Source organism: Chloroflexus aurantiacus J-10-fl (assembly GCF_000018865.1).
GTDB lineage: Bacteria > Chloroflexota > Chloroflexia > Chloroflexales > Chloroflexaceae > Chloroflexus > Chloroflexus aurantiacus.
Genome location: NC_010175.1, coordinates 576,716 through 634,386, shown reverse-complemented (window position 1 = coordinate 634,386; position 57,671 = coordinate 576,716). Strand labels below are relative to the sequence as shown.

Below are 57,671 nucleotides of genomic sequence, written 5' to 3'. Positions count from 1 at the left end.
CACTGCGAACGGGAAGTAAGTCTGCTTCTTACCAACCGTTCGCCAGACGGCAACCACGATTGTTGACCGTTTTCGACAATCGGTTGATGATGGTGTAGTGTAGTCTACAGGACTGGCGGGAGCATAACAGCCTATAATATGCTCCCGCCAGTTGCAACCGGTACAGTCTGATCAAAAGATGGCTGGTATACTGGGCAAAAGCAGTGATATGATAATCCAAGTTGCCACCTTACGTCACCACAGCGGTGCGGAGCATTGAGCGCGACGGGGAGAGGGGGGGAACACGGATGGACGCGGGTTTGGCGGATGCACGCGGATAGATTGTCACCCACAGTGCTCCCTTCTATCACCACAGCGACACGGCGGGTGGGCATACCAGATGGCTGTGACGTCGTGCATCTACGAAACTGGCTGCGACCCACCTGATGCATACCGGTCAGGTACGCTGCACGATGTGGTGCGCAGGGTCGTGCTGGTCATCATCGCCAGTAGCCTTTCGTGGCCTGCTCACAGTGTATGTGGCAACTTGGGTTATGATACAGTTGCGCAATGGGGCACCATCTCAGGCAATCAGTCCAATCAAAGGGGAGGAAGCCGCATGGCAACCACAAATCCAGAGCTGACCTCGCAATCGGTGCGTGTACCGCGTTCAGCTCTGCGCGAGGGGTGGAAACAACTGCGCACCCCAATTGTCTACTTGTTGCCGGCGTTGATCATCATGATGGTGGTTACCTTTTATCCGCTGGCATTTCAGGTCTGGATGTCATTTACCGACTACGGTGTCATCAAAGAAGAGGGCAAACAAACGCTCAACCCCTTTGGCCCAAACGGCACGACACCACCCAATTATCGACCGGCTCAATATGTCGGTTTGAAAAATTACCTCGACATCATTACCAATAACCCCCAGTTTGTCGCCCGTCTTGGTGGTAATTTTGATTTTTGGCGTTTACTGGCGTTCAACCTGTGGTGGACGTTCTCGAATGTCGGGTTTCATGTCGTCTTGGGGGTGATCATTGCAGTATTGTTGAATGTAGAAGGGCTTTGGGGGCGAAAAATCTACCGTGCCATTTATATTTTGCCCATGGTGCTACCCAATATTGTCGTTGCTACCGTCTGGCGCAATATGTTTGACGATCAGTACGGTTCAATTAATCAGTTAATAAATCTCTTTATCACGCCATTCGGTCTTGATCCGGTACAAATTCGCTGGTTTAACCAGATTCAAGACCCCATTCCAGGGATTGGTTTACCGCTCAGCTATTATGCAATGTTGATTGCCAATATCTGGTTGGGATGGCCGTTTATGACTATCGTTGCTACCGGTGCACTCCAATCGATCCCGAAAGAGATGTACGAGGCGGCCAGTATCGATGGAGCAACCGGTTTACAGCAATTCTGGCGGATTACGCTCCCATTGTTGCGTCCGGCAATGGTTCCGGCTGCAATGGTTGGTATCGTAACGACATTTAACCTGTTCCACGTCATCTACTTCATGAGTGGTGGCGGTCCACTCGGTCGTACCGAGATTATGGTTACGCAGGCGTTTAAGCTGATTAATGTTAACCAGCTCTACGGTGTTGCCGCTGCCTTCTCGGTCATTATTGCCCTGGTGCTGATCCCGATTTTCTTGATTACCAACAAGATTTCTCGCGCCACGGAGAGCTACGATGTCTAGTGTCACCATTCGTTCGCGTCGTTCGGGCAGTACATCCGCCGGTCGCCGGTTGAAGTGGTGGCAACAATTAGTGTTGCAGGCGATCTGTCTGTTCATCGCCGCCACCGTCTTATTCCCGGTTCTCTGGATCGTGAGTATGTCACTCGATCCACGCAATATCTCGCGTCCGACCGAGCTGAATCTGATCCCGCCCGGTGCATCGTTGCAGGCTTATTTGCAGGTGCTCGACCGGCCAACAGCCAATCCGGTTACGTTTACCGAACTGGCCTTCAACAGTCTGCGCCTCGCTGGTGGCGTCTCTGCCTTTGCTTTGTTGATCGGTGTCAGTGCTGCCTACGCTTTTTCCCGCTTCAAGTTCCCCGGTCGCCAGTTTATGATGATTGCAGTGCTGGCGATTACGGTGTTGCCGAGTGTAGCGACCATTGCACCGCTGTTTGCCCTGTTGAACAGCATTCGTATCAGCAGCGCAATTATGAGCATTGTGCTGATTCTGGCCGGGTTGATGCTGCTCGGTTTGACTGTTTTTGCCGTAGCACCGGCCATCCGCCTGGGATCGGCGGGTCCAGGTAACTATTTATTTGGCGCAATTGGTCTGGCGATCAGCCTCGGTTTGATCTATGGCGGTATCACACCGGCACGCAGTGAAGTCTTCATCTTACGCAACTCTCTGCTGGGGGTTGGGATTGCCATGGTTTCGGGTGCTTTACCGTTCGCGATCTGGAATCTGAAAGGGTATCTCGACACTATCCCGAAAGAGCTGGAAGAAGCAGCGATTATCGACGGCGCTTCCCCGAGTCAGGTCTTTTTCCAGATCGTGTTACCCCTCGCCACGCCAGCCCTGGCAGTGACCGGTTTTCTCGGTTTTACCGGTGGTTGGACCGAGTTCTTTTTGTCGTGGCAATTCCTGACCGACCCAAAAGATTTTACGCTCGCCATGTCACTCTACAACATGACCGGTCAGTATGCCGGTCAGATCCCCTGGTCGCGCTTTGCTGCCTTCTCGATCTTGCTGTCACTACCGGTCGCAATTGTCTACCTGCTGTTACAGCGCTATATCATCGGTGGTTTGACGCTGGGTGGTGTGAAAGGCTAGGCGCTGCTGCAACATGGGATGGTATGAAAGATAGCGCATCCCATCCCATGTTGCTCCCCTCTGGTTCTGCATAATGTCAATCGTTTTGTCCTGATATACGTCAACTCAAAGGATGGTTCATCGTGGAACAGTATCACGTCTCTGCCGATTTTATCTTCGGGACTATGGCGACCGATAGTCGGCGATTGGGGTACGTGCGGGCCGAGTTAGCCGGTATGTCGCACCGCTACCGGATGGAGCCGCTCGCTCCACAGCCGGGCGAACCGGTGCGGCTCTTCGTCACCCTTGGCCCGTCAATTGTCGCCGATCAGGTGTGTGTCTACTACACAACAGATGGTAGTGAGCCTCACGGTGAACGAGGTCAGCCGGCGCCGGGAAGTCACGTAGCGCACGGACAACGTCTCTCCAGTCATTGGGATACCCTGCTCTGGGGATACGCCGAGGAGTGGGCAATTGATCTCCCACCACAACCAGCCGACACGGTGGTTCGTTACCGGATTGAAGCCTGGCTTCGTGAGGGGAACGGCTCACTCTGGTACAGCGAAGTGATCGGCGCAACTGCGGGTGACGGTAGTGTTGTTGGGCAACCAGGGCCGGGCGATCACTATCTGCACGAGATGGGGTATGAATTCAACCTGACGTTCTTCCGCCGTCCACGTACCTGTGCGTATCGGGTTGGCGATGAGGGAGTACCGGGATGGCTTGATGATGCGCTCATTTATCACGTCTTCATTGATCGTTTTCATCCTGGTCCTGGCCGACAGTTTGCCAATCCGCCAACTCCGATGGGGATTTACGGTGGCACTCTCGCCGGTGTAACCAGCAATCTGGATTACATTGCCAGCCTGGGCACGACGACGATCTGGCTCTCGCCACTCTTCCCTTCACCCTCTCACCACGGCTATGATGCGACCGACTATTACAGTGTCGAGCCACGCCTGGGTACCATGGCCGACCTGCAAACGCTCATTGCTGCGGCCCATGACCGGGGAATGCGGGTGATCTTTGATTACACCGCCAATCATTTCTCGAACAGACATCCTATCTTTCAGCGAGCGATTAGCGATCCTCACAGCCCAGAACGAGACTGGTTTATCTTTACCCGTTATCCTGATCTGTATGTGTCGTTCTTTGGGGTTGCCGAATTACCGCAACTCGATCTGGACTACCCACCAGCCCGCCAGTTTATGATTGATGCCGCCCGTTACTGGCTGGAACAGGGGGTTGATGGGTATCGCCTCGACTATACCATTGGCCCCTCACACGATTTCTGGACATTATTCCGGGCGGCAATGCGCGCCGTCAGGCCCGATTGTGTGCTCATCGGTGAAGCTGTGGATACGGCAGAGGTGCTACGCTCGTATGTTGGCCGTCTCGATGGCTGTCTGGATTTTCTGCTGCTGCAAGCCATCCGCCGCTTTTTCGCCTTCGATGAAATACGTGCCAGCCAGTTTGCTGTCTTTCTCAACCGCCATCTGAACTACTTTCCACCCGGCTTCAGTTTGCCGACATTTCTCGACAATCACGACATGAATCGGTTTTTGTGGGTGGTACGCGGTGACACACGTCGTCTGCGGCTCGCGGCACTTTGTCAGTATACCCTGCCCCATCCACCGGTACTCTACTACGGCACTGAAGTTGGCCTTAGCCAACGGCTCGATGTGCGTCACGCCGACGGAAGTGGTCACCCGGAAGAATCGCGGTTACCGATGCGCTGGGGAGATGAACAGGATCAGGAGTTGCTCGATTTCTACCGGCAACTGGGCGCGCTGCGACGGGCAACGACCGCGGTCTGGCGAGGTAAGCGGACTATCACCCATATTGATGATCAGCGTGGACACCTGGCGTATACCTGCACGGCTCAAGACCAGACCTGGCTCGTTGTGCTGAATAATGCCTCACAGGCTGGCGTCATTCCCGTACCTCCAGGTCGCTGGACGGTTGTCCTGCCGAGCCAGACTGCCGAACTTGTGGCCGGAAAGGTCGCGCTGCCACCGTATGGTGGGGCGATCTTACGTCGCGAAGCGTAGCCAGTTGCACATTCATCGGCGATCCGGTATACTATCGTTTCGGTGTAAGAATAACGGCGCATAATCGCTGCTACGGGGCGCACCAAATCTACAGCGAAGGAGGTGATGAGGAGGGATCACGGTTACGACCATAGAACAGGTATTGCCCCGTACCGACAGATGTTCTATGTCGCCTGACGTACCGTTGATCCAGCAGCGCTATGCGAGTTGAACGTCGTGAAGGCGAAACTGTCGAACAGCTCATTCGCCGCTTCAATAAAGGTGTCGTTGCCGAGCGCATCACCAAAACGTATCGCGAGAAGATGCACTTCATCTCGAAGAGCGAGCAGCGCAAAGAGAAGCGCCGCCGTGCCGAACGAAATCGTCGCAAGAAACTGGCTAAAGCTGCCGCGCTTGGCCTGTAATTGAAAAAACTTCTCGATGGCACATACGCTGCACTGGCAGTGCGTATTGTGCCATCGGCCATCTTAACGTAATGGAATTATTGTATGTTTGATAAACTGGCTGCTGTTGCTGCACGTTATGATGAACTAACCGAGTTGATGGCTCAGCCAGAGGTAGCGACCAACGTTACTCTCTTGCAGCAGTATGCTCGCGAACAGCGTGAAATTGAGGATATTGTTAACGCTTATCGCGAATATCAGGCTACCCAACGCGCAATTGAGGAGGCTGAAGCCATGCTCGAAGATAGCGATCCTGAATTGCGTGCACTGGCTCAGGAAGAGCTTGAGACGCAACGGAAGCGCCTGGCGAGTCTGGAAGAGCAGTTGAAGCTGTTGTTATTGCCACGTGATCCGAACGACTCAAAAGATGTCATTATGGAGATTCGGCAGGGTGAAGGTGGCGATGAAGCAGCGCTGTTTGCTGCCGATCTCTTCCGCATGTACACCCGCTTTGCCGAGTCGCGCGGCTGGAAGGTTGAAGTTGATAGTCTGACCGAAAACGGTATCGGTGGTATCAAAGAGGTTATCTTCCAGATTCATGGTGAAGGTGCGTACAGCCAATTGAAATATGAGGGCGGAGTTCATCGTGTGCAGCGTGTACCGGCCACCGAAGCCCGTGGCCGCATCCATACATCGACTGCAACGGTTGCCGTGCTGCCCGAAGTCGAAGAAACAGAGATCGAGATTAAACCTGAAGATTTACGAATTGATGTGTTTCGGAGTGCCGGTCACGGTGGACAGGGGGTCAACACCACCGACTCGGCGGTGCGGATCGTCTACAAGCCCGGTACCCCCGAAGAGATTGTGGTTACCTGTCAGGATGGCCGATCACAGATTCAGAACCGTGAGCGGGCGATGACGGTGCTGCGTGCCCGGTTGTACGCGCGCGAGCAAGAGAAACGACAGCGCGAAATCGGCGCTTCACGACTGGCGCAGGTCGGTAGTGGTGAGCGGGCAGAGAAGATTCGGACGTACAATTTCCCGCAAGATCGGATAACCGATCACCGGATCGGGCAAAACTTCTCAAACTTGCCGGCTGTGCTCGATGGTGAACTCGATAAGATTATTGAAGCGCTGATTATTTACGATAATGCCGAACGGTTGCGGGCGAGTGGGGTTAGCACCTGAAGCGCCCTTTGCATTCCCACTGTTGGCTTCTGCACATTGGCCGCTTACGCCGTTCTCACCACCCTACTGAAGCAGGGTGGTGTCTTTTTTTGCGTGACTCCTTCTCGCTCCTCGCACCTCACGCAACCAGCAGGGGTATCACTGGAATAGCCAGTCGTTCTCCATCTGCTCTGCATCTCGGCGAATTCCGGTGTGAATATTGATACCACGATGTTGCGTGCATCCATCGTGGTCGTGCATATAGTTGCTCGTGTCACTACATTCGTGTACAATGGCGCTCAGTCTTGTTGCCGATCAATTGGCTGCTACAGCAAACGTGTTGTTATCACAGTACGCGATACCTCCAGGTGTCACGTAACACGCGCAAACATCGGCTTATCGCAAAGTGACTCGTATGCGTGAATTACTGATTGCGACCCACAATCCCGGCAAATTACGTGAGTTTGCCGCTATCTTTGCCGATCTCAATCTGCGCCTCTATTCATTAGCCGATGTGGGCATTCAGGAGACTATCGAAGAGACCGGCCAGACATTTGCGGAAAACGCACGCCTCAAGGCCGAAGGTTATCTGGCGTTGAGTGGTTTGCCGACACTGGCCGATGATAGTGGTCTGGAAGTAGCCGCTCTCGGCGGTGCTCCCGGTGTCTATTCGGCGCGTTATGGTGGCCTGTCAGGGCCGGCTCAGTTGCAGTACCTGCTCGACCAGATGCGTGATATTCCCTGGCATCAACGGTTGGCCCGTTTCGTTTGTGTGATTGCCCTGGCCCATCCCGACCATCCAACCGAGCTGGTGGAAGGTACGCTTCCCGGTGTGATTGAATTTGCGCCGCGTGGGAGTGGTGGCTTCGGCTATGACCCACTCTTTTACGTGCTCGACGAGGACGCAACTCTGGCCGAGTTGAGTGCTGAACGGAAGAATCAGATCAGTCATCGGGCGCAGGCGGCACGCGCAGCGCGTGAGGTATTGGCGCGCTGGCAGCGTTCGTCTGGTAGTTAGTGATGGCCCAGATCGGTGCACGGAGACTATTGTGCTGGTGGCGTCATTCGCTTCGGGAAGTACAGGTAATGCGTTACTGGTGCGAGCAGGTGATCAGGCCCTGCTCATCGATGCCGGTGTCCCGATTCGTACCCTCACGAATCTGTTACACGCCTGTGATACGACGCCGCAGCAGGTACAGGCTGTCTTGCTGACCCACGAACATGCTGATCACGCACAGTACGCACTGGCATTTGCCCGTCGCTACAACGTGCCCCTGGTCGCGCCCGCGGCTACACTGACTGCCCTGGGTGAGTCGCCCGATCCTGTCGCGCTCGATCCGCTCCCGGTAGGCGAATACGGTGCAATCGGCGTGTTCAACGTGCAGAGTTTTCGCGTCGCGCACGATGCTGCCGATCCGGTTGGGTATCGCATACAGATGGCCGGTGTGTCTGTAGCGATAGCTGTTGATTTAGGGAGCTGGAATGCCGAGACGGTAACGGCGCTGGCAAAGGCTGATCTGATTGTCGTTGAAGCGAATCACGCTCGTGAATTACTGCCACTTTCGCCCTATCCTGTGGTGGTACGGCAACGAATCAGTAGTCCGCTCGGTCATCTCGACAATACCCAGTGCGGCCAACTGCTGGCTCAGGTTGCCACACATGGCGGGATCGGTGATGTCTGGTTGGCGCACATCTCACGGCGGGCCAATACGCCCCAGACTGCGCTAAATGATGTCAGTCAGACGCTACGACAGGCCGGTATCCAGCGTTTACCACGCATGCAGGTACTGCCGCCTCGTGCACGACCGGTTCCTGGTGGTATCATCTGCTGGCAGCCCCAAGAACGCTGGCAGCAACCAGGTTTGTTTACAGGTGATTGGTGATACGCAAGAAGGAGGCGATCAATGCCGATCCAGAAAATGGATTACATCTGGTTCAATGGCGAGCTGGTGGAGTGGGATAAGGCGACGGTGCATGTGCTGTCGCACGCCATTCATTACGGCACCAGCTTTTTCGAGGGCATTCGCTGTTACGAGACGCCACAGGGGCCGGCGATTTTTCGGCTCACGCCGCATATGCAGCGCCTCATCGACTCGGCGAAGATTTATCGCACCACAATTCCCTACACCCTCGATCAGTTGGTGGCAGCGGTCAAAGAAACCGTGCGCGCGAACCGCTTGCGCTCTGGCTACATTCGACCGGTGGTATTCCGTGGTTATGGCGAGATCGGGGTCAATCCGCTCAACAATCCGGTTGAAGTAGCCATTGCAACCATCGAATGGGGCAAGTATCTCGGTGCTGAGGCAATGGAACAGGGTGTCGATGTCTGTATCTCGTCGTGGAATCGGTTTGCCCCCAACACCATGCCGGCCCTCGCCAAAGCGGGCGGCAACTACATGAATTCCCAGTTGATCAAGATGGAAGCAATAGCCAATGGCTACGCCGAGGGGATTGCCCTCGATGCCGATGGTCATATCAGCGAGGGCAGTGGCGAAAACCTGTTCCTGGTGCGTAATGGCGTTGTCTACACGCCACCGTTGACCTCATCGATCCTGAGCGGGATCACCCGTGATACGGTGATGACGTTGCTGCGTGAGATGGGGGTTGAAGTGCGTGAACAGGTGCTCCCGCGGGAGATGCTCTACCTGGCCGATGAGCTGTTCTTTACCGGGACTGCTGCTGAGATAACGCCAATCCGATCAGTGGATCGGATTCCTGTCGGTACAGGCCGGCGTGGCCCAATTACGGCTGCGGTGCAAGAGGTATTCTTCGGGATCGTGCAGGGTGAGCGTCCTGATCGTTACGGGTGGCTCGAGTACGCATAAAGCGTCAGGAATAAGCCTGTCGCCAAGGTAAATAGTGTCGCGAAGCGGGGCGTAGCGCCACTACGCCCCTTTGTTTCGCAACCGCGATGTGTGATCTACTCGCTCTGCTCGCATGCCCTGTTCAACGACCTCCGGCGAGCCGCGGTTTGGGCATCGCAGTGTGTGAGCATTGGTGCAGTGTATCAGCGCTCAGGTGCAGCACCAGGGTGAAGTGTTGATAGTATGTCCTGCGTTCTGTTCTACCAGATTTGCCAGTAACCGGTACGATACGCACCCGGCATTGAGCACGGTGGATGCGGTATCCAATTCGGCGCGTAATACTACCGCTTGCTTAATGATGGGCAAATATCCCCCATTGCATGTCCTGGACAACATGCCGTATAATGTCAGTATAGTTGTGCAAAATGTTTCAACAACCAATGCAAATGATTGACAAAACTGTTATCTGTTGTGAGCATGTTACAAAGTCATATCTCGAAGGCGAGCGTCAGCGGATCGTCTTGCGTGACATTACGTTCCAGGTTCAGGCTGGCGAGCTGATTGTTTTGCTGGGCAAGAGTGGGAGTGGCAAGAGCACCCTGCTCAATCTCGTGAGTGGCATTGATACACCGGATACCGGCGCAATCTGGGTGGCCGGGCAGCGCCTTGATCAGTTGCGTGAGCGGGAGCGCACCCTCTTTCGTCGTCGCTCAATTGGCTTCGTATTCCAGTTTTATAATCTTGCGCCTACGCTCACCGCGCTGGAGAATGTACTGCTGCCCCTCGAATTGAATGGTCAGCGCGGAGCAACGGCACGCGCAGCAGCACTGGCAATGCTCGAAGCGGTTGGATTGGCCGACCGCGCTAATACCTATCCTGATCGCCTCAGTGGTGGCGAGCAGCAGCGGGTGGCAATTGCTCGCGCACTGGTTCATAACCCTGAACTCGTGCTGGCCGACGAGCCAACCGGCAATCTTGATAGTGATACCGGTGCTCAGGTGCTCGATCTCCTCGACCAGCTTACCCGCCAACAGGGTAAGACCCTGATCATGGTGACGCATAGCCGCGAGATGGTTGGTGTAGCTGACCGCGTCTTTCAGTTACGCAATGGTCAGATTCAGGAAGTGGCGTTGTCGGCAGTTTGATGAGCAGTCTGTCACCACAATTAGATGTGTATTCAGCCGGTCGCAATCTTATAGCTTTATGATATGCTCTGTGACCGGTGATGATATGATAGTAGAGTCATGTACTTGATGAAGAGGAGGTGTATTCAATATGATGCAAACTAATCACCATACAACCCCAAAGGCACCGCGCTGGATCACGACTGAAGCCGGTCAGTGGGCCTGGGCTACCAATGAAGAGTGGCGTCGCTTTGCTGATCGCGCCCTGAGTGTCAGTGAACGCCAGCGCCTGCTGGCTGAAGCCGAACTCCTACGTACTCAGAGTGCCTCCGCTGACCGCACCTGATAGTGTATGCCAGCGTAAAATGATTGTAGGAGGCAGCGCTGCCTCCTACCAGACCAAAGACGACTGACCGATAGACGCGCTATTCCTCCGCACGCACTCCCAGCACAACCCGACTTCCCCTCGGAATATAATCGCCGTTATTTAGCCCAACATACCCACCACTTGTTTCCCGCGCTGCACTCACCACTTGATTGGGGGCATAACTGTCAAAGTTGGGGAGTCGGTCGCGCCCCTGCACATCGACGTAAACCAGAATGATACCCGGCGTATTGTTCAGAATGGCTTCAGCTTCCGCTCTACTCCGTCCGATAACGTCGGGGAAGCGCACCACATCACCCAGACTCACGTAAATTGTTACCTCGTCTCCCTGGGGAATGCGCAGATTTGCACTCGGCGATTGTCTGATCACAAATCCGACATCAACGGTTTGACTGGGTTCTTCTACCACAGTCACCGTCAGACCGGCGGCTATTAATTGATCGCGAGCGATAGTACTGCGTGTGCCTGTGACATCGGGAACTGATACCAGCAACGGTCCCAGGCTCACCGTATACGACAGCGGACTATTCGCCTCGACAATCGTACCGGGAGAAATGGTTTGGGTAATCACTATCCCCTGGGGAACATCGCGATTATACTCACCGGTTGGTGCCGGAATGAGCTGATTTTGCTCTAATAACGTGCGGGCTTCACCATCGCTGCGTCCCACAATATCGGGAACAATGGCAGTGGCGACGATGGTTGGTGACGGAGTTTCTGAAGGATTGGTACCGGTTGCTGGTGTGACCGGGCGATTGGTATTACCGCTGAAAAGGTTATTCAACATCCCACTACTGACCACAAAGACAATCGCCAGTACGCCAACCAGGGTTAGCATACCTACCAGGAAGACACCGCATCCGACGTTTTCCTGGCGCGGGGCGCGGGTGGCTGCCGGGCGCGGGCTGGGAATTGGTGCCGGGCGCGCTGCTGTGACCTGTGCCGGGCGTTGTGGGCCGGGAGAGCGCGTCTGCACCTGAGCAGGCGGCGGTGCAATGCCTGGATTGACCACTGTCGCCTGTGATACCAACCGGTCATACGCCTGTAGTTCTTCGGCCAGTTCAAGCGCACTCTGCTGCCGTTGTGCCGGGTCTTTGGCTAATGCCCGCAGAATAATTGCTTCCAGGGCAGCCGGAATCTGCGGGTTGTAGCGACGTGGTGGTGGCGGCGGCTCACTGATATGCTTCATTGCCACTGCTACCGCGTTATCACCGGTGAACGGGAGGCGTCCGGTAAGCATCTCGTACAGCACCACCCCCAAAGCGTAAATGTCCGATTGTGGAGTTGCTGCCCGACCCTGGGCTTGCTCTGGCGCGATATAATCAACCGTCCCCAGCGTCACTCCGGTTTCGGTCATGGCGGTCGAGAGCCGACTCTTGGCGACCCCAAAATCGGTGATGCGCACTTGTCCGTCGTCGGTGACGATAATATTTTGCGGTTTAATGTCACGATGGATCAATCCGGCGCGATGGGCAGCGTGCAGGCCACGCGCAATCTGTTCGGCAATGCGCACTGCACGGGGAATCGCAAACGGAGCTTCACGGTTGATCAGTTGTTTGAGCGTCGTGCCGGCCACGTATTCCATCACAATGTAATGTCGGTCACCATCCTGACCGACATCGTAAACATCGACCAGGTTCGGATGACTGACCATCGCGGCTGCGTGTGCTTCGTGACGGAAACGCGCCATAAAATCGGGATCGGTCATGAGGTGAGGATGCGGAATCTTTATCGCGACCGGGCGATTCAACCGGAGATCACGTCCCAGGTAGACGCGGGCCATCCCGCCTTCGCCCAGGAGCTGTTCGATTTGATAACGACCGTCAAGTAGTTGTGGTTGCATTGTTTTTGCAGAGAGTGATGCAATAATATCGCTGTTTGTCTACCATAGTTTAACAAAGCGCGCCGGGTTGGCGAGAGGCGGATTGCCGGCATCGAGCAATGCTTCCAGTACAGCCAGATTGACTACGTCATCACGGTTGTAGTCGAGGAGGGTTTGCAATGCCAGTTGATCGGCATATTGCTCGTATCGCTCCCACAAGCGCGGCGCATCACGACCGGTCAGGCCAGACGAAACACGGGTAATGCCGAGTCTTTCTTCTACTCCCTTCAACCCACCACGTAGTCCACGGCGCCGGCATTCGTGCAAGAGATCGCGATGGGCGAACTCAGCACGCAGGTCTGCCTGTAATTGCCGTTTGATTACCGGTAAATCGAAACTACTACCGTTGAAGGTCACGATAGTCGAAACGGCTTCGAGCGCCTCATAGAGCGCGACATCACGGATGCCACCACCGACCAACTGAATGACGCCCCTGTCATGGCGGTAGATTCCGATCACGCTCATCGTGCCGCTGTACGTTGTTTCAATATCAAGATAGGCACGCATGCCAGCTCCTGTTGCTCGTAATTCGTGTTCAATTATGGCACGCCCCCGGCAAAGCGTCAATTGAACACTATAACCGCCGGACTCTCGTCTTGCCTGTCAGACGTGTATTCACTTGTGCTATAGTAATCAACGATCTTGCACTAGCGTTTGTTTCCACGCAGGAGGAACAATGAGTCCTTTACCTCGCCGGATCGTGCTTGACACCGATCCAGGTATTGATGATGCCCTGGCAATCTTGCTCGCACTGGCCTCGCCTGAGATTGAGCTGGTCGGTTTGAGTATTGTGCACGGCAATTGTACGCTGGCCGAGGCCGTAGCCAATGGTCTCTCGGTACTGGAACTGAGCGGCGGCCACCACATCCCCCTCTTTGTCGGCTGTGATCGACCGTTACTGCGACCACTAACGACTGCACACGACACCCACGGACAACGTGGTTTGGGGTATGCACAATTGCCACCGGCTCAACTCCAACCGGTCTCTGAACACGCGGTCGATTTTATCATTCGTACCGCGCTGGAAGCTCCCGGCGAAGTGACGCTGGTTGCAGTTGGCCCCCTGACTAACGTTGCTCTTGCACTACGTAAAGAACCCCGTCTTGCCGGTGCGTTACGCGAGATCGTCATAATGGGTGGAGCATTACGGGCTGATGGGAATGTAACGCCACGGGCCGAATTTAACGTCTACGCTGATCCACACGCTGCCCAGATCGTCTTCTCGTCGGGTGCTCCGTTGGTGATTATGCCGTGGGATATTACGCGCCTGGTGCGCCTCCACGAGAGTGAAGTCAATCGGTTGGCCCAGGCGGGCAAGCCGATTGGTCGCTTCATCGCCGATGCTACCCGGTTTTACATCGAGTTTCATCGTCGCTATTTTGGCTATGATGGCTGTGCAATTAACGATCCGGCTGCACTGGCGCTGGTCTTTCTGCCCGATCTGGCAACCTATGCCGATGTTCATGTGACGGTCGAGACCTGTAGCCCGTTAACGATGGGCTTTACGGTGGCTGATTTTATGCTAAGCGATGGCCGTCAGCCAAACGCACGGGCGGTTGTAGAATTCGATACGCCCCGTTTCCTGTCGCTCTTTGTTGAGCGGATGCAGATGCTCGAACAACGCCTGTATGCCTAGAGAGACATCATGTCGCGTGGGGCAGGTGAAGCCGTTGCCTGCGCCTGCCCCGGATGTCAACCCTGAAAGGGCTGTTCGACCAGGCTCGCGTCGGAAGTCATGCTGCCGTACCCACTGTGATCTCCATCGGGCGCGAGTGGCGCGCCGCAACTCCTGGCTCCTGTTTGTTGCCAGACGCTAACCCATGGTTTGGCAACGATGACCAACGTCTACCACAAGCGCTAATGCGAACGATGCAGACGACGGCGAATGGTCTCAACAAAGAAGGTAGCTGCCTCTAAACGCAATCTCATAGCGAGCAGCGCATAGATGAAGACCCCGGCACTGCCCGCCACAATCACCTGAACAAGGGGTGGTAATGGCTGGGTCAGGATTGCGATCCCACTGACTGCACCTGCCATCACGCCACTTGCCAGTAATCCCTTGATCATTGCCTCTCCGAGCCGTAATCCATTCAGCGGTAGCGAGCGCTGCAACAACCACGCGGTGATAATTGCGTGACCGATCCACTGCGCGGAATTGCCCAGTACCAGGCCCAAAAATCCCAACGATGTCCATTCGGCAAGCGGTATGGCAACCACCAGATAGCACAGAATGGCTGCACCTTGAATCAAGTTGGGGGTCAGCGTGTTCTTGCGAGCGTAGAACGCGAAGAGAAGCATCTGATCGATGGCCGCCGCCGGTAATCCGGGGAGATACGCCAGCAACGCCAGGGCGGTAATCGCTGTGTCTTGCGCTTGAAACGCTCCTCGCTCGAACAGAGCAGCCGTAATTGGTTGACTGAGTGCTGCCAGACCAGCGGTAGCCGGCAGGATTAAGAGCAACACAACCTTCAGCCCCATCGCCAGCGTCGCCCGAAAAGCATCCTCATCGCCGGCAGCACTTTGGCGCGAGAGGGTTGGCAACACTGCCAGTGCCACTGCCGACGCTACCAGTCCCAGCGGAAACTGAATGAGCGTCGTAGCAAAGCGCATGGTTGAGATTGCGGCGGGAAATCCTGAGGCCAGCCAGCGATCAATCGTTACCCCAATTAGCGAGAACCCGATCCCAAGTGTGACCGGAGCGTAGAGGCGTAGAATACGGCGAACTGCCGGATGGTGCAGATCGAAGCGCGGGCGGATGTGCGCTCTGCGCAATCCCGGCAATTGAATGATCAATTGTGCCGCAGCACCGATGAGGGTGCCCGCCGCGAGGCTTTTGACCCCAACGTGCGGGGCCAGGGTAACAATGCCAACGATCATGCCGGCGTTGAAGGCTGCTGCGACAAATGCCGGCAACAGAAACTGCCGTTGGGCATGCAAGATTGCCGTTACAATGCCCGAAATGCCCATCAATGTCACGGCTGGGAGCAGCCAGCCAACCAGTGCCACCGCTTCAGCTTGCAATGCAGACTCGGTTGGTCTGGTCAGCAGGGCGATTGCCAGTGGTGCCTGCCAGGCCAGTATGGCACTGGCAATGACCAGCACCGTGCAGGCCAGCGTGATGACCGTGGAGACGACATACCAGAACTCATCACGGTCACGTTCGGCATACTCGCTGAATACCGGCACCAGGGCGGCACTCACCGCACCGCTGATGAGTAATTCATAAAGCGCGTTTGGGATTGTCCATGCCAGGGTGAAGGCGTCAACTGCCAGTCCACGGCTGAAGTAGGCGGCAATGATCGGTTCGCGCACCAGGCCAAGGAGACGGCTGGCAATATTGCCCAGGCTAATGAGCAATGCTGCCAGCGCGATACTGCGGAATACGCCGCCCGTTGTAGAGGTTTCGGTCACAGGAGTGAGCTATTCGCCACCGGCGGTTGATACTGCTTCGCCGGTGAACTGAGACACGATTCGACGGAGAGCCTGTGGTTGAACACTAAACGTTGCGCCACCACTCAGCTCGACAATCGATGAAGAGTCGATAGCATAGCGCAGAATATTCTCGCTATCAATCGTGCGTGCGAAACTTGCCAGTTCCAGCATCATGCGATAGTTAATATCGGTAAGTACGTAGCCACGCAGCGCACCGGTATAATCGTCCAGACTGGTGAGCTGTTGTAAGAGGCCGCGATCTCGAATACGCTGGAAAATTGCCATCAGTACCTGCTGCTGGCGCTGATTACGACCGAAATCACTATCGGCATGGCGCGTGCGCGCATAAATCAGTGCACGTTCGCTGTCCATCCACTGGCGTCCGGCAGCAAAAGAGACTTCTATCGTTCGATAGTCGTCTGTTGGATAGGCCGGATCATAGATGGCGCGCGGCACATCGACCTCTATCCCGCCAATAAGGTCGATAATCTTCTTAAAACCTTCAAAATTGATCAGGACAAAATAATCAATTGGGATGCCTAGCAGTTTGCTCACCGTTGATTTGGCTAGCGCAGCACCACCACCCGGCCCAAAGCGATTCTCGCCAATAACGTAAGCGGCGTTAATCCGGCCTTCGCCACCGGTAGGGTACTTCACCCAGAGATCGCGGGGAATAGACAGCATACTGACCCGTCCGGTATCACGGGCAATATGGACAACGACAATCGCATCGGTACGGGTTGGGCCGGTCTCTTCAGGGCGTGCGTCTGTTCCCAGTAAGAGAATATTGAGTTCTGAACGGCTGAGTCGGATCGCTTCAGCAGTTGCGGTGGCAGCCGGTGAATTGTCTGTCGCCGAAGGGACTACCGTCGGTTGAACGACTGGTGTCGCTGGTGGAGGACCATATATCTCTTCTGATACAACAGATTGTGCCGTTGGGACAGTGATAACTTCATCTGGTAGAGTTGCCGGGGTGACGATCATTGCGTCAATATCAACCAGGGCCTGACGCCATTCAAATCCGATGCGCAGCATCATGGCTACGGCAATCACACTGATGATAAAGACGGCGCCAGCAACTACGCGCCTGTATACAATCAACATAACCTCCAGCTCCGCATTTCAGATACCCTTTTCCGTCTGTGCGACGCAATAATGGCAACCTTTGTTGCAATTACCGTCGTACAGCCTCACGATCAGGCGTGGATCGGCTCAGGCATCTTTGCTGTCATATTGTACACTGCCTGTTACTATACCATATCATTATTAGCACGTGAATACCGCTTGCAATGATGTCTGGATGAAAAATCACTGATGACCGGTAAAACTGGCTCGAATTGGTCGTTTATACCTCATTAATATTGCGTGAGTGGTCATCGACCAGACCAACGTCACCACTCTCGATGCGACGCAGTGTGCCACTTGGTTCACGAACGATGAGTGAACCGTTACGTTCTACGTCAATTGCTGTGCCGTACACCAGATCGTTGCCGGTATGGATATGTACTGTTTGTCCCAGTGTGAGCAGCCGGTTACGCCATGTCTGCCACAACTGATCGCTTTCACCGCTGTACAGTCGCCGTAGCCAGTAATCGTAGCGGCGCATCAGCATATGTAGGAAGCGCAGGCGGTCGATAGCAGTTTCGGCAGCGATTGCCAGCGCTGTCGCTGGATAGCGCGTGATCTGTGGATCGGGTGCCGCATTAATGTTAATGCCACAACCGATAATTGCCCATACCAGGCTGTTCTTGTCCCAGCCACCCTCTAGCAAAATGCCTGCCGTCTTTGCCCAACCGGTTGACGTTTTCACCAGAACGTCGTTGGGCCACTTCAAGCCGGCTTGTAAAGGTGTCTCTTGCTCGATAGTTTCCACGAGAGCGACGGTTGCGAGCCAGATTAGAGTTGTCGGCATGGTGGTGGCAACTGCTGGAGGGTGCAGGCCAAGTGAGAAGAGCAGAGCACTGCCGGGCGGAGCTACCCAGCGTCGGCCCAGGCGACCACGACCGGCAGTCTGTTCGTCGGCAACGATTAACACCGGTAACGCATCAGGTGGTAGTGTTTGCACCGCTTCACGCGCCAGGTCCATCGTTGAACCGACTCGATCATAACAATAGATTGTTATCGGAACCAGCGCGCCTGGTTCTAGTCCGGCGCGAATTGCAACAGGATCGATCATGCCGTACCTCCATCGCACCATACATAACATACCTGAGTTGGCGTGACACCATGGCGGGCAGGGTTATCGAAAATGAAAAATCACTAAAAATCCATCAAATGGTATGGACGCGGTAACAATTTTTCGTTATACTACTCACTACTGAAACTATGCACTTGCGCTTGTGGGTGCTGACCCATTTCGCAGCGGAAAGGATGCGCGTATGACCACTCTGTTACTACTGGCGGTATTCGTTCTCATAGCCGGTGGATTGTTAGTATCGCTGCGTCGGGTGCAGCCCGATCCGGTCCGTGTTCGAATCCGTGATCGCTATCCGTCGCACCGTCCGCGCCGGTAAACGCGCTCTATTATATAGCAGCCACGTCTGCCGCGCCTGCCCTTCGCTGTAAGGGTAGGCGTGTTTGTCTTACGAGGAACTTTTTTCTCCCTGATCACGTCTCTAACAGTGATGTCGGTTTTGCCTTACTACATGGAGGATACCGCATGCGAGGATTGCGTGCGTGGGCAGGGTGGTTGATACTTCTCGGTGTCTTCTGCATCGGATTTGGTACGTGGTTGCCTCTCCCCGTAGCAGCACAAGCATCCGATATAACGCTGGTTGTACGTCCAGCTTTTCAAGGCATGGTTCGTCCAGGGGTCTGGTTGCCGGTGACGGTTGAGGTGACGAACAACGGTGTTGATCGCACGGCTGAGATCGTTGTCGGAACGGCAAATGGCCCCTTCCAAAGCACGTTTGTCGAGTTACCCGGTGGCGGACGTAAGGGGTTGATATTGTATGCCTTCATCTACGGTTCGCCTCGTCAGCTCGGTGTGCGCGTGTTAATCGATGGTACCGAGGTGACTACAGCCTCAGCACGTTTACAGCCGGTTACAGAAGGGCTTCTGGTTGGTGTGATTGGTGAGCGTGAGTTACGCTTACCTGCGCAACTGACTGACGGTATCAAGGTGACGAGTGTGCCTGTACCGCTGGCCGATCTACCGCCAGAGAGTCTGGGTCTGTCACCATTTGATGCACTGATTATCGCCGATGTCGCGGCAAATGAGATAACACCCGATCAGCAACGTGCTTTGCAGGGCTGGGTACAGCGTGGGGGCACGCTCCTTGTGAATGGTGACGTTGGGATCGCACGTACCCTGTCCAGCCTGCCTCGCGAGTTGATCCCGGCTACGGCGGGCGCGTTGGCCGCACCGCTTACGGATCCATCGGTAACATCGGTGACGCTGACACCATCCGCCAGTGCACCCGAAGTGTATCCAATCACCCTGCCGCTGATCTCAACGCCGTTGCCATTGGCTTATGGTAAGCGTTTCGGCAATGGTCAAACAGTCGTACTTGCGTTTGATCTCGCAGCCCCTGAAGTGGTGAACTGGAGCGGCTGGCGCGAGTTGTGGCAGGCATTACTACCACCGCCTTCATTCATTCCGTCCGGTCTTGGGTTCGGCGCAAAGCTCTACTCGACCTATGTCGAAGAGAATCTGGCCAGCGCGTTAACCACACTGCCGGCGCTCGATTTACCCTCTCTAAACCTGATCGGGATTTTGCTCGCCTGCTATCTGGTAGTGGTAGGACCGGTAACATATCTCGTTCTGCGGCGATTGGATCGGCTGGCGTGGGGTTGGGTGGTTGTTCCGGTGTTGACAGGCATCTTTGCCGCGGGTGCGTATGGCATCGGTTACGATTTGCGTGGCGGTGAAGTGATAGTCAGCCAGATCACGCTGATCGACGCTAATGCCCCAACATCAGCGCATGAGCGGTCATTTATCGGCATTTTTTCACCAGATCGGTATGCTTATCGCTTGCAGGCGACTGAGAGTGTAACAATGGTGCGACCGGTCTCCGTACAAGGGCCATGGAGTTCACCGCCATTAACAAATGGCACCTATGTGCAGGGGTCTGATGATAATCTGGTCGTTGAGAACCTGGAAATATCACAATGGTCAATGCAAGCGATTGCTTCTGATCGAGTGATTAGTGCCCCACTCATTACCGCCCAGATCACTGTGAACGGTGATACGGTGCAGGGCGAAGTTACGAATCGCAGTGAACGAACACTCGAAGATGTTGTTCTGGCCTACGGTGAACAGATTGCGCTGATCAATGCGCTCGCTCCCGGTGAACAGCGCTCGGCTACGCTTGAACGACCCAGTCATGCCTTCGATGGCATCTCGCTAAGTTATCTTATCTATGGCCCACAATTTGAAGCGATGAGCAGAGTTGCGCAACCGGTGTCGCCAACGCTTCAACTGCGCAGCCGCATCATCGACTCCCTCTACGGCTATGGTTCGATCACCCGTGGCGCACAGCCTTTGCTGCTGGCCTGGTATCAGGATACCGAAACATCATTGATCCCGGTTGACCGACGGGCTACGATGCAGCACCTGACGTTGGTGCGTGGAGCGGTACGATTGCAAGTAACCGATGAAATAAAGCTGAACAGCAACGGCTTTATTGGTTCGTTTGAACAAACTGCCGGCACCAACAGCCCCTGCTATAATGGAAATCTGCTTGGCATTGCTCCCGACCTGCAACCAACGATCATGCGTTTTACCCTCCCTGCCGATCTGATCGGTTTACAACCCAGCGCCCTGGTGCTCAACCTGCGCTCCGATTCGTTTTGGAGCGGTGAGATTGAGTTGTACGATTGGACCACCGGGAGCTGGACACCGATTCTAACCGATGCCTTCCAGAGTGTGGCCCTGGATATACCGCAACCCGATCACTTCTTGAGCAGTCAGGGAGTCATTCGGTTACGTCTGAAGAATCGTGACTTCCAGAACTTTACCTGTGTCTACGCCGATCCTGTAGTGCGAGGGCGCTTACCATGACGTTGGCCATAGAGACCATCAATCTGACGCACCGTTACAGGAAGTTTGTCGCTCTGGATCACCTTAATTTGCAGGTGAGTCAGGGCAGTATTTACGGTTTCATCGGCCCCAATGGTGCAGGAAAAACAACCACCCTGCGCTTGCTGGCCGGATTGATCACGCCGACCAGTGGTGAAATTCGCCTGTTGGGTGAGCGGTTGACGATGCGGTCAGCTCAGCGATTAGTGGGCTATATGCCCGATTTTTTTGGTGTGTACGATGATCTGCGTGTATGGGAATACCTCGATTTCTTTGCCCGTTGCTACGGGTTACGTGGGGCGCGTCTCCGCCAGGTGGTTGACGAGCTGCTCGATCTGGTTGATCTGAGCGCCAAACGAGATGCCTTCGTGCAGACCCTTTCGCGTGGTATGCAGCAGCGCCTCTGCCTGGCCCACGCACTGGTACACGATCCGCCTATCCTGCTCCTCGATGAGCCGGCCAGTGGTCTCGATCCGCGAGCACGGGTTGAGTTACGTGAATTGTTGCGAACCCTGCGCGATATGGGAAAGACGATAATGCTCAGTTCACACATTTTGAGTGAGCTGGCCGAGGTGTGTGATGCGATTGGCATTATCGATCATGGCCGGATGATCATCAGTGGGTCGCTGGCCGAAGTACAGCAGCAGTTGGTCACCGGATCACGCATTCGTCTCCGCATTGTGCATGAGCGTGACCTGACCAGTGCTGTATCGTTCTTACAACAGCAACCGCTGGTGCAGGCGATCAGCACTGTCCCAGCCGATCCGCGGTCGCTTACTATCGAACTGACGCAAACGGTGAACGAAGAGCAGTGTGCCGGTCTGCTCGCCGGTCTGGTGCAGGCTGGCGTCGCAATCAGTGAGTTCAGTGCGCGCAGTGAAAGCCTCGAAGAGTTTTTCTTACGGTTGACGATGACGGATGCGCGCTAACTGTCGTTAATATGCTCACACTGCCGCTTTGTGGGGAAGTCGTGGCACCCCTCTGATCCAGTAAGGTTTTGCAGACAGGCGTTTCATAGTGGCAATGCCACACCAGGGACAGAATATGACGACACAGATTCGCAGGCCATTACTCAACCCGATTCTGGTGCGCGAAGCCCGCACCAGAATGCGCGGTGCGCGACCGTATCTGATCCTGACCCTCTTTCTCTTGCTGCTGATACTTACCACCTTTGGTATCTATCAGTATATGGTGCTCCAGGCGCGCACGGGAATGGTTGTGCTCAGTTCACACATTGGGCAGGCTTTGTTTAAGGGGTTGGCCTTTACCGAGATGTTCTTTATCGTCCTGGTCGCACCAATCCTGACGAGTGGGGCAATCAGCAGCGAACGAGAGCGTCTGACTTACGATATGTTGCTGGCAACACCGTTGCGGCCAGGGCAATTGTTAGCGGGGAAGTTAATCGGTGCCCTAAGCTACTTGTTGCTGTTAATTGTTGCGTCGATCCCGATCTTCAGCACTGTCTTGATCTTCGGCGGGGTTGAATTGAGAACGCTTGTCCTTACCGTGCTGCTGCTTGGTGGTGCTGCACTCTTCTTCGGCACAATCGGTCTGTTTAGTTCGGCGTTGTTTGGACGAACAACACCGGCAACGATCCTGAGCTATGGCATTGTACTGGTGATTTGTGGTATTCCCTTGCTGATCGCCTCCGTCTGGCCACAATTCAGTAACCCGCAGGGGCAGAGTCCACCACCGTGGTTACTCTACCTCAATCCATTCAGTGCTATCGTTGCCGTGACCACAGTTGCGCCGAACGTATCTCAGCCCGATCTGCCGTTATTCAGTGTCAATGATCCATTTATGATCGTGCCGTTTTTGTCGCAGTTTAGCATTGGCATCCTTCGTTACACGCCGGAAGGTTCAGTCGTCATGCCGGTCTACCGGGCAACATTGCTGGGCTTTGGTTTAGGTACCTTCATTCTGCTCTGGCTCAGTTCACATCTGGCGCTCCCGGTACGGCGATGGCGACCACGCTGGAGTGATCTGGGCTTTATCGCGGCGATTGGGGCAATGATCCTGCTGATGTGGGTGACTATCGAGTGGTGGTGGATCGTTCCGCCGGTTGATCCCTGGCTGATGCCCGTAGAACCGATGCCGATTGATGTTCCAAAGGCGCCGTGAAGTAAACGATCTGTGCAACGTGGAATGGCGACCACGGGACGAACGACTCACGTATGGGCTAGCAGCAAGGATTACACAATCTCAGCTACATGTATAACGCACACACGACAGCACGCCCGCTTTTCAACACGACTGAAGAGAAGCGATGTTGTCCGGCCACAGAGTTATTGTGCTTGGGAGAACAAAAAAATCGAGGTGATGACAGGAAGAACATACCTGTCATCACCTTCTTGTCTGGCATACAATATAGCGTCCTACATCAGGCTGCGCAACACCCCGATCACCCGCCCACGGATACGAACATTATCGGGCGAGGTATAGATGGGTTGCATCGTGGAGTTGGCCGGTTGCAGGCGGACACGGCCATCTTCAAGGTAGAACTTCTTGAGCGTTACCGCATTTTCGTCAATCAACCAGGCCGCCACCATCTGCCCATTCTCGGCTGTCTCTTGCTGGCGGAGCAGGACAATGTCGCCGTCATCGATCAGCGCATCGATCATTGATTGCCCACGCACCTTCAATGCGTACACATTGTTCAATCGCTCTGGGGGAACAACATCGGCTGGCACAACCACTTGCTCTGCTCGATTGATGTCGATCTCTTCTGGATCGGGGAGCGGTGAACCGGCAGTAATCGTACCTAACAATGGCACCCGCCCAACATCATTTCTCAGGAGCGCCGGTACCATCCCCGGCAGACTGATACCACGCGAGATTTTATCGTTACGTACAATCTTGCCGAGCTTCTCCAGAACATCTAAATTGTAGGAGACAACTGAAGTCGATGAGATGTGCAGATCGCGCTGGATGTCGCGGATTGACGGCGAAATACCACGCTCTTTGATGAAACGAACAATGTATTGATAGATTTCCGCCTGTCGATCAGACATCTCGTGCCTTCTCATGGCCGCTTTCCTTTCATTGGCCGCGACCTTGATGGGCTGCGGCGAAAAAATTAGAACTTATGTAGCAATTATAGCTAACGAACACTTGTTTTGTCAAGTACGTTTGTTCAAGTTTTCGTCTGCTACACGTGTCGCTATCAATCTGAGGAAGAGTATCCTGCCGATAACCATTTCATCGTATCATTGGCAGGGTTGATTTCTGGCAAGCGCGAGGTTGGCCTGGAGTATAATGGCAGCTATGAGAACATCAACGGTTGCAACACATGATCGATTGGTAGCGCAACGACGTACCTTACGCATTGCGTGGCTGACGCTTTTCGTCTTTTTTGGTTTGTTCCTCGCCCTGAGTTCGTGGGTGGTGTGGAATATCCGTCAGTGGTATCTGACGGCGACCGACGTACAGACCGCGATTCTGGTCGTGCGTGGTTCCGATGAAAGTATCGTCTGGCAGCCGGCCGGTCGCACTATTTTTCAGGGGGTGCGCGATCAGCAACCGCTGAGTGAGGGGGAAGCGGTGCGTACCCTGCCTAATGCCGGCTACGGGCAGGTGGCCTCGTTACGTCTGTTCGAGGGTAGTCAACTTGATCTGTGGGCCGGCACCGAACTACGGCTGACAACGCTGCGCACCACCCGCTGGCATAGTGGTACGTTACAGGTTGCGCTTGAACAGACGAATGGGTACGTGCGCTACGATGTGCGCGGCGATCAACCGTTTCAAAATGTGTTCTTCACCGTTACTGTAGGCGATGCCCAGGTCAAATTATTACCCGGTGGGAGTTATAGCATTAATCTTTACCCACCCGAACGGCGGGTGATCCGGAGTGATGGTCGCCCGGCATTGATAGCCGATGTTGCTGTGCGCAGCGGGAGTGCTATCGTTACCGGTGTGGTTGGTCAACCTGTACGCCTGGCCGCCGGACAGCGGATCGAGGTCGACCCGGCTGGAATCCCCGGTTTGCCGGTACCGGCACGCTGGGAGCTTATCCGCGATGGTGGTTTTTCCCGTTTTTCTGAGGTTGAGTATAACAATACCACGCGCACCGATGACCCGACCCTACCGCGTTCAACCACCTGGCAGGTTTCAGGTACACCGAGTCTCCCCTTGCTTGAACGCGGTTTCTTCCGGTTGGCGCAAATCTGTCGCCCTCCTAACGATACGCTGGTTTGCCCCATCGAAGACTGGCGTACCGCAGCGTGGTTCTACCGGGTTGGTGGGCAGACCAAAGGCTTTGTCACCAGTATCCGCCAGCCGCTTGGTGTACAGGGGGCCGGGATTGATGTGTCCGAGTTTCGTTCCCTGGTCTTTTCACTGTGGGCGCGGGTGGATTATCAATCATTACCGGCAGCGGGTGATCGCGGCACTGAGTGCCCGGTGATGATCCGCATTGTTGCCCGCCGCAGCAGTCCAGCCGATCCCGACGAGGAACGTGTAGTTTGTATCTACACGGCCACCAGTGATGATGCGTTGCGGGTGCGTGCCGATGGGGTTTTTTACCTGCGCGTCGAACCATCAACCTGGACCCAATTCCGGGTTGATTTGCGCGATGAGAACTGGTTGCCCGATTATCGTTATCTGCGCAGTGTTGAGATTTATGCCAATGGCCATGATTATGACGCACGAGTGGCCGAGGTGTCATTGGTTGGAACGCAATAGGTTGCCTTATGCTGTATCACGGGGTCGATCTGGTAGAGGTGGCGCGTATCCGGCACGCAGTTGTGCGCTATGGTCAGCGGTTTGTGCAGCGGGTGTATACCGCGACCGAGCAGGCTGATTGCCTCGCCGGTTCAGGGGATGTTCGCTACGAAGCACTGGCGGCACGCTGGGCAGCGAAAGAGGCGTGTGCCAAAGCCCTGGGGATCGGGCTACGCGGTCTTGGGGCACTGGCAGTCGCTGATCGCCCGCGCGCCGGCTTTCACGAGATCGAAGTGGTACGTGACAACGATGGTCGTCCTGTCTTGCGTTTATCGGGGTTTGCCGCTGAGCAAGCCGCAGCGTTGGGAATTTGCGCTTTGGCGGTGAGTTTGTCGCATACCGATGAGCTGGCGCTGGCCAGTGTTGTGGCATGGGCGGGGTAGCTGATGTCTAAGGAGAAATTGCCATTTGTGGTAACTGCCGGTCAGATGCGGTCTGCGGAAGAGGCTGCGGTTGTGCGTGGTACGACCTGGGCGGCTTTAATGGAGCAGGCCGGTGCCGGTGTGGCCGACGCAGTTCTGCGCTACGCTGCACCGTTAGCCAATCGACAGGTGTTGGTGTTGGTTGGCCCTGGTAACAATGGCGGTGATGCGTTGGTCGCTGCGCGTCATCTGGCCGATGCCGGTGCGCTGGTCACGCTCTACGTGTGGCGCCGCAGTGGGGTTGATGCCAACCTGCAAGCCTGCCGTGAGCGAGCGATCCCTGAGCTATCCGCCGCAACCGATGGTGATGGTTCGCTCCTCGCGCAGGCGCTCCGTAAGGCTGTTCTGGTGCTTGATGGGTTGTTGGGAACCGGTGCCCGACCACCGACTGCTGACCTGGCAACTATCATTCAGGCCGTGAATGCCGAACGTACCCAGCGGTCTGATCTGCGCGTGGTAGCTATCGATCTGCCCAGTGGCGTTGGTGCTGACGACGGTCAGGTGCCTACAGTGGCCATTCGCGCCGATCTGACCGTTGCGACCGGTTTGATCAAGCGTGGATTACTGCTCTGGCCCGGTCGTGGCTATGCAGGAGAGATTGTGGTCGCCCCCATCGGCCTGTCATCATTAGATGGAGTATTAACGATGAGCGAATTGTTAACTGCCAGCCAGGCACGTACATTGTTGCCGCCCCGTCCGGCTGATGCTCATAAAGGTGTTTTCGGTAAAGTACTGGTGGTTGCCGGTTCGATCAATTACCCTGGTGCAGCCGTACTGGCGTGCGCCGGTGCCCAACGCTCCGGTGCCGGTCTGGTCACCCTTGCTACTGGCCGCACAGTCTTGTCGCTGGCTACGCTACCACCAGAGGTGACATTGTTACCGGTTGCCGAAGGTGACTGGGGCGCAATCGGCCCTGCCGCCGTCGATGATCTGGCCGAACATCTGCCGGGCTATCAGGCGTTGTTGCTTGGGCCGGGATTGGGTCAGGCCGAGGCAACCCGCAAACTGGTACTGCGCCTCTTTGGTCTCGATCACACACGGAGCCGGGCGCGCGTTGGCTTTGTTGCCGTCGGTGAACCACTCACCAATCAGCCCCAGCAAACGGTGGCTTTACCACCCACAGTTATCGATGCCGATGGCCTGAATATTCTTGCCACCGCCGCAGACTGGTTCGAGCGACTACCACCCGAACACTGTGTGCTTACCCCGCACCCCGGCGAAATGCGCCGTCTGCTTGGCGTAAGTGAATTACCTGCTGATCGGGTTGCGACGGCGGCTGAAGCCGCGCAACGTTGGCGACAGACGGTCGTTCTGAAGGGTGCAACCACAGTCATTGCTGCCCCAGATGGCCGCACGCTGATGTATGACGGGGCGAATCCGGCTCTGGCGACAGCCGGTTCGGGTGATGTCTTGGCCGGTGTGATTGCCGGCTTGATTGCCCAGGGGTGTCTGCCATTCGCTGCCGCGGCGCTGGGTGTCTACCTGCACGGTGCCGCCGGGGCCAGAGCGCGTATGGCCTTTGGAGATGCCGGCGTCGTTGCCGGTGATTTGTTGCCGCTGTTGCCATCAGTCATGCAAGAGTTGCGCACCGGCTAAGCTGCCGGGCCAGGACGTAGAAAGGAATGCCTGCCATGCGTATGGTAGAAATTATTGCCGCGAAACGAGATGGCCGTGCATTGACCACCGAAGAGATTGAATGGGTTGTCGCGAACTATGCAGCCGGTGCGATTCCCGATTATCAGATGGCTGCCCTGGCGATGGCCATCGTGTTGCGCGGGATGGATGATCGCGAAACGGCTGATCTGACCATCGCCATGGCTCGCAGGGCGATATGCTCGATCTCCACGATATTGCGCCACTGACGGTTGACAAGCATTCAACCGGTGGTGTCGGTGACAAAACGACCCTGGTACTGGCCCCCCTGGTCGCCGCCGTTGGCCTGCCGGTGGCAAAAATGAGTGGCAGGGGACTGGGTTTTAGCGGCGGCACGATTGATAAGCTGGAGAGCATTCGCGGCTTTCGCACCAATCTCAGTGCCGATGAGTTTCGGCGCGCGGTGCGTGAACTGGGGCTGGTGGTGGCTGCCCAAAGCGGCGATCTGGCACCGGCTGACAAAAAACTCTACGCCCTCCGCGATGTCACTGCCACCGTCGAGTCAATTCCATTGATCGCGGCCAGTGTGATGAGTAAGAAGCTGGCATCGGGTGCTGATTGTATCGTGCTCGATGTAAAATATGGACGTGGCGCCTTCATGCAGACACTCGCCGATGCCCGTCGCCTGGCCCAAACGATGGTGGCAATCGGTCGGCATGCAGGGCGTAGAGTTGCTGCGGTGCTGAGCAGTATGCAACAGCCGCTCGGTTTTGCGGTCGGTAATGCGCTGGAAGTGCGCGAAGCCATTGCAGCTTTGCGTGGTTCTGGGCCGTCTGATCTGGTTGAGCTGTGCCTTGTGTTGGGGAGTGAACTGGTACGCATGGCCGGCCTACGCAACGACAGTGATGCCGCACGTGCGTTGTTGAGTGAGGCATTGCAGTCGGGTGCAGCCTGGGAAAAGTTTCGGGCCATGGTCATCAATCAGGGTGGCGATCCAGAAGTGATTGATCATCCCGAACGCCTGCCGGTCGCTCCCGTGCAGGTCGATCTCCCGGCACCACGGGCCGGTTTTGTGACGGCGATTGATGGTCAGGCATTGGGGTTAGCGGTCAATGCGCTGGGTGGCGGACGTTCACGCAAAGAAGATACCATTGACCATGCGGTAGGCCTGGTCTTGCAGGCAAAAGTTGGTGATGCAGTGAAGGCAGGTGATCCACTGCTCACCATCCACGCGGCACGTGAAACTGATGTCGATCATGTTGCCGAACGGCTCCAGCTTGCCTATACTATCCATGATACGCCACCACCGCCATTGCCCTTGGTTGAAGAGATTATCCGGTAAAGCCGGGTGACCAGGAAATAGAGGTTGCTATGCCAATCTACGAGTATCTCTGTCCAGCATGTAACGGTCAGTTTCAAAAACTGGTACGTGGATTCAGTGATCCGCCCGGTCTGGCCTGTCCACGCTGCGGCAACACGGGGGTGCGTCGTGCAATCTCGCGCTTTGCGACCCTCAAATCAGAAGAAGATCGTCTTGAATCACTTGCCGATCCTTCGACGTTCATGGGACTTGACGAAAGCGACCCCCGCTCGATTGCACGCTGGGCCAAGCGATTGGGAAAGGAGCTGGGTGAAGATGCCGGCGAAGACTGGGACGAGATGGTCGATCAGATGCTCGAAGAAGAACTAAGCGGCAAGAAAGACGATGAGAGCAGCTCAACCGGGAAGCCGGATGATTTAGGTTGGGCCTGATCAGGAGCGGGACGGTTCATTTACCAGTTGCAATTCTCACGTTGCAAAACCCGTGCTACCTTTGAGGTAGCTTGCATAGGCTGATTGGTACACACACCGAATTTGCATAAAAGATAATTTAACGCTATCATAATACAAAATCGCTTCTACAACGAACGGTCGAGTATGCGCATTCTCTTCTACACCGGTAAGGGCGGCGTTGGCAAAACCAGTATTGCAGCGGCTAGTGCCCTCCGCTGCGCTCAGCTCGGTTATCGTACAATCGTGCTCTCGACCGATGCGGCCCACTCTTTGGGTGACTCGCTCGGTGTTGATCTGCGGGCAGAACCGCTTCAGGTTGCCCCCAATCTGTGGGCACAAGAGATCAATGCCTTGCACGAACTTGAATCGAGCTGGGGTACAGTTTCACGTTATCTGGCCGATCTGCTGGCCTGGCAGGGTGTCGAGACCATCGCCCAGGGTGAGTTGTCGGTTATTCCCGGCACCGAAGAACTCTTCAGCTTGCTCCAGATCAAACGTCACTACGATGAAGGCAAGTACGACGTAATTGTCGTGGATGCGGCCCCTACTGGCGAGACGCTACGCCTGCTGTCGCTGCCGGATGTGATGCGCTGGTGGATCGCCCGTCTCTTCCCGATAGCCCGTGCCCTGTTGCGCGTGGTACGACCGGTAGCGCGCCGGGTGACCGATATGCCAATTGCCGACGATGATGTACTGGCCTCTGCTCAGCAAGCAATTGACGCCTTGATCGATGTGCGCCAATTGCTAACCAATCAGCAGATTTGCACCGCCCGCATCGTCATGAACCTCGAAAAGATGGTAATTCGGGAAGCGCAACGGTCGTTAACCTACCTCAGTCTGTTTGGCTACGCAGTCGATGCGATTATTGTAAACCGGATTTTACCCCCTGAGGTTGATGCTCACTTCGCGCAGTGGCGGGCAATGCAACAGCAGTACGCGCCGATGGTCGAAGAGATGTTTGAGCCGCTGCCCATCCTGCGTGCCCCCCACTTTTCGCAAGAGATCATTGGCACCGAACTACTGTCGCGGTTGGCCGACCATCTCTTTGCCGACCGTGATCCGACAGCCTTCCTGTATCAAGGGCCAACCCAGCGCGTGGAGAAGACTGCCTACGGCTACGATTTGATTGTACCCCTTCCCTTTGCTTCAGAAGATCAGGTGCATCTGGCCCAGAGCGATGATGAGCTGCTGATTTCAGTTGGCTGGCATCGCCATCGGATTGTCCTTCCACAATCGCTGGCCCGTTTGCGGGCCCAGGATGCCTTCTTCGAGGACTCATCACTCCGTGTTGTCTTCCGGCGGGATGTGGCTGCCTGACGCGCACAACCACATTAATCCGAACATTACGGCTGTCGCTCAGGCATAGTTGCCCGCCTTCAGCCGATATGGTATACTAGCGCGTAGTGCGCCGATAGGCGCAATTTCGTGTGTAGTGTTGGGAAGAGGAATTGCCATGGCCAGCAAAAAGGGAAACCGCATCGTGATCAAGCTGAAGAGCACTGAGAGCGGTCACACCTATACCACCGAGAAGAACCGCCGCAACGATCCGAGCCGTCTCGAGTTGCGCAAGTACGATCCGATTGTTCGCCGCCACGTGCTCTATCGTGAGACGAAGTAAGTCAGGTAGCCGGGAGCGATATAACCGCTCCCGGTATTTTCTTTGCGCCGGTTGCGATCACTACGGTTTGCTGAGGTACGCCTTTTCCCACACCTGATCTGAAATCTGTTTTTTCATGACTCGCCTGTTCCGCACGATATTTCTGGCTGCGTTTGAAGCAACGGTTGTCGGGTTGCCGTTCCTGGCGCTGACGACCATTGCCTTGTCGTGGCCGGGGCTATTCAGCGCCGTCGTGCTGGGACGGGTGGCTGATGAGGTCGGGAGTCGTCTGCGCTGGCCGTTTAATCGCTCGCTGCTCGTGCTGGCGCCAATAGTCGCGGCAGCCTGGCTGAGTTGGTTGACGTTCGGCCTCGATCCGCTTACATTGCTCGCAGCGTTGCGTCCCGGCCAACCCCAAAGCGGCCCGATCTACCTGGCAGTGCTGGTTGCATTCTTTTTGGTCTGGCGTGGTGTGCGACTCGCTGACCACGACAGTGCTACTATTTTGACCCTGGCCGGACGTGGTGTGATCGGTGCGGTACTGGCACTCATCCTCGGTCCACTGTTGCGCGCAGGTGAAGCGGTTAGTAATGATCTGCTGCTGGTCTACATCATTGTCTTCGTGGGCAGTGGTCTTGCTGCGCTGGCGCTGACCCACGTTGTTGAGATGACATCCGATCAGGCTCAGTCACTGGATGCAAGGTGGAGTCTTCTGCTTTTGGGCGTAATCGGTGCCGTGCTCGCTCTTGGTCTCAGTTTAGCCGCTCTCCTGAGCGGTGATCTGGCCCTTGAAGGAATGATCGCGCTTTTGCAACTGCTCCTCTTGCCGTTTGCACTCATCGGTGCCGCACTTGTCTATCTCATTACCGTTGTCTTTGGTGATGTGATACGTGCGCTCCTGGGGGTATTAGGCCGGGCACTGGCTCAGATGAATCTCCGTCCAGAGCCACCACCAACACCCGATACCGCAGTGGTTGATGATACTGCTGCAGAGACAGTTGTCGCCATTGCCCAACAGGCAACCTTCCTGCTGGCACTGATCCCACTGGTAGCACTGGTTATCATCATCGTGCTTTGGCGACGACGGCACCGTCGTTCGGTGACCGATGAAGAACGTCAGTCGCTTGACATCGGGCAGAGTTTGATTGCCGACCTCCGCGATCTGTTTGGTTCGTTCCGGCGTCCCTTCCGGCGACACTTGCACGGCTTGCAAGCCGCACTGGCTGCCTTGCGAGGGGCAGACGCGGTATCGCGTGTGCGGCGAGCGTATATTCAGGCACTGCTCGCCCTGGAAGCTCAGGGCTGGCGACGCCCACCAGATCAGACACCGTCCGAATGGTGTACACACGTCTCATCGGTGCTGCCCGACCAGCAGCCATTTATCGATCTGACCGCGACGTATGAACGGGCACGCTATCGACCAGATGGGGTTGACGCCGATGAAGCTGATGCCGCCGAGCGTTCGTTACAGGGACTGCGTACATCACTATCATCACAGCGTGCGCAATAACTGTACCTGCTGTGACGTAGCTTCAGCGCCGGTATGGTTCTTCGGTATTCTGAGCAGTGATGCGATCCCGGAATGCCAGCCCACGAAGCTGGCGTAATGTCGGATGAGTGCACCGTTTCGCCCTGGGAGCGCAAGCCGCTGGTTCGTATCAGAATGCATTCCTCTTCCGATGCTCTCACCCGCCAAACCGTCCGTGTCTGCGCTGTATGGAGTGTGGCGGCACGGCTTCCGCACGCTGCAACCCGGAAGCACATCGTGCAGCGTGCGGAAGGAGTGTTATCCGGCAACGTGCTCTCGATAACGCCTACTCCACAGTCACACTCTTGGCCAGATTACGCGGCTGATCGACATCACACCCGCGCAACACGGCAACGTGATAAGCAAAGATCTGCAACGGTATCACATTCAACACCGGTTGGAGTAGTGGTAATGTCGCCGGTACCCCGATGAAATGATTCGCCTTTGCCGCCAACAACTCATCACCCTCGTGACCGATTGCAATCACCTGGCCGTGACGCGCACGCACCTGTTCGACGTTACTGATCATCTTTTCGTAAATGTGGTCGCGGGTAGCAATGCAGACAACCGGCATACCCTCATCGATCAAGGCAATTGGCCCGTGCTTCATTTCGCCTGCCGGGTAGCCTTCGGCGTGAATGTAGCTGATCTCTTTGAGTTTGAGCGCGCCTTCGAGCGCGATTGGGTAGTTGATTTGACGACCCAGGAAGAGGGCATTGCCAACCCGATAGTAGCGCTCGGCTAACTCGACACATACAGGCGTGACTTGCTCGATCACCTGCGCCGCCTTCCCCGGCAATTCCACCAGCGCCTGAATATGTTCCCGAATCTGGGCCGGTGTCAGTGTCCCGTGCGCCTGCGCCAGACGTAGTGCAAACAGGTAGCCTGCAACCAGCATCGAGGTAAAGGCTTTGGTCGAAGCGACCCCAATTTCTGGCCCGGCGTGCAGATAGATCGGGCCGCCATCGGCCAGCCGGGCGGCCTGACTGCCGATGGCATTAACGATTGCTACACTGGGAACGCCCTGTCTGCGTGCCTCTTCCATGCCGGCCAGCGTATCGACTGTTTCACCGCTTTGCGTGAAGGTAAGAATCAGCGCATCGCGCTCACCATTGCTCTGCAATATCGGCTGGCGATAGCGGAACTCGCTGGCATAGTCGACTTCAACCCGCACTCGTGCCAGATTCTCAATCATAAACTTCGCCACCAAGGCGGCGTGCCACGCCGTACCGCACGCGATAGCGTAGATACGACGGACCCGACGTAAGTCCTGATCGTCGAGGCGGAGGTCTTCGAGCGTGATCAGACCACGCTCCTGATCGATCCGTCCGCGCAACACATCCATCAGCGCCCGTGGTTGTTCATCGATCTCTTTGTGCATAAAGTGGCGATAATCACCTTTCGCTGCCGCCACGGGGTCCCAGGCAATACTGTGTACTGCGCGCGTAACCGGTGTACCATCGAGCCGGGTAATCGTTACCTCGTCACGCCGGACAACGGCAATGTCATGGTCTTCCAGAAAGATCAGATTGCGTGTGTAATCGAGGATAGCCGGAATATCGGAAGCGATAAACTGTTCGTTGTCGCCAAGCCCAATCGCGATGCCACCGGCGTTGCCCAGGCGCGCTGCAACCAGCGTGTCCGGCTCGTGAATACAAAAGGCGACAACCGCATTGCCACCGCGTAGTTCCTGCAACGCCTGACGTGTGGCCGCGACCAGATCACGCTGCTCTTGATAGTAATGTCCAATCAGCTTTGCAATCACTTCAGTATCGGTCTGCGACTCAAACTGGTACCCCAATTCGATCAGACGCCCCTTCAGGCTTAGATAATTCTCAACAATCCCATTTTGAATCACCACAATCGTGCCACTGGCATCACGGTGGGGGTGAGCATTTTGCTCGGTGACGCCACCATGCGTGGCCCAGCGCGTATGACCAATGCCGACCCGGCCACGCGGTGGATCGGCCTGCACCCGTTGTTGCAAATTGATGAGCTTGCCAACACTGCGACGCAACTGCAACCCGGCATCTGGATGGTAGATAGCGATCCCCGCCGAATCGTAACCCCGATATTCCAATCGTTGAAGGCCATTCAGCACAACTTCGGTCGCCTCACGTCCACCAATATAGCCCACAATACCACACATAGCAGAAACTCCTTCATAGTAAAGAAAGCAAAGACAATCCATAGCAGCCCATGGCAGCCGCCGCCTGCGACAGAGTGCAGCAGCCAGACCTGCTACCGTGAGCAGCATCCATAGCGAATATTCATGTCATCAGTGGGGGAATGGATAGTGGTGGGTCACTACAGACAACGTTGCCCTCACCGTCACCGGCAGGTATTGGTTTGTCTGTTATCGGTGGTGCCCTGCACCGGGGAGGCTTCCGCTGATCTCTCGATGTTCCGGGTCGTTCAGACCCGTTAGCTCCGGCTCGCGCCGGGAACCTCCCTCCTCGTCAACTTCGCTCCTCGCGAAGTCCATGCGCTTCAAAGCAGATTGTCTGTCGTTGTTCCCTCCTGGCCGTGCCCCCGCACAGCCCTTATCATCTTGATCATAGTGCCCGGAGTATACCATACTCCGGGCCACTTGCTAATGACAGTTTACTTATATAATCGCTAACAATCAGATCATCACACCGAGACCGATGAAAGCGAGACTGGTTGCCAGGACGATGGCCGTGGCGATCATGCGCGCCATCCGACCGTGTGCTGGCGCAGTTTCGGCCAGGGCCAGATTTGCCATCATCACACTGATAATGATGAAAGCAACCAGTGCCAGAAATGGAATCTTGACAAAACTCAGCACCCCCGGAATGTTAATGTAGTCAAACGCGCAGGGTACGGCGCCGGCACAGGGCGCGGGTGGGATAATCAACATCACCATCAGGTAGTGGTACAGCGCAACCGCAATTCCGGTGAGCGAGAGGGGTAACACGTACAGATAGACCTTACGATCATCGCGCCAGATACCGATGAAGAGGAGAACTGTCAGTGGGTACATCAAAATGCGCTGATACCAGCACAGCTCACAGGGAATCCAGCCCAGCACTTCACTGAAAAAGAGACTACCAACGGTAGCCAGCATTGCTGCCAGTAAGGCAATATGCCGACACGTCAACGTCAGCCAGTCGAGCAGGCTGGTCGGTGATGTTGTGGCAGTTAATTCCATTGATTGCGCACGATCCATCGTTATGCTCCGCGCTATGTGGTTTTTGTTCACTGGCAGTATTGTATCACGAGCAGGGATTGCTTGAAGTCATAGTTAAAAAAGCGTATACTATACTTATCTTCTGGCGGGCGGGTTGCTATCATGAAAGTGTAGCCAACTGATGGCAAGACGTTGGACTGTGACCCAAACCCGTTTGCTCGCCGACGTCGGCGCCTTACTCGTCTCATTAGATGGCATTGAGGCGCTGCAACAGGTTGCCCGCCACATAGTACCACTGCTAGGGGATTTGTGTGCTATCGTTATCCGCGATGAACGACAGCAGGTACGCCGGGTGGCTCTGGCCTGTGCCGATACTCGCTACCAGCACCTCGTCGAACATCTTATTCAACACTCATTGTTGATCGATCCCCATTCGATACCGGCTCGTGTCCTGGATAGCAGTCAACCACTCTTGCTTGCCGATCTGTCCGACGAATATTACGACGATCCGGCATTTTCCCCGTTGTACCGCGATATTCTGCGCCAAATCCGGCCACGTCATATTCTCGGTGTGCCAATGCGCGGGCATGGTATGACCTGTGGTGCGTTGGTCTTGACGATCACCGATGCCTCATCACGACGCTTTACTCCCAATGACATCGACCTGATCTGCGAACTGGCCCGACGCATCGCGATGGCAGTCGAGAATATTCTGCTGTATCGTTCCACTCAACGCCGGTTAGAGCAACTGCTGATGGTACAGCGGGTAGCAGCCCTGATTAATTCAACCTTGCAAACCGATCTGATTTGTCGGCTGGTTGTGCAACAATTGCACGATGTCTTTGGGTATCAGCTCGTCAGCATGTATCTGCTCCAGAACGAGGCGTTGCACTTACAGGCAGTTGTTGGCTATGACCGCCTCTTACCGGTTATTCAGTTGCACGAAGGGGTTGCCGGGCGGGTTGTGCGCAACGGGAGGGCTGAATTCGTGCGTGATGCGCAGCACGATCCCGATTTTCTGGAGGTAATGCCCGATACAAAGCAGTGCATTGCGGTACCGTTGCGCTACGAAACAGCCGAACCGGTTGGGGTCATTATCGTCGAGTCACAGGGTAATCCGGCGCTAGACGATGAGGATTTCTTTTTACTTTCACTGCTAGCCGATCAGATTGGGGTGGCATTCTTCAACTCGTTGTTGTTCGAGCGCCTACGCGATACGAACGAGCGCTTTCGCCTTCTGATCGAGCTGGCCGGTAATCTTGTGATCTGCCTCGATCCCGATCTCCGCATCACCGAATTTAACCGTATGGCAGCCCAAGTGCTGGCTCGTGCCCGCGAGGATGTGATTGGTCGCCCGTTCGCCACGACGCTGCTGAGTGAGGCTGAACGCCCCCTCTTCGCTGCCCTGGTACGCGAAGTCATTACCGGTCAGGAGGATCGTTCATTTGAAACCTCGTTTTGGGTAGATGGGCGAAAATGCTATGTCTTGTGGACGGTGACCTGTCGGCGACAAACGAATGGTACCATCGGGGAGTTGTTACTGGTTGGTCAGGATTTAACCGATCAGCGGGAAAAGACCTGGGCGTTGGTGCGTGATGAGCAGCGCCTTCAGGCGCTCGAACGCTTTGAGAGTATGGCAATCATGGCCGGAGGTATTGCGCACGATTTCAACAATCTGCTCAGCATGGTCGTCGCGCATGCCAATGCGTTACAAACAATCTATCCGACGGGAAACCCTGCCGATCAGCATATTCACCATCTCATCGAGGCTGCCCATCAGGCCGGTGATTTAGTCCGCGAATTACTATCGTTTGCTACCGGTCGGCAGACGGCGCTGCAACCGGTTGATCTCAATCACCTCATTCAGGAAACTATCTCTCTGCTACAATCCTCGCTTGGCCCTCATGTGCACATTCGCATTGGGTTAGAACCGAGTCTCCCTGCTGTGCTGGCGGATCCGGTACATATACGGTAGGTATTGATGAATCTGGTGATCAATGCCGCTGAGGCGTTGCCGGATCAGAGGGGTGAGATTTGTGTCCAAACCGGTCTGTGTGTGGTGACAGCCAGAATGCAGAGTCGGTTGATACGACAGCACCATTTGCTGCCCGGTCAGTATGCTATCCTGGAGGTTCGTGATAACGGGGAGGGTATCGATCCCGTTATTCGTCAGCGTATATTTGAGCCGTTTTTTACTACCAAACCGTATGGTCATGGTCTGGGTTTAGCCAGCGTCCTGCACATTGTGCAGCGGTACGGTGGTGGCCTGGAAGTTGATAGTCAACCCGGTCAGGGAAGTACCTTTACCGTTTGGATACCGGTGATGTCGTCCGTAACGACTGAAATGTTACCTGTTCCATCACCAACGAGCGCGGAATCTTACATTCTTGTCATTGACGACAACCCTGAAGTACGGGCACTCATCGAACGCATCCTGGTTCGTGCTGGTTATCGTGTGCTGGCATTTCACAATGGCAATGATGCGATTCGAGCGATCAGTGATCATCCTGTAGCCTGTGCGCTGATCGATATTACACTTGCCGATATGCATGGCTATGAGGTCTGTCGCCAGATTGCGGCAATGCATCCACATATTCCGCTGGCACTGGTCAGTGGTTATGCGGTGCAGGCAGAGAATCTGGTGGACGTGCCGGTAATGGCTACGTTGCAAAAACCCTTTCGCGCCAGTGAATTACTGGCGTTGGTGCGCAGGTTGCTGGAGAATACTGTTCACAAAGAAACACCCCCCTCTCACTCAATGGACACATAGTTATCATGCCGCGCACGTTTCAGCTCGCACGAGCATCCGGGTGCGGGTTTAATTTTCAGCTACCGATGGTTATGCCGCTGAAGCTCTGTCGACGTTCACATTGGTATAACCGCCAAAAGCAAGCAATTTGTCAGCTTTGTTTTATTGACATCCCCCATTGACAAGAGTATATTAGGTTGTCAGACAAATTTACAGGTGGCAAGGAGGGTTTTGGTGTCGGTTCAGCATTCGCAGCCTTTCAATCCAACTCACGAGCGCACCGACGGTGAGGTGTTTTCACCATCATTGCCCGGTGCTGTTGACTGGCCGGATCAAGTGGTTCATCCTCCGGCAGTGCAGCGTGGCACAGGCCGGCGTACCCGACGCAAGGTATCCCGTGGATGGTGGTGGTTGCTGTTAGTTGTATTGTCTGGCCTGGCGATTGTTGGTACAGGCATGGTGTTCCTTGATCGCTCGTATGCCGGACGGATTCTTCCCAATGTGACGGTGCGAGGCGTTGCGGTTGGAAATATGACCCGTGAGGAAGCACGAGCGGCGATTGAGGCCAGCTTTGCGCCTTTTCTGGCTCAGCCGGTTGTGCTAACCTACAGTGGTCGTTCCTGGACGCCAACGCTTGCTGAGTTGGGTGTTGCACTTGAAATTGACGAGGCACTCGATGCAGCGCTGGCGGTAGGGCGGAGTGCGAACCTCTTTACCGATCTCCAGCAGATGAGTGCGGTCTGGCAATATGGGATTGATATTCCCTTGCGCCTCTCTATCGATCAAGATGCGATGCAACGCTATCTGCTAGCCAGGGTGGCAGAGGTTGAACAACCGGCACGTGATGCCCATCTGATGTTACACGGCACGACGGTGGAAGTAGCACCGAGTGCAGTGGGGCGGCAGGTGCTTGTGGCTGAGACATTGCAAGAGATATTGTCTGCAATTCAGGATTTGAATCCTGATACAGTCGCATTGCGTACTCGTGCCCTTGAGCCATCACTTCGTGATGATGCAGCATTCCTCGCCCAGGATCAGATCGCAGCTCTCCTGGCAGGGCCGGTAACACTGCTGGTTGATAATCGTCCGTTTGTCTGGTCGCTCGATGAACTAGCGCGGATGATTCGCGTTGAGCGGATTTCCGATCCGATGGGCGACCGGCTGGAGGTGAGCGTTGATCATGATATGGTGATGGAAAAGTTGATCGCGCTCGGCGATTCAACTGAAGTCAAGGGTACCTATCCACGCCTCAACTGGAACGAAGGGAAGTTAGAGATTTTTCAACCGGGCAAGCCAGGTAAACGAATCGACGAAGCGCAGGCGCTGAATGCGGTGCTCGAAGCATTGAACAAACCGGCGGATCAACGCACGGTAACGGTAAACTTCCGCGAGATACCACCACCGGTCACGGCTGACAACCTCGATCAGTTGGGCATTACGACTCTGCTTGGAGTTGGCCGCAGCGATTTCACCGGTTCGGCACCCTACCGTGTAACCAATATCCAGGCCGGCATGCGCTTGTTGCACGGTATTCTCATTCCACCCGGTGAAGAGTTTTCATTCAATCAGACGATTGGTCGCATCGATAGCTCAAATGGCTTTGTTGAAGGTTATGCCATCATTCAGAATCGTACTCAGTTAGAGTGGGGTGGTGGGATTTGCCAGGATAGCACAACTGTCTTTCGTGCTGCATTCTGGGCCGGTTTGCCGATTACCGAGCGTTGGGGGCATTCATTTTATATTAGCTGGTACGACCGCTATGGGTTTGGTCCATACGGTGATGGCCCCGGTATGGATGCCACTATCTTCACCGGTGGCCCTGACCTGAAGTTTCTCAACGACACCGGTGGTTGGATTTTGATGCAGACAATGGTTGATACGCGGCGGAATCTGGCCGAAGTGCGGCTCTACGGTCCTGAGACCGGACGGAAGGTACTGTTAGAAGGGCCGGTGATCACCAATCGCACACCGCCACCGACCGAGCCGGTCTACGTTGCGGTTCCTGAGCGTCCGGTAGGCCAGCCACGGCAGAGCGATAAAGCACGCGGTGGAATGGATATCCTTTTCACCCGCATTGTACTTGGGCCTGACGGTAAAGAGATCGAGCGCCGTGAGTTCGTGACGCGCTTCAAGCCCTGGCCGGATATTTTTGAGTACAATCCCGCCGATCTCGGCCCTGATGGTAAACCATTGCCGACGCCGACACCGCCACCGGCAGAACCGATACCGGTGGAACAGCCACCGGTCGAACCGCCGACAGATGCGACAGGGTGAATTGTGTGGGGCAGGCTTCTAGCCTGCCCCAGTTTATTCCTTTACACGTTTACCAATAATAATTATAATTATTCGTGTACTACAACCGCTGAGTCAATTTGTACTCCCACCAGCGGCAGCGGAGCACCCCAGACATTGTACAGAGCCGGTGCTACGAGTTGTGGATCGCCTGTTGTGGCACAACGGATGGTACCGCTACCGGCGGGTACATTGATCTGTCGGGCAATCCGCTCGGTCTGAGCGGCAACTGCGGGGCCGGTATCGATAACGGTCACGTGCGATCCGGCACATGTCGCTATCAATGGCTTGAGTGGGGGAAAGTGTGTGCATCCCAACACGATCACATCAACCTCTGGCACCGTCGCCAGATGCTGCTCAATCAGGTTTCGGGTTTGATCACTCTGCAATTCACCGGCTTCAACCTGCGCTACGAGATCGGGGCACGCCAGAGGATAAACTTCAACCCCAGCCGCATAGGCCTGCACGAGTGAACGAAAACGATCACTGGCGAGTGTGCCGCTGGTTGCCAGAACTGCGACTTTTCCGTTTCGGGTCGCAGCCACTGCCGGCTTGACCCCCGGCTCCATGCCGACCACCGGTACCGGTAGCTCACGCCGGAGCAGCTCAATGGCTGCTGCCGTTGCCGTATTACAGGCTACCACGACAATGCGGGCACCCTGATCGACCAGCCAGCGCCCACACGCCAGCGCCCGGTCGCGAATTTCCGATAATGGACGTGGGCCATACGGACAGTAGGCACTATCGGCCAGGTAGAGCAGATCGGTGTCGGGCAATCGTTCGTGAATAGCACGCATAACCGATAGCCCGCCTAATCCTGAATCGAAGATGCCAATCATACCAGGAGATGATACTGTAGGTGATTATTCACGTCAGGAAGCCTGATGCGCATTCGTCGCTCGTTCACGGCACGTGTTGACGAAATCGGCAAACAGTGCCTGCCAGCGTGGTTCACTGCTATCCCAAAGATGTTCCGGATGGCATTGTACGGCCAGCAAGTAATGGTCATCGAGCGCTTCAAATGCCTCGATAATACCATCAGGTGCACTGGCAACCGCACGCAGACCAGGAGCGAGCTGCTTGATCGCTTGATGGTGCATGGTGTTGCAGCCGATGTCGGTCGTGTGCAGAACGGTAGCCAGTCGCGAGTCGGCGAGAATGTGTAAGGAATGGGTCAGTTCTGTCCAGGCTCTGGTACGGGTATTCGCTCGATGATCGATGGTGGTGGCAAGCTGCGAAGGTATATCCTGGTAGAGTGATCCACCCAGAGCCACGTTGATGACTTGCAGCCCACGACAAATACCCAGTAACGGTTTACGTTCGGCATGTGCCCAACGCGCCAGCGCAATCTCGACCGCATCACGCTGGCGATCTACCGCACCGAGCTTCGGATGGGGCGGCTCGTCATAATAGGCCGGATCAACATCATCACCACCGGGCAACAAAATACCATCACACAGGTCGTACAATCGCCGCACTGCACTCATATCATCGGTCAGATAGATGATGAGTGGGATACCGCCAGCCGCCTCGATGGCCCGCAGATAGGTCGGACGCACCGCCTGCAATTCGCGACCATCGGCGCTGGTACCACTATGCATGGTCGTAATACCGATAAGCGGACGATACTGATTGTTCATACAGCCTCACGGTGATCAGGCAGCACGACTCTGCCGGTGCGTATCGCTACAGCTTTGGACAAATGCCGCAAAAAGACCTTGCCAGCGTGGATCAACCGTAGCCTGAAGGGCTTCAGGATGGCACTGTACGCCAACAATAAAGTGCTGGCTATCACCCTCCAGAGCTTCAATCACCCCATCCGGTGCCCAGGCAACGGCACGCAAGCCGGGAGCAACCCGCCGCACCGCTTGATGGTGCAGCGAATTGATCATCAAGTTCGTTGTCCCCAGTGCCTGTGCCAACCGGGAGTCGGCGGCTATCGTGATCGAATGGGCCATGTATGTCCAGTCTTCACGCGCATACGAGAGGTTATGATCGATGGCTGTATCGAGTTGTGAAGGAATGTCCTGGTAGAGTGAACCACCAAGGGCAACATTAATCAACTGCACACCCCGGCAGATACCGAGCAGAGGTTTACCATCGGCAGCCGCCCAGCGTGCCAGCCGTAATTCCATCAGATCACGCGGGGGGTCAATCGCACCAAGGCGCTCGTGTGGTTGATCACCATAGTGATTTGGTGAAATATCGCCACCGCCGGCGAGGAGCAATCCATCCAGGCGGTCGTAGATCGTCCGTAGTGTTGCACTATCGAGGAGTGGTGGGATCAAGATCGGCGCTCCACCTGCCTGCAACACGGCGTCAACATAAGTTTGGCGATGTCCATAAGATGGCGGGCACCAGTCGCGATCACGGAAGGTGCCGCATGATATTCCAATCAGAGGCGTCATTTGTGCTTCCTCCGTAGTGAGGTTATGTCGATGTTATGAGTGCGCATTATAGCATACTCTGCCATAATGCCCTCAGTCAGCAGACGGATCAGGCATGTTCACCGGCAATCGGCATAATAATCGAGAAGGTGCTACCGACACCGACCGTACTCTCGACCCAGATCCGACCGCCGAGTAATTCGACGAGGGGTTTGACAATAGACAGGCCAAGGCCGGTACCGCCGGCTTCTACTTTGAGCAAGTTTTCACCGCGGAAGAACCGATCAAAGATACGAGGCAGGTCTTCGGGGCGAATACCAACACCGGTATCGCTGATGCTGAGCAAAAGATAGCGACGATTATCACTCAGGGTACTGCGAATCGGTTCTGGAATATCAATGTTCATCACTTCACGGGCAGCAATCGTGATCGAGCCACCGGCTGGGGTGTACTTCACCGCATTCAGCAACACGTGGTACAGAATCTGATGCAACCGCATCGCATCTGCTCTAATCAGGGGCAATCCCGGTGGGATTGAGATCGTCAGTTGATGGCGGTGCTGGGTGATCTGCGGTTGCAACTCAGCAATTACTCCGCTCAATGCCTCAGCGAGATGCAGTGAACGCCATTCAAGATCAATACTGCCTGACTCGATCTTGGTAATCTCAAGCACATCATTGATCAGGTTAATCATACGCTCGGTATTACTGTAGATGGTGTTCACGAACTCGCGTTGAGTGTCGTTGAGCTGACCAAGGCCACCCATGGCCAGTAACTGAGTGAATCCCTTGATGGCCGTCATCGGTGTGCGTAGTTCGTGCGACATTGTGCCGATAAACTCGTTCTTCATCCGGTCGGCTTCCACTTCGCGCGTAATATCGCGCAACACCAGCAGTGCACCGAGCAGCTCATCATTTTCCTTGAGTACCGGACTGAGCGAGAAGTTGACCGTCTTGCCGCCGACAATAGCTGTTGTCGTGAAGGTGCGTGCTTCACCATTGACAGACAAAGGCCGCCGCAGTAAATCGTCCAATGGTAGTTCAGCCGCATGACTCCCTAGGTAACGTTGAATGACATCGCGCAGATTCCAGAGTAGCAACTCTTCGAGCGGTCGGTGCAGAATACGGCTGGCTGCCGGATTAATGCTAATCACGCCACCGTACAGGTCGCACACGATCACGCCATCGAGCAGGCTTTGCAAGATAGCCGCAATCTGACTGGTCTCTTTCTGCTGGCGATCAAGTAGCTCATAACGACGTTCAGCTTCGGTGCTAATCATGCGGAAGAGATTGGCATTATTGATTCCAATCGCAATCGCACCGGCACAGGCATTGAGCAGCCGTACATGGCCTTCGTGGAAAAAGTGGGTCTGGGAATGGGAGAGAGTCATGACCCCAATCACCTCACCCTGCACGAAGAGCGGTACAGCGATCATCGATCCCTCGCGCTTACGGCTGCTGCCGGGGATCGTGACCCAGCGCTCATCTTCAGCAACATCAGGGACAAGCACGGTCTGGCCGTGCTGAGCTGCCCAACCGGCAATGCCCTGCCCAATGGCAAAGCGTACTGTATTGTCGGGTGAGACCTTCGTTCCCAGAATAGCGCGTGTGACCAGCAGGCTGGGATTATCCTCTTCAGTGAGTAGAATCGATGCATGTTCGGCCTGCACAATGCGGGCCAGCATCGTCAACGAGTTATTGAGGATTTGATCCAGATCGAGGGTCTGGTTTACCTGTGCCGCAATTGCGTGGAGGGTGGCCAGCCGATCCTTCTCTTCTTCAAGTTCACGGGTGCGCTCGATGACACGCTGCTCGAGATCGGCATTGAGCGTGCGAATGGTGTGATAGAGTTCGGCATTTTGCAGTGCAATCGCTGCCTGGCTGGCGATGCTTTGGGCCAGGTCTTGCATAAAGCGTAGATCGAGCGGATTGTGAAGTTCCTGCAGGGTTACGGCACCAATCAAACGCTCGCCGCCAGTCATTGGAATAATCAGCACGCTACACCCGGCAATCATCCACTCCTGCATATTGTCGGCAGGAAGAGCAGGCCAGAAAACACCTTTATGAAATGCAGCCTGAACAGTTGGATTAGCATCCGGCAAAATGTAACCAACTGGCGGGCCATCATCACTCCCACGACTGGCAACAACCCTGATCCGCTGTTTATCATCGACCAGCCAGAGAGCGGCGTGATGCGCTTCAGTGAGGCGATGAAGGCTATCGATGACAATTTCAATCAAGGTGTCGCGGTCGAGTGTCGCAGAGAGACGTTGAGAAATGTCGTTGAGTGCCTTCAGTTGCAGTGCTCGCTGATCGGCTGCTGCTGAAGCAGCATCGAGGCTGGCGGCAATGAATTCACGTTCGTGAATGAGCTGGCTGGTGTGTTCAGTCCAGAGTTCAACCAGTATCGCAATCGCCTGATCAAACAGATCGGCCAGATCATCGATAAGCGTCAGACTGGATGTGTCCTGGATAAGTGAAGCCCGAATAGTGCGGTGCAGGTTTTGGAAGTTCCGCACCATGACCGGCAGACCAACGTCCGTTTCAGCCGCAATCCACTCACTGAACAGGTCACGCAGTGGCAACTCATTCCCCTCAGCCGCAGCAATCAGGGCTGACACCAGGCGTTGCGTTTCCAGACGTGGTTGGATAACCACGTGTCCTGTCATGGCTTCGTTTCGATCTGGCCAGTTGTCGAGGATAGCTGTCTGCCGGGTGTGCAGCCATTGACTGAGTGTGGGATTCATAGGCTGAGTCGGTAATTTCCGTTATTCACTGCGTACCACAACCACAGTTGCATCATCGCTATCCTTGCCAAAGCGATGCAGAATCTCATCGGCAATGTGTTGTGGTGACTGATGTAAATCAGGCGGCATCTCGGTAGTAAAGCGACTTGATATACCGTCACTGTATAAAACGAAGGTATCGCCAGAATTGTAGGTATAACTCAGGCGCAGGAGTTGTGGCAGGCGATAACCGACAATCCCGTTTTTTGAGATAGGTTTTATCAGCAGATCGCTATACACCTGCGCGCCAACGTTCCCAACACCCACAAATTCGGCAGTATGTTGATCGGCATTGAGACGAAGTAGCGCCATCACCGCGCCACGGCTACCGACAAGTGCCCGGTCAGCCTGGCGCATCAACTCGGTTAATTCAAGCGTTGGATATCGTTCCAGAACGGCAACAGCGCGCTGGGCTGCTTCAGCAGCCGCCTCGCCACCGCCAAGTCCATCAATAACGGCAGCTAACAGTTGATTGTCAGCATAGGGTAAGACCAGATAAGCGTCGCCGCTGATGTGTTGGCCTGCTTTTGGGCGCAGCGCTGCTCCCCACGAGAGTTTCATAGTTCCTCATTATCGGCGTGTTGTCCGCCACTTCACTGCACGTACTGTTGTTCCAAGACCTGGTGTTGATTGGATGTGAAAATCATCCATTAACCGACGCACGCCAGGTAGACCGGCACCGAGCGAATGGGTCGTGCTGTAACCATCCTGCAGAGCCAGCTCAATATCAGGAATACCGGGGCCGTTATCGCGGGCTTCGATTGCGATCCCTGCCGTCTGATCGTCGCGTCGCAGCACAGTGATCGTCATCTCGCCGCCACCGGCGTGTCGTATCAGATTGTGAGCCAGTTCGAGAATACAGATCTCGATGCGGGTGCGGTCGGTTTCGCTAAACTGTAATTCAGTAGCCAGGCGACGACCACTGCTCAGCGCAACGTAGACATCTGCTTCTCGCTGGATGCGAAACGTTGTCGATTCCATACTCTCACATTATACCTGAAGGACATTAATTGGATGTGACCGGGTTGGGTGTCAGGCTGCGAGAGTTAAGTCCAAATTCCATAGCTGTCAGATCTGCCAGTATAAACGGAGTGTGTTGCAGATAACAGGGAGAGGTAGAGTTGCCGGATGATGTTAAATTTGCTGTTACACACTACCCCGATACCTTTCGTGTCCTGCTTCTCGAACGAGTAACGCGCTTACCAGGGTGCTCCATATCGCTCAAAACATTGCACTTCTTTGCCTACCGACCCAAAGTCCCACATTCAACCCAACTGAGCAGTTATGGAAGAATAGACTGATAGAGAGGGACTGGAAATACCTGGCTTATCTCAACTACTTGCAGGACTATCACGAAGCTGTGTTCGTAATCTACATCCCCAAACCTACCGGGATTCCGCCGAAGAAAGCCTGGTTCTCAAAAACAAAATAAGGTATTGACAATTATTAGATCGAGACGTATACTACGCAAGGATTTGTTACGTTTCGCTCCTTGGTAGGCGCGGTCTGCATACAAACACAGGTTGCTGCTCCGACCCGTCGAAAGACGCTTAGGGGTATACAGTATAGCTCGGCTTAAGGGTTATGCTAAAGCAACTGTAGCGCTGCTACTACGTTGTATGCGGGCTTAAGCTCAACCGAAGAGGGAGCAAATGAGATATGCATTGCCCCTCCTATTCCTACTGGAGGGGCATTTATTTCTTAGGAGGTTCATATGGAAGAAGGTGGTAGTCACCGTTGGCGGTGGCGTAATGCCGCAACAAACCTCCTCATCAGACGACGCTTACCCTGTGTGTAGCACCTCACAGCAGCACTTGCTCCTCACTTGTTGCGATGCCCTGGTAAGCCAGTCTGACCAGGGCCGTTTGTTTCAAGCGTAGACCAGACGTGTTGATCTGCCCAATCAGAAGCACGTCGTCCCCCGGTACTACGCCACTGCCTTCCACTTGGTTCACAACATCAGACCACACAATCCCATCGTTGTGCTATCGGTAGGTTGCCGATAGTTCAGGTGTGGTGTGCTCGTTTTCGCTTCGGTGGCCGTTATTGGCTTCCGGCTTGATTCGTCGTGCCCGCCATTTGCGTGGATCGAGTAGACAACTGTAGTGCGCCTGCAAGCGCGGTCGGCGCATGAATGAGAGGAGGGGAGTGATGCTGATCATTCGCTGGATTCTTGATGAGAACAACCATCTTAAGGCAACCTTCGTTCGAGTTTCATCGGCTGCGCACCAATCAGATCGGTTGATTGCTGGCTCGCCGCCACGAGTGTCCCGCCCTTCTCTTCACCTGGCTAAAGCGGACATTGTACAAGATGTAGCTCTCACGGCGGGGATGTTCGGTTCTCAGGATGACCTCATCCGAGGCGTAACCAAGCGATAAGATGCAGGCGCAGAGCGTATGCGCCCAGGAGGTGAAACATGCGATTAATCCTACCTTACATTACCAGTCGGCTCGAACTGCGGGCCGAACTGGTATTTGCAGTGCAGCGGGCCTGGCGTCATCACGAAACTCTGAAACTGCTCTACCAGCAACTCGCGGCCAGAGCACCCGACGAGCAGCGTAGGATTATGCTGTTGACTCTCGCTAATGCGAAACGCGCACACCAGCAGCGCTACCGACGTACCCTGGCTCGTCTTCATGCGCCGTTGCCACCTTCTGGCAGTGCGATAGACCGATTCTGGCTCTGGCTGTTGCCGCGCTGTGGCATTGTCGTTGCCCTGCGCTGGGCGGAATGGATTGAGCGGCGTGATGTGCGGGCAATCCTGGATGCGGTTCTACTCCTGCGTAAATGGGCAGACTTCGATAATCGTGCTAACGGTTACGCGATAGGACGTACACGGCGGTAGGGATTGAAGGTGTCGCAAATCTCCACAACCAGCAATCCCTTATAACCAGGTGTTATGCCACCAGGAGTGTTACGAGTTTTAGAGAGGAGACCTGCGATGACGACGAATGCAATCGCTGCTACATCGGCGCACGATCATCTGCTTCAAGCCGGTTGGATGAGGTTATTCCGGCATCAAGATGATCGACTGGCAGAGGTGAAGCGTGTGTACGGTATCGATCTGTTGGTAAGTTCCAGACGTGCGACAGTTGAGGAGTATGGTTTTTTGATCATCCCGGTGAACCTGATAGTTCACCGGGAACATGAATACCGCGAGACGAATGTGGTGTTCGCCCTGGGTAAGTCAGTGCTCATTAGTCTCGAGACGCATCCTGGCACGTTGGATGTGGCAAGCCGGATCTTGCTTGAAGAAGTTCAGGCTGGCAATAGCCATGATCCGGCCTCTGTCCTGTTTCTTGTGCTGCAATCGCTCAACGACACAGCTCATGCGACTATTCGAGAGATTTCCGAGCGTCTCGACGAAACTGGTGCATCCGTAGCCAGCGCAGGTGGTGGTTACCAGATGGCAGGGCGTCAGGTTGGTGTCGCGGATATTGCTGATATGGTGGCCAAACTGGCTGAAGCTGAGGAACTGGTTGCAAAGACAGTCGAGAGCCAGATGATGATCGCCCGAGCGGTTCGCTGGTTACGACGCATCGAGAGCAGCAGGCGGTTCGGTCAGGCGCTACCTACGCTGGTATCGGATATACACAGCTTGCGACGCTATGCACAATTTCAGCATGGCAAGATTCGCAATCTTCAGCAATCGTTGATGACCATGCTCGATCTTAAGCAAAACAATGTTATCAAAGTTTTCACTATCGTGACAGCGGTCTTCACGCCACCAACCCTGGTTGCTGCCTTTTATGGACAGAACTTTGCTGAAATGCCCGAGTTGTTCCTGCCATGGGGAGAATGGGCAGTTATCGTCCTTACGGGTTTAAGCGCAATTCTACCGTTGTTTTACATCAAAAAGAAGGGGTGGATGCGATGACAACAGTTAATGAACTACCCGCATGGGTTCGTCTACGGGCAAGCAATCAGCAGGAGCTTGAGGAGGTAGCTCGCACGCACGAATTGTCCCTGATACCAGAGGCCATTGTTCGGTCTGAAGACATCCTGCGCATTCGCTGTGCCAGGCTCGAAGGATCGCGCCTGTTGGTGACAGATATATTCTGGCTTCTGCGTGACGATCAGACGCCCCTCTACACAGTGGAGCCAATTCACAGCGAGCTGTGGGCGGGTCAGGCACGTAAGTGGATTTGGAGCCAGGGGCTTTCATTTGAAAGCTCCCATGCAACAGCGTTGGCACTCTTACATCAGTTGGTATTCCAGACAGCAAACGTACTCGATGTAATCGACGATGAGTTGAGCGTAGCCGGGTGCATTAGTGCTGGCTTCCTGATGAAGGTTGGTACTGATGAAGCGAGCGGAGTTGAGGATGTAGAAAACTTAGACGCCCGTCTCTCGCGGCTAAACGCTCCCCTGTCTTTCGTATTGCAATCGTTAGACGATCTGGAGCGGTCAGGGCGTCAGTTACGCCGCGCAGTTCTTCGGCAGTCATCCCTGACCGTTGATCATGTTGATGAATTGATCACTGAAATCGAAAACGTGCAACGGCGGGCACGCTTCATGCAAGAGAGACAGCGGTTTCATCAAACGGCGGCGCGAGAGACCGTCGCTATGAGCGACCTGAATGTAGTCAAGGTGTTCACAGTACTATGGGCCATATTTGTACCAGCTACCGCCTTGATCAACTGGTATGGGCAGAACTTTCAGTTCATGCCAGAGTTGTCGTGGTTTGCCTCTTCATTGGTACAGATGCTGGGCGTGCTATTGGTGACGGCAGTGCCTGTGATCATCATTAGACAAACGGGAGCGCTCAGATGACCCTATACATGAATGAAAGGAGGTCCAACGGTGCAACAGTTTACTTACAACAGATGGTCTGGTAGCGTAGACACTCCTGCAGAACCTTTGGTGTGGACGCGGGACGCACGCCGTGCGCAGAGTCGGGCACTTCGAGACAAGCCATCAACACGCTGGACTCGTTACGAACGATTATCATTCCTCATGATGGGTCTCGCCTGGGGTCTTATGATTGCGATTGTGGCTGCGCTGCATTTTGGCAACTACCATCTGGAAACGCGGACGTCTTCAACATCGGGTACGCATAAGAGTTTTTACGTTGAGGAGATTGCTACTCCCCAGAGCAATCCGTCAGACGGAGAAGGAGAATCACAATGAGCCAGAACGAATTGCTTTCGCTTCCAGTTTCCGCCAATCAGACACCTTCGGTTGATCGTTGGCTGCGTGTCAGCATCACTCAGACGGACGCACTTGCAGCGATTAAGCAACGTCTGGGCATTGACGTTGTCCAGGCTTTGAAGAGTGGCCTTTGCCAGGAAGGGGAATTCCTGATTTACCCGTTGACGTTTTTGAGCGTCGAGGGCAGCAAGAAGATGATCAGCAAAGTTGTTTTTGTGCTTGGGCGAGAGATTCTTGTGTCCCTGGAACCAGATCCCAGCCCCAAGCCGTTAAGAGTGGCGGTGTCGCGGATGCAGCGTGATGGTCGCGATAACGATCCATTCGACGCCTTTGCTGTTGTCCTACAGTCAATCAACGATGCCACCGATGAACTGATCGATTTGCTGAACGAGGAGCTTGGAGAGGCGCTGGTACAGACGAATGCGGTTCTTCACAGCCTTGAGTCGAACGAGCGAGACTTCGGGGTCAGCGATGTTGTAGCGACACAGGTTGAGTTGGGCACAGTTGAGGACCTGCTCTCACAGTGTATCCAGACCCAACTGCAACTTGCATTGGTGGCGAGACAGACACTGGCGCGTCTTCCGCAGGAGTCTTTCCATCTCAAGCAGCTTTACCTCACCCTCATTGATGACATCGAAGAGATCGAGGAGCACGTGCATTTTGTCCATGACCGCGTTCGCTTGTTACAAACGTCCAATAACCTGGCGCTGAGCGTCAAGCAGAATCAGATTGTCAAGGTGTTTTCAGTGCTCACTGCCGTGTTTATGCCCGCTCTGCTCATTTCGACGTACTACAGCATGAATTTTGCATACATGCCCATTCTGGAGTGGCAGTATGGCGAGCCTATGGTTATCGCTCTAACAGCATTGTTGGCGCTGCTGCCACTCATCTATGTCAAACAGCGTGGATTGCTGAGGTAACTGATAGGATACACGTTTCTGTGGGTGATTTGCAGACGTCTTAAAACACCAGTGATAGCCTATCACACAAGGAGGTAACGATTATGAAGAAGTTCTCGAATGAAACAAAAACAGCAGACGAGACATTTAACAGCACGACTGGTTTTGGCCTTGTTGGGAACGCCGATCTGACGCTTCAGGACGATGTCGCTGGAGCCGCACAGCGACGACGTGAAGCCATCGCACAAGCCCGTACCAACCGCTCTCGCACGGCACAGCTCGAGCGAGAGATCATTCAGGCTGTCATCGTGTTGTACTTGCTAATCCTGGGCAGTTTTGCCGGGTTGCACCTGTATGGCAGATACGTCATAGCAGAGCTGCCGCAGCAAGTCGAAACCACTATAAACGAATCGCCTCAGGACGAGCCGGCAGCAAGGTAATTTATCAGCGGAGGGTTCGTCATCATAAACCCTTGCCAAGGCCGTGAAAGTCTCCACGGGGCTTGCACGGCTTAAGCAAGGGCTTATCAAGGTGACAGATGCTGCTTGATAAGAAATTAAGAAGAATTGAGTACCACAGTAACGTAATCTAGCGCATTCTTCTCTGCACATCCCAATTACCGTGCGCCGTGTGAGCAGTTGCTCACGGAGCTAGAAGATTACGGTTGGCCCCGGAACTTATATCAAATCTGGTGTAGTAGCGTTCATAACACGTAATTCGACGATCACCCTGGCACCACACCTGAGCGTGGATGCGCAAAACCAGCATTGTCGTTCCGCACGCCGCAGGATCACGTTCCGGAGAGGATACCTCTGCCAGGTAGGGTTGCCTGTGTCGTGTGGTGTGGAGCGCGGCAGCGTGGCTTCCACACCAGCCGTGCTCACGATCAGGGGCGGGTTCCAGCGGTTTCCTTGCTGGTCATGGAGGCAACATGCGTGTAGAGTACGTCCGTCTGGCTTGATTATCTGTGATGCACGGACTGCGCGTGAGCGGTGCGCGGATCGCGGAGCGGGCGTTCAGCCTGCTCATCAGCCTCTTTCTGCTCCGGTCTCGTGACAGTGGTACAGGTAATGGACAAGCGTAGGCAGGAAGCCTCCCCTTCGGAGCGAGGAAACTGCTATCACTGAACTGATGAACAGCGATGATTCCATCAGCAGTGATGTACTATATCAATGGAGATTTGATATTATTGAAGCGATGAACGTCGCACACTTCAGTCCAGGCATGCGGCTGCCATAGCAGAGATCACCCAGATGCTCGACCTGATCGAACGGATAGATACCGGGCCGGATAGGGGTCGTGACGATCAACCAACCCTCGCGAATGAGATACAGCTTGCTGTGGGTGATCTCTTTCCACTCACTGATGCGAGATAGCATGGCTTCTGCCAAGGGGGACAAAGCTGGCTGGTAGCGACATAGGGAGCGTAAGGAGAAGATCTGTCGAGCATTTAACAAGGCTGGTCGCGCTCATTGCTCACATCTAAAGTGGGCAGAAGAACCGGCTGGACTACCGGGTGTCGTATGAGTGTTTCCAAAGCGAGCTGAGGGACTGGGTGCGTGGGGAGGATGACGCCAACAGCCAACAATGGATACTGCGATTGACCGGAGCCGCTGCGCCGAACTGTTTGAATTCGGCGCACGCAGTAGTCGTTTGCCTCTCCTGGAGAATGGTGCGAGAGTTGCAGCTATGATCGCCAATTAGGATGAAGGGAGCATTACATGATACAAGATATGGGACTCGAGCTTATACGGATCATGGGGCCTTTTGATGCCAATCTGTTAGGTCGACTGCTGCTGACACTGGTACTGTCAGGGCTGGTGGGCCTCGAACGTTCTGGACACGAGCGGGCAAGTGGCTTTCGGCCACACATTCTGGTCGGGATTGGTGCCTGTCTGGTCACAATGGCCGGTGCTTATGGCTTTGCCGAGTTGAGTAGCGAACGTGATGCCCTACGTGTGGCAAGCTATGTGGTCTCAGGGATTGGCTTTATGGGTGCAGGCGCAATTCTGCGCCATGGAACCACTGTACGCGGCCTGACAACGGCGGCGACGTTGTGGGGATGCGCAGGGATCGGTATCACTGTTGCCGTCGGTCTGGGATGGCTTGCCATTGCTGGGACGTTGCTCTTTTTATTCACCCTTACGGTTCTTGAATGGTTTGAAAGGCGACTCAACTTTGGCGGGCCGATCAGTCGTCTGCGCATTCATCTGCGCGATGATAGTCGGTCAGTTGGCAAGGCACTTGATGCACTTGTTCGCCTCGGAGTGCCGGTGAAACGGGCGACGGTTCTTCCCGGGGCTGGTACTTCCGCCTTACTGGACGTTGAGCTGGCGCGTACCTTGAGCGCGGAGCAGGCACCGCTGCTTGCACGGCAACTCCTGACGCTTAAGAAGTATGTTGTCCAGGTCGAAACGGCGATTACGCCGCTAGATGAACCGACGACGATGGATGAAAGCGACGAGGTTCAGAAGGATGATACGATTGTACCGCTCAACCTGAAAGATGCGACGTTGCTCCGCGATCTGAATGATCCTGATGAAGCTGTTCCTGGGTCGCAAACTGAGCGGAGCCGCTGAGTGTCGTCATTAAGCACGTCATCCTCTTGACCAATGATCGAATCGCATGCATCCACCAGGCGATGTTCCAGAACACCTTCGACACTGGCTTGAACGACTCGGTTCTACGTGACACGGTGACCTACGACAGGGGCAATCTGAGCGGTATCCAGGGCGCGATCCCGGCGATACCTGATGGCGATCTCCTGGCGGGTGGGTCTGGCCTTCTCGTACTCCCTGTTAGTTTGAACACCGGAGGTCCTTCTTGCAGATCGTAAGCCTATGCCACGTTGGGACGATCATGAGTGTGTAATTTTTTCACGATGCATGCGATAACTACTAACTATCGACTCTGCTACCGGCTCGCCGCGGCAGGCGTAGTTCGGCGCTGTCGATGACCAGGGTAACGGGGCCGTCGTTGATCAGAGCGACCTGCATCATAGCGCCGAAGACACCGGTAGCAACCGGGATGTTACGTGCCCGGAGTGCAGCGGCAAAAGCATCAACCAGCGGCGCAGCAATCTCAGGCCGGGCAGCCGCCGTGAAGCTTGGACGACGACCCTTGCGCGTGTCGGCATAAAGGGTAAACTGCGATACGACCAGCGCGGCCCCACCAACATCGAGCAGCGAGAGATTAAACTTCCCCTCGTGATCGCTGAAAATCCGCAGCTGAGCAATCTTCTCTGCCAGCAACTCTACATCTTCCGCTGTATCGGTATGGCACACGCCGAGCAGGATCAACAGGCCATTGCCAATCGCTCCTACTACTTCACCCGCGACGGTGACAGATGCTTCACGGACTCGCTGAATGACTGCGCGCATCAGGTTTCCTCTACCGGAATTGCAAAGACCAGACGTCCAGTTTGGGTTTGATGGATACGAGTGACTACAACCTCAATGGTGTGGCCGATAAGATGTCGGGCATTCTCAACGATCACTGGTGTTCCGTCATCAAGATAGCCGACCCCTTGCTGGCGGGTATTGCCTTCGTTGCGGATCAACACCTGAAGTCGCTGATCCTGCATGACCGGTGGGCGAAGAGCGTCGCTCAACTGATTGATGCTCAAGACAGTTACTCCCTGCAAACCGGCAACCCGATTGAGATTATAGTCGTTGGTAATAATTGGACAGTGATACTGCCGGGCTAATTCGATTAACTTGTCATCAACACGCAGGGAGTCGGGAACATCGTGACTGACAATTTCAATCGGCAATGGTGATGATTGTTGCATCTGATTGAGCAACTCAAGCCCACGACGGCCCTTCTGTCGCCGTAAGTCATCGTTGGAGTCGGCCAGCATTTGCAACTCGGTCAACACAAACGAGGGGATCAGGAGCGATCCTTCCATAAACCCGGTGCGCACCACGGCTGCAATCCGGCCGTCGATAATCGCACTGGTATCAAGCAGGTAGCGGCGTGTCGATGGGAGCGCAGAGGGAGATTCGGAATGTAAAGACTGGGGGGGAGAGGGCGGCTGTGAGCGTGGCTGTCGCCAGCGGTTCACCAGATCAACAAACTCACGTTTGCGTAAATAAAGGATCGCAGCGCCAAAGTAGACCATGATCGCCGTCACAATGCCCGGCAACAGATTGCCATACGGTGCCGGTAGCATGGCCAGCGGCACTGTGAACAATGCACCGAGAACGCCACCAATACTAATCCCTATCGTGATCAGAACAACTTCGTGCAACGGTATAGTGCGTGCCTGACGAAAGAGGGAACGAAGTGGGTCGGCGATGATACGCGGGGCCAGAATCAGGCCAAGACCACCACCGGCAAGGGTGAGGAGCAGGGTGGCAAGTACTTGATCGGAATTTGGTGTTGGGCCGGAGAGTGAATGACCAACCCAAAACCCCAGATAGGCCATCCAACTAAAACCGAATAAACGCACAATAAGATCGAGACTTAGTCTCATAGCTCACCCTTGTTCGATGGCTGGCGAGGATGACGAAGCTATTCCTTTGCGGGTGAGGAGTTCGACCGCTTCGGATAGTGAGCGTACCGGTGTGATGGTGAGACCGTCTGCCCGGTCAGGCGTGGAGTGTGCGGGCACAATTGCTCGCCGAAATCCCAGCTTTGCTGCTTCGCTCAGGCGACGCTCAAGCTGACTGACACTACGCAGTTCGCCTGACAACCCGATTTCACCAAGGCAGACCAGATCGGGATCAATCCGCTGGTTGCGGTATGAGGACGCAATCGCCAGTGCAACTGCCAGATCGGCTGCCGGTTCACCGATACGCAGACCACCGACAATGTTGACATAAAGGTCTTGATTGAATAACGGCAGCCCTACTCGTTTGGAGAGCACGGCTGTCAGCATGAGCAGGCGATTGAGATCAAAGCCATTGGTGGTACGACGAGGTTGGGCATTCCCGGTATGGGAGGTCAACGCCTGTACTTCTACCAGTAACGGACGTGTTCCCTCTAGCGTCACGGTCACCGTCGAACCAGGGCTTTGCGTATTCCGTTCGGCGAGAAAGACCTGCGACGGATTACGCACCTCACGCAGACCATCACCGGTCATTTCAAAGACGCCCACTTCATTCGTGCTACCGAAGCGATTTTTGCCCCCGCGTAACAGGCGAAACTGGTGAAACCGGTCGCCTTCGAGGTAGAGCACGACATCAACAATGTGTTCGAGGACACGTGGGCCGGCGATGGCTCCCTCTTTCGTTACGTGACCAACCAGCACAATCGGAATGGCAGTCTCTTTCGCCAGTTGCATCAGGCGAAGGGCACCCTCGCGTACCTGCGAGACACTACCGGCTGCGCTGGTTAATTCGGGGAGATAGACCGTCTGGATCGAGTCGACGATCACCAGTCGTGGCCGTAAATGACGGATATGTTCAATAATCAGATCAAGTGATGTTTCGGCCAGGAGAAAGAGGTCATCGGCGGTTAATCCTAATCGTTCGGCGCGTAACCGAATCTGTTGCGCCGACTCTTCGGCACTCACGTAAAGGGCCGGCCCCACGCTGGCCGCAAAATGGGCCGCTACCTGACCGAGCAGCGTTGATTTTCCTACTCCAGGGTCGCCACCGATCAACACCACCGAGCCGGGTACCAG

53 protein-coding genes and 1 riboswitch (2 of these 54 running past the window's edge) are annotated in these 57,671 nt (G+C 55.0%); of the genes, 34 read left to right on the top strand and 19 right to left on the bottom strand.

Annotation, left to right across the window (positions count from 1 at the left end):
- From CAUR_RS02525 to CAUR_RS02475, 11 genes are all read left to right on the top strand, one after another.
- Positions 1 to 19: the end of an extracellular solute-binding protein gene (locus CAUR_RS02525; protein ID WP_012256400.1), read on the top strand. It extends 1,214 nt beyond the left edge of the window; only the last 19 of its 1,233 coding nucleotides appear in the window; its start codon lies off the left edge, out of view; it ends in the stop codon at positions 17 to 19.
- 579 nt (positions 20 to 598) lie between these two features.
- Entirely contained in the window at positions 599 to 1,678 is a 1,080-nt protein-coding gene (locus CAUR_RS02520) for a carbohydrate ABC transporter permease (RefSeq protein WP_012256399.1), read from the top strand.
- Positions 1,671 to 2,771 carry a sugar ABC transporter permease gene (locus tag CAUR_RS02515; protein ID WP_012256398.1) on the top strand — a complete coding sequence of 367 codons (1,101 nt, stop codon included), beginning with the start codon at positions 1,671 to 1,673 and terminating at the stop codon, positions 2,769 to 2,771. The genes CAUR_RS02520 and CAUR_RS02515 overlap by 8 nt, the downstream gene beginning before the upstream one ends.
- A 122-nt stretch (positions 2,772 to 2,893) precedes the next feature.
- Positions 2,894 to 4,801, top strand: a complete 1,908-nt coding sequence (locus tag CAUR_RS02510) for an alpha-amylase family glycosyl hydrolase (protein ID WP_012256397.1) — start codon at positions 2,894 to 2,896, stop codon at positions 4,799 to 4,801.
- A 200-nt stretch (positions 4,802 to 5,001) separates the two neighbouring features.
- Positions 5,002 to 5,205: a 30S ribosomal protein S21 gene (gene rpsU, locus CAUR_RS02505; protein ID WP_012256396.1), complete on the top strand. Its 204-nt coding sequence runs from the start codon at positions 5,002 to 5,004 to the stop codon at positions 5,203 to 5,205.
- Between the two features lie 84 nt (positions 5,206 to 5,289).
- Positions 5,290 to 6,372, top strand: a complete 1,083-nt coding sequence (gene prfA / locus CAUR_RS02500; RefSeq protein ID WP_012256395.1) for a peptide chain release factor 1 — start codon at positions 5,290 to 5,292, stop codon at positions 6,370 to 6,372.
- A gap of 394 nt (positions 6,373 to 6,766) precedes the next feature.
- A complete protein-coding gene (gene rdgB, locus CAUR_RS02495) occupies positions 6,767 to 7,369 on the top strand; it encodes an RdgB/HAM1 family non-canonical purine NTP pyrophosphatase (RefSeq protein WP_012256394.1) in 603 nt (200 codons plus the stop codon).
- 31 nt (positions 7,370 to 7,400) lie between these two features.
- A complete protein-coding gene (locus CAUR_RS02490; protein WP_012256393.1) occupies positions 7,401 to 8,234 on the top strand; it encodes an MBL fold metallo-hydrolase in 834 nt (277 codons plus the stop codon).
- A gap of 21 nt (positions 8,235 to 8,255) precedes the next feature.
- Complete coding sequence (locus CAUR_RS02485) at positions 8,256 to 9,176, top strand: branched-chain amino acid transaminase (protein WP_012256392.1); 921 nt, start codon at positions 8,256 to 8,258, stop codon at positions 9,174 to 9,176.
- Between the two features lie 425 nt (positions 9,177 to 9,601).
- Positions 9,602 to 10,300, top strand: coding sequence for an ABC transporter ATP-binding protein (locus CAUR_RS02480; protein WP_242605035.1), 699 nt, complete (start codon positions 9,602 to 9,604; stop codon positions 10,298 to 10,300).
- A 130-nt stretch (positions 10,301 to 10,430) separates the two neighbouring features.
- On the top strand, positions 10,431 to 10,625 hold the full coding sequence (locus CAUR_RS02475; RefSeq protein WP_012660455.1) for a hypothetical protein: 195 nt from the start codon (positions 10,431 to 10,433) through the stop codon (positions 10,623 to 10,625).
- 79 nt (positions 10,626 to 10,704) lie between these two features.
- Here CAUR_RS02475 and pknB read toward each other — a convergent pair whose 3' ends face one another.
- Together pknB and CAUR_RS02465 are read right to left on the bottom strand one after the other, a co-directional pair.
- Positions 10,705 to 12,507, bottom strand: coding sequence for a Stk1 family PASTA domain-containing Ser/Thr kinase (gene pknB / locus CAUR_RS02470; protein ID WP_012256390.1), 1,803 nt, complete (start codon positions 12,505 to 12,507; stop codon positions 10,705 to 10,707).
- A gap of 39 nt (positions 12,508 to 12,546) precedes the next feature.
- Entirely contained in the window at positions 12,547 to 13,053 is a 507-nt protein-coding gene (locus CAUR_RS02465) for a ribonuclease H-like domain-containing protein (RefSeq protein WP_012256389.1), read from the bottom strand.
- Positions 13,054 to 13,222: 169 nt separating this feature from the next.
- Here CAUR_RS02465 and CAUR_RS02460 point away from each other — a divergent pair, with 169 nt between their 5' ends.
- A complete protein-coding gene (locus CAUR_RS02460; protein ID WP_012256388.1) occupies positions 13,223 to 14,182 on the top strand; it encodes a nucleoside hydrolase in 960 nt (319 codons plus the stop codon).
- A gap of 221 nt (positions 14,183 to 14,403) precedes the next feature.
- On the opposite strand, the gene murJ is transcribed toward CAUR_RS02460, so the two are convergent.
- From murJ to CAUR_RS02445, 3 genes are all read right to left on the bottom strand, one after another.
- Positions 14,404 to 15,957, bottom strand: coding sequence for a murein biosynthesis integral membrane protein MurJ (gene murJ / locus CAUR_RS02455; RefSeq protein WP_012256387.1), 1,554 nt, complete (start codon positions 15,955 to 15,957; stop codon positions 14,404 to 14,406).
- A gap of 9 nt (positions 15,958 to 15,966) precedes the next feature.
- Positions 15,967 to 17,082 carry an LCP family protein gene (locus CAUR_RS02450; protein ID WP_012256386.1) on the bottom strand — a complete coding sequence of 372 codons (1,116 nt, stop codon included), beginning with the start codon at positions 17,080 to 17,082 and terminating at the stop codon, positions 15,967 to 15,969.
- 241 nt (positions 17,083 to 17,323) lie between these two features.
- On the bottom strand, positions 17,324 to 18,154 hold the full coding sequence (locus CAUR_RS02445; protein WP_012660454.1) for a biotin--[acetyl-CoA-carboxylase] ligase: 831 nt from the start codon (positions 18,152 to 18,154) through the stop codon (positions 17,324 to 17,326).
- 202 nt (positions 18,155 to 18,356) lie between these two features.
- Here CAUR_RS02445 and CAUR_RS21705 point away from each other — a divergent pair, with 202 nt between their 5' ends.
- From CAUR_RS21705 to CAUR_RS02430, 4 genes are all read left to right on the top strand, one after another.
- Positions 18,357 to 18,491: a hypothetical protein gene (locus CAUR_RS21705; protein WP_012660453.1), complete on the top strand. Its 135-nt coding sequence runs from the start codon at positions 18,357 to 18,359 to the stop codon at positions 18,489 to 18,491.
- A gap of 146 nt (positions 18,492 to 18,637) precedes the next feature.
- Complete coding sequence (locus CAUR_RS02440; RefSeq protein WP_012256384.1) at positions 18,638 to 20,980, top strand: hypothetical protein; 2,343 nt, start codon at positions 18,638 to 18,640, stop codon at positions 20,978 to 20,980.
- Positions 20,977 to 21,927 carry an ABC transporter ATP-binding protein gene (locus tag CAUR_RS02435; RefSeq protein WP_012256383.1) on the top strand — a complete coding sequence of 317 codons (951 nt, stop codon included), beginning with the start codon at positions 20,977 to 20,979 and terminating at the stop codon, positions 21,925 to 21,927. The genes CAUR_RS02440 and CAUR_RS02435 overlap by 4 nt, the downstream gene beginning before the upstream one ends.
- 115 nt (positions 21,928 to 22,042) lie before the next feature.
- Positions 22,043 to 23,119 carry an ABC transporter permease gene (locus CAUR_RS02430; protein ID WP_012256382.1) on the top strand — a complete coding sequence of 359 codons (1,077 nt, stop codon included), beginning with the start codon at positions 22,043 to 22,045 and terminating at the stop codon, positions 23,117 to 23,119.
- Between the two features lie 254 nt (positions 23,120 to 23,373).
- On the opposite strand, the gene lexA is transcribed toward CAUR_RS02430, so the two are convergent.
- Positions 23,374 to 24,009, bottom strand: coding sequence for a transcriptional repressor LexA (gene lexA / locus CAUR_RS02425; RefSeq protein ID WP_242605034.1), 636 nt, complete (start codon positions 24,007 to 24,009; stop codon positions 23,374 to 23,376).
- Positions 24,010 to 24,262: 253 nt separating this feature from the next.
- Between lexA and CAUR_RS02420 the strand changes: the two genes are divergently transcribed.
- The 9 genes from CAUR_RS02420 (at position 24,263) to CAUR_RS02385 (ending at position 32,612) form a co-directional block, all read left to right on the top strand.
- A complete protein-coding gene (locus CAUR_RS02420) occupies positions 24,263 to 25,678 on the top strand; it encodes a hypothetical protein (protein WP_242605033.1) in 1,416 nt (471 codons plus the stop codon).
- An 8-nt stretch (positions 25,679 to 25,686) separates the two neighbouring features.
- The gene (gene acpS, locus CAUR_RS02415; RefSeq protein WP_012256379.1) at positions 25,687 to 26,100 is read left to right on the top strand and encodes a holo-ACP synthase; all 414 of its coding nucleotides are present in this window, start codon (positions 25,687 to 25,689) and stop codon (positions 26,098 to 26,100) included.
- Between the two features lie 3 nt (positions 26,101 to 26,103).
- Positions 26,104 to 27,735 carry a bifunctional ADP-dependent NAD(P)H-hydrate dehydratase/NAD(P)H-hydrate epimerase gene (locus CAUR_RS02410; protein WP_012256378.1) on the top strand — a complete coding sequence of 544 codons (1,632 nt, stop codon included), beginning with the start codon at positions 26,104 to 26,106 and terminating at the stop codon, positions 27,733 to 27,735.
- Positions 27,736 to 27,770: 35 nt separating this feature from the next.
- Entirely contained in the window at positions 27,771 to 28,001 is a 231-nt protein-coding gene (locus CAUR_RS22010; RefSeq protein WP_242605032.1) for a hypothetical protein, read from the top strand.
- Complete coding sequence (locus tag CAUR_RS02405) at positions 27,971 to 29,074, top strand: thymidine phosphorylase (protein ID WP_242605031.1); 1,104 nt, start codon at positions 27,971 to 27,973, stop codon at positions 29,072 to 29,074. Before CAUR_RS22010 ends, CAUR_RS02405 begins: the two co-directional genes overlap by 31 nt.
- Positions 29,075 to 29,103: 29 nt before the next feature.
- Positions 29,104 to 29,484: an FmdB family zinc ribbon protein gene (locus tag CAUR_RS02400; protein ID WP_012256377.1), complete on the top strand. Its 381-nt coding sequence runs from the start codon at positions 29,104 to 29,106 to the stop codon at positions 29,482 to 29,484.
- 165 nt (positions 29,485 to 29,649) lie between these two features.
- Positions 29,650 to 30,822, top strand: coding sequence for an ArsA family ATPase (locus CAUR_RS02395; RefSeq protein ID WP_012256376.1), 1,173 nt, complete (start codon positions 29,650 to 29,652; stop codon positions 30,820 to 30,822).
- A gap of 136 nt (positions 30,823 to 30,958) precedes the next feature.
- Complete coding sequence (gene rpmG, locus CAUR_RS02390) at positions 30,959 to 31,123, top strand: 50S ribosomal protein L33 (RefSeq protein ID WP_012256375.1); 165 nt, start codon at positions 30,959 to 30,961, stop codon at positions 31,121 to 31,123.
- Positions 31,124 to 31,238: 115 nt separating this feature from the next.
- The gene (locus CAUR_RS02385) at positions 31,239 to 32,612 is read left to right on the top strand and encodes a DUF4129 domain-containing protein (protein ID WP_012256374.1); all 1,374 of its coding nucleotides are present in this window, start codon (positions 31,239 to 31,241) and stop codon (positions 32,610 to 32,612) included.
- A gap of 304 nt (positions 32,613 to 32,916) precedes the next feature.
- On the opposite strand, the gene glmS is transcribed toward CAUR_RS02385, so the two are convergent.
- Positions 32,917 to 34,779, bottom strand: coding sequence for a glutamine--fructose-6-phosphate transaminase (isomerizing) (glmS, locus tag CAUR_RS02380; protein WP_012256373.1), 1,863 nt, complete (start codon positions 34,777 to 34,779; stop codon positions 32,917 to 32,919).
- Positions 34,780 to 35,256: 477 nt separating this feature from the next.
- Positions 35,257 to 35,820 (bottom strand): disulfide bond formation protein B, encoded by a 564-nt coding sequence (locus CAUR_RS02375; RefSeq protein WP_012256372.1) that lies wholly within the window; start codon positions 35,818 to 35,820, stop codon positions 35,257 to 35,259.
- Between the two features lie 142 nt (positions 35,821 to 35,962).
- Here CAUR_RS02375 and CAUR_RS02370 point away from each other — a divergent pair, with 142 nt between their 5' ends.
- From CAUR_RS02370 to CAUR_RS02365, 3 genes are all read left to right on the top strand, one after another.
- On the top strand, positions 35,963 to 37,756 hold the full coding sequence (locus CAUR_RS02370) for a GAF domain-containing sensor histidine kinase (protein ID WP_012256371.1): 1,794 nt from the start codon (positions 35,963 to 35,965) through the stop codon (positions 37,754 to 37,756).
- A 6-nt stretch (positions 37,757 to 37,762) separates the two neighbouring features.
- On the top strand, positions 37,763 to 38,551 hold the full coding sequence (locus tag CAUR_RS21405) for a response regulator (RefSeq protein ID WP_012256370.1): 789 nt from the start codon (positions 37,763 to 37,765) through the stop codon (positions 38,549 to 38,551).
- A 213-nt stretch (positions 38,552 to 38,764) separates the two neighbouring features.
- A complete protein-coding gene (locus CAUR_RS02365) occupies positions 38,765 to 40,804 on the top strand; it encodes a VanW family protein (protein WP_012256369.1) in 2,040 nt (679 codons plus the stop codon).
- 68 nt (positions 40,805 to 40,872) lie between these two features.
- Here CAUR_RS02365 and murI read toward each other — a convergent pair whose 3' ends face one another.
- The 7 genes from murI to CAUR_RS02330 form a co-directional block, all read right to left on the bottom strand.
- Positions 40,873 to 41,661, bottom strand: coding sequence for a glutamate racemase (murI, locus tag CAUR_RS02360; RefSeq protein ID WP_012256368.1), 789 nt, complete (start codon positions 41,659 to 41,661; stop codon positions 40,873 to 40,875).
- A 33-nt stretch (positions 41,662 to 41,694) separates the two neighbouring features.
- Positions 41,695 to 42,462, bottom strand: coding sequence for a gamma-glutamyl-gamma-aminobutyrate hydrolase family protein (locus CAUR_RS02355; protein ID WP_012256367.1), 768 nt, complete (start codon positions 42,460 to 42,462; stop codon positions 41,695 to 41,697).
- A 15-nt stretch (positions 42,463 to 42,477) separates the two neighbouring features.
- Positions 42,478 to 43,230, bottom strand: a complete 753-nt coding sequence (locus CAUR_RS02350) for a gamma-glutamyl-gamma-aminobutyrate hydrolase family protein (RefSeq protein ID WP_012256366.1) — start codon at positions 43,228 to 43,230, stop codon at positions 42,478 to 42,480.
- A gap of 88 nt (positions 43,231 to 43,318) precedes the next feature.
- On the bottom strand, positions 43,319 to 45,955 hold the full coding sequence (locus CAUR_RS02345) for a GAF domain-containing protein (RefSeq protein ID WP_012256365.1): 2,637 nt from the start codon (positions 45,953 to 45,955) through the stop codon (positions 43,319 to 43,321).
- Between the two features lie 21 nt (positions 45,956 to 45,976).
- Positions 45,977 to 46,555 (bottom strand): SpoIIE family protein phosphatase, encoded by a 579-nt coding sequence (locus CAUR_RS02340; protein WP_012256364.1) that lies wholly within the window; start codon positions 46,553 to 46,555, stop codon positions 45,977 to 45,979.
- A 9-nt stretch (positions 46,556 to 46,564) separates the two neighbouring features.
- Positions 46,565 to 46,975, bottom strand: coding sequence for an anti-sigma regulatory factor (locus tag CAUR_RS02335; RefSeq protein ID WP_012256363.1), 411 nt, complete (start codon positions 46,973 to 46,975; stop codon positions 46,565 to 46,567).
- A gap of 503 nt (positions 46,976 to 47,478) precedes the next feature.
- Positions 47,479 to 47,647: riboswitch (M-box (ykoK) riboswitch) on the top strand.
- A 332-nt stretch (positions 47,648 to 47,979) separates the two neighbouring features.
- The gene (locus CAUR_RS02330) at positions 47,980 to 48,156 is read right to left on the bottom strand and encodes a hypothetical protein (RefSeq protein WP_157866363.1); all 177 of its coding nucleotides are present in this window, start codon (positions 48,154 to 48,156) and stop codon (positions 47,980 to 47,982) included.
- A 255-nt stretch (positions 48,157 to 48,411) separates the two neighbouring features.
- Here CAUR_RS02330 and CAUR_RS02325 point away from each other — a divergent pair, with 255 nt between their 5' ends.
- The 5 genes from CAUR_RS02325 to CAUR_RS02305 all read left to right on the top strand — a co-directional run bounded on the left by CAUR_RS02325 (position 48,412) and on the right by CAUR_RS02305 (position 52,485).
- Complete coding sequence (locus tag CAUR_RS02325; protein WP_012256362.1) at positions 48,412 to 48,840, top strand: ferritin family protein; 429 nt, start codon at positions 48,412 to 48,414, stop codon at positions 48,838 to 48,840.
- 96 nt (positions 48,841 to 48,936) lie between these two features.
- Entirely contained in the window at positions 48,937 to 49,872 is a 936-nt protein-coding gene (locus CAUR_RS02320) for a magnesium transporter CorA family protein (RefSeq protein ID WP_012256361.1), read from the top strand.
- Positions 49,869 to 50,768 (top strand): CorA family divalent cation transporter, encoded by a 900-nt coding sequence (locus tag CAUR_RS02315; protein ID WP_012256360.1) that lies wholly within the window; start codon positions 49,869 to 49,871, stop codon positions 50,766 to 50,768. Before CAUR_RS02320 ends, CAUR_RS02315 begins: the two co-directional genes overlap by 4 nt.
- 353 nt (positions 50,769 to 51,121) lie before the next feature.
- Positions 51,122 to 52,066: a magnesium transporter CorA family protein gene (locus CAUR_RS02310; RefSeq protein WP_012256358.1), complete on the top strand. Its 945-nt coding sequence runs from the start codon at positions 51,122 to 51,124 to the stop codon at positions 52,064 to 52,066.
- 83 nt (positions 52,067 to 52,149) lie between these two features.
- Positions 52,150 to 52,485 (top strand): hypothetical protein, encoded by a 336-nt coding sequence (locus tag CAUR_RS02305; RefSeq protein ID WP_012256357.1) that lies wholly within the window; start codon positions 52,150 to 52,152, stop codon positions 52,483 to 52,485.
- A gap of 729 nt (positions 52,486 to 53,214) precedes the next feature.
- Here CAUR_RS02305 and CAUR_RS02300 read toward each other — a convergent pair.
- Positions 53,215 to 53,424: a hypothetical protein gene (locus CAUR_RS02300; RefSeq protein ID WP_044233396.1), complete on the bottom strand. Its 210-nt coding sequence runs from the start codon at positions 53,422 to 53,424 to the stop codon at positions 53,215 to 53,217.
- A 354-nt stretch (positions 53,425 to 53,778) separates the two neighbouring features.
- Between CAUR_RS02300 and CAUR_RS02295 the strand changes: the two genes are divergently transcribed.
- Positions 53,779 to 54,624, top strand: coding sequence for an MgtC/SapB family protein (locus tag CAUR_RS02295; protein WP_242605030.1), 846 nt, complete (start codon positions 53,779 to 53,781; stop codon positions 54,622 to 54,624).
- A 318-nt stretch (positions 54,625 to 54,942) separates the two neighbouring features.
- On the opposite strand, the gene dtd is transcribed toward CAUR_RS02295, so the two are convergent.
- The 3 genes in view from dtd to radA are tightly spaced (at most 3 nt apart) and all read right to left on the bottom strand, a layout consistent with a single transcriptional unit that may run on beyond the window.
- A complete protein-coding gene (gene dtd / locus CAUR_RS02290) occupies positions 54,943 to 55,425 on the bottom strand; it encodes a D-aminoacyl-tRNA deacylase (protein ID WP_012256355.1) in 483 nt (160 codons plus the stop codon).
- Entirely contained in the window at positions 55,425 to 56,519 is a 1,095-nt protein-coding gene (locus CAUR_RS02285; RefSeq protein WP_012256354.1) for a PIN/TRAM domain-containing protein, read from the bottom strand. The genes dtd and CAUR_RS02285 overlap by 1 nt, the downstream gene beginning before the upstream one ends.
- Positions 56,520 to 56,522: 3 nt before the next feature.
- On the bottom strand, positions 56,523 to 57,671 hold the 3' portion of the coding sequence (gene radA, locus CAUR_RS02280; RefSeq protein WP_164927834.1) for a DNA repair protein RadA. 255 nt of this gene lie beyond the right edge of the window; the window shows 1,149 of its 1,404 coding nt (coding positions 256-1,404); its start codon lies off the right edge, out of view; it ends in the stop codon at positions 56,523 to 56,525.

Bases quoted from the DNA above. Each gene is read 5' to 3' on its own strand.
- CAUR_RS02485 (WP_012256392.1), top strand. From the start codon at position 8,256: ATGCCGATCCAGAAAATGGATTACATCTGGTTCAATGGCGAGCTGGTG.
- lexA (WP_242605034.1), bottom strand. From the start codon at position 24,009: ATGTCTGATCGACAGGCGGAAATCTATCAATACATTGTTCGTTTCATC.
- acpS (WP_012256379.1), top strand. From the start codon at position 25,687: ATGCTGTATCACGGGGTCGATCTGGTAGAGGTGGCGCGTATCCGGCAC.
- CAUR_RS02405 (WP_242605031.1), top strand. From the start codon at position 27,971: ATGCTCGATCTCCACGATATTGCGCCACTGACGGTTGACAAGCATTCA.
- CAUR_RS02400 (WP_012256377.1), top strand. From the start codon at position 29,104: ATGCCAATCTACGAGTATCTCTGTCCAGCATGTAACGGTCAGTTTCAA.
- CAUR_RS02395 (WP_012256376.1), top strand. From the start codon at position 29,650: ATGCGCATTCTCTTCTACACCGGTAAGGGCGGCGTTGGCAAAACCAGT.
- CAUR_RS02435 (WP_012256383.1), top strand. From the start codon at position 20,977: ATGACGTTGGCCATAGAGACCATCAATCTGACGCACCGTTACAGGAAG.
- CAUR_RS21405 (WP_012256370.1), top strand. From the start codon at position 37,763: ATGAATCTGGTGATCAATGCCGCTGAGGCGTTGCCGGATCAGAGGGGT.
- CAUR_RS02335 (WP_012256363.1), bottom strand. From the start codon at position 46,975: ATGGAATCGACAACGTTTCGCATCCAGCGAGAAGCAGATGTCTACGTT.
- CAUR_RS02370 (WP_012256371.1), top strand. From the start codon at position 35,963: ATGGCAAGACGTTGGACTGTGACCCAAACCCGTTTGCTCGCCGACGTC.
- CAUR_RS02430 (WP_012256382.1), top strand. From the start codon at position 22,043: ATGACGACACAGATTCGCAGGCCATTACTCAACCCGATTCTGGTGCGC.
- CAUR_RS02340 (WP_012256364.1), bottom strand. From the start codon at position 46,555: ATGAAACTCTCGTGGGGAGCAGCGCTGCGCCCAAAAGCAGGCCAACAC.
- CAUR_RS02465 (WP_012256389.1), bottom strand. From the start codon at position 13,053: ATGCGTGCCTATCTTGATATTGAAACAACGTACAGCGGCACGATGAGC.
- CAUR_RS02480 (WP_242605035.1), top strand. From the start codon at position 9,602: ATGATTGACAAAACTGTTATCTGTTGTGAGCATGTTACAAAGTCATAT.
- CAUR_RS02420 (WP_242605033.1), top strand. From the start codon at position 24,263: ATGAGAACATCAACGGTTGCAACACATGATCGATTGGTAGCGCAACGA.
- CAUR_RS02320 (WP_012256361.1), top strand. From the start codon at position 48,937: ATGACGACGAATGCAATCGCTGCTACATCGGCGCACGATCATCTGCTT.
- rpmG (WP_012256375.1), top strand. From the start codon at position 30,959: ATGGCCAGCAAAAAGGGAAACCGCATCGTGATCAAGCTGAAGAGCACT.
- CAUR_RS02345 (WP_012256365.1), bottom strand. From the start codon at position 45,955: ATGAATCCCACACTCAGTCAATGGCTGCACACCCGGCAGACAGCTATC.
- CAUR_RS02460 (WP_012256388.1), top strand. From the start codon at position 13,223: ATGAGTCCTTTACCTCGCCGGATCGTGCTTGACACCGATCCAGGTATT.
- CAUR_RS02385 (WP_012256374.1), top strand. From the start codon at position 31,239: ATGACTCGCCTGTTCCGCACGATATTTCTGGCTGCGTTTGAAGCAACG.
- prfA (WP_012256395.1), top strand. From the start codon at position 5,290: ATGTTTGATAAACTGGCTGCTGTTGCTGCACGTTATGATGAACTAACC.
- CAUR_RS02315 (WP_012256360.1), top strand. From the start codon at position 49,869: ATGACAACAGTTAATGAACTACCCGCATGGGTTCGTCTACGGGCAAGC.
- rpsU (WP_012256396.1), top strand. From the start codon at position 5,002: ATGCGAGTTGAACGTCGTGAAGGCGAAACTGTCGAACAGCTCATTCGC.
- CAUR_RS02350 (WP_012256366.1), bottom strand. From the start codon at position 43,230: ATGACGCCTCTGATTGGAATATCATGCGGCACCTTCCGTGATCGCGAC.
- CAUR_RS02300 (WP_044233396.1), bottom strand. From the start codon at position 53,424: ATGCTATCTCGCATCAGTGAGTGGAAAGAGATCACCCACAGCAAGCTG.
- CAUR_RS02475 (WP_012660455.1), top strand. From the start codon at position 10,431: ATGATGCAAACTAATCACCATACAACCCCAAAGGCACCGCGCTGGATC.
- glmS (WP_012256373.1), bottom strand. From the start codon at position 34,779: ATGTGTGGTATTGTGGGCTATATTGGTGGACGTGAGGCGACCGAAGTT.
- CAUR_RS02375 (WP_012256372.1), bottom strand. From the start codon at position 35,820: ATGGATCGTGCGCAATCAATGGAATTAACTGCCACAACATCACCGACC.
- rdgB (WP_012256394.1), top strand. From the start codon at position 6,767: ATGCGTGAATTACTGATTGCGACCCACAATCCCGGCAAATTACGTGAG.
- CAUR_RS02410 (WP_012256378.1), top strand. From the start codon at position 26,104: ATGTCTAAGGAGAAATTGCCATTTGTGGTAACTGCCGGTCAGATGCGG.
- CAUR_RS02310 (WP_012256358.1), top strand. From the start codon at position 51,122: ATGAGCCAGAACGAATTGCTTTCGCTTCCAGTTTCCGCCAATCAGACA.
- CAUR_RS02440 (WP_012256384.1), top strand. From the start codon at position 18,638: ATGCGAGGATTGCGTGCGTGGGCAGGGTGGTTGATACTTCTCGGTGTC.
- CAUR_RS02295 (WP_242605030.1), top strand. From the start codon at position 53,779: ATGGGACTCGAGCTTATACGGATCATGGGGCCTTTTGATGCCAATCTG.
- CAUR_RS02355 (WP_012256367.1), bottom strand. From the start codon at position 42,462: ATGAACAATCAGTATCGTCCGCTTATCGGTATTACGACCATGCATAGT.
- CAUR_RS02445 (WP_012660454.1), bottom strand. From the start codon at position 18,154: ATGATCGATCCTGTTGCAATTCGCGCCGGACTAGAACCAGGCGCGCTG.
- CAUR_RS02515 (WP_012256398.1), top strand. From the start codon at position 1,671: ATGTCTAGTGTCACCATTCGTTCGCGTCGTTCGGGCAGTACATCCGCC.
- CAUR_RS21705 (WP_012660453.1), top strand. From the start codon at position 18,357: ATGACCACTCTGTTACTACTGGCGGTATTCGTTCTCATAGCCGGTGGA.
- dtd (WP_012256355.1), bottom strand. From the start codon at position 55,425: ATGCGCGCAGTCATTCAGCGAGTCCGTGAAGCATCTGTCACCGTCGCG.
- murI (WP_012256368.1), bottom strand. From the start codon at position 41,661: ATGATTGGCATCTTCGATTCAGGATTAGGCGGGCTATCGGTTATGCGT.
- CAUR_RS02305 (WP_012256357.1), top strand. From the start codon at position 52,150: ATGAAGAAGTTCTCGAATGAAACAAAAACAGCAGACGAGACATTTAAC.
- CAUR_RS22010 (WP_242605032.1), top strand. From the start codon at position 27,771: ATGCGTATGGTAGAAATTATTGCCGCGAAACGAGATGGCCGTGCATTG.
- CAUR_RS02285 (WP_012256354.1), bottom strand. From the start codon at position 56,519: ATGAGACTAAGTCTCGATCTTATTGTGCGTTTATTCGGTTTTAGTTGG.
- CAUR_RS02325 (WP_012256362.1), top strand. From the start codon at position 48,412: ATGCGATTAATCCTACCTTACATTACCAGTCGGCTCGAACTGCGGGCC.
- CAUR_RS02330 (WP_157866363.1), bottom strand. From the start codon at position 48,156: ATGATCAGCATCACTCCCCTCCTCTCATTCATGCGCCGACCGCGCTTG.
- pknB (WP_012256390.1), bottom strand. From the start codon at position 12,507: ATGCAACCACAACTACTTGACGGTCGTTATCAAATCGAACAGCTCCTG.
- CAUR_RS02450 (WP_012256386.1), bottom strand. From the start codon at position 17,082: ATGTTGATTGTATACAGGCGCGTAGTTGCTGGCGCCGTCTTTATCATC.
- CAUR_RS02520 (WP_012256399.1), top strand. From the start codon at position 599: ATGGCAACCACAAATCCAGAGCTGACCTCGCAATCGGTGCGTGTACCG.